At 63.1% G+C, this 46,291-nt stretch carries 37 protein-coding genes, 1 tRNA gene and 1 pseudogene; 16 read left to right on the top strand and 23 right to left on the bottom strand.

What is annotated here, in order from left to right; genetic code table 11:
* Window positions 1-1,133: 1,133 nt before the first annotated feature.
* Window positions 1,134-1,439, top strand: coding sequence for a helix-turn-helix domain-containing protein (locus GWC77_RS20790; protein WP_254367067.1), 306 nt, complete (start codon window positions 1,134-1,136; stop codon window positions 1,437-1,439).
* Between the two features lie 55 nt (window positions 1,440-1,494).
* Here the strand turns inward: GWC77_RS20790 and GWC77_RS20785 are convergent, their stop codons facing one another.
* The 4 genes from GWC77_RS20785 to GWC77_RS20770 form a co-directional block, all read right to left on the bottom strand.
* Window positions 1,495-1,995 carry a DNA-deoxyinosine glycosylase gene (locus GWC77_RS20785; protein WP_173260040.1) on the bottom strand — a complete coding sequence of 167 codons (501 nt, stop codon included), beginning with the start codon at window positions 1,993-1,995 and terminating at the stop codon, window positions 1,495-1,497.
* Window positions 1,992-2,603 (bottom strand): chorismate lyase, encoded by a 612-nt coding sequence (locus GWC77_RS20780; RefSeq protein WP_173260039.1) that lies wholly within the window; start codon window positions 2,601-2,603, stop codon window positions 1,992-1,994. The genes GWC77_RS20785 and GWC77_RS20780 overlap by 4 nt, the downstream gene beginning before the upstream one ends.
* Window positions 2,603-4,495, bottom strand: a complete 1,893-nt coding sequence (htpG, locus tag GWC77_RS20775) for a molecular chaperone HtpG (protein ID WP_173260038.1) — start codon at window positions 4,493-4,495, stop codon at window positions 2,603-2,605. Before htpG ends, GWC77_RS20780 begins: the two co-directional genes overlap by 1 nt.
* A gap of 137 nt (window positions 4,496-4,632) precedes the next feature.
* Entirely contained in the window at window positions 4,633-6,120 is a 1,488-nt protein-coding gene (locus GWC77_RS20770; RefSeq protein ID WP_173260037.1) for a PLP-dependent aminotransferase family protein, read from the bottom strand.
* A gap of 136 nt (window positions 6,121-6,256) precedes the next feature.
* Between GWC77_RS20770 and GWC77_RS20765 the strand changes: the two genes are divergently transcribed.
* From GWC77_RS20765 to GWC77_RS20735, 7 genes are all read left to right on the top strand, one after another.
* Complete coding sequence (locus GWC77_RS20765) at window positions 6,257-6,952, top strand: VOC family protein (protein ID WP_173260045.1); 696 nt, start codon at window positions 6,257-6,259, stop codon at window positions 6,950-6,952.
* 106 nt (window positions 6,953-7,058) lie between these two features.
* Complete coding sequence (locus GWC77_RS20760; RefSeq protein WP_173260036.1) at window positions 7,059-7,982, top strand: DMT family transporter; 924 nt, start codon at window positions 7,059-7,061, stop codon at window positions 7,980-7,982.
* A 133-nt stretch (window positions 7,983-8,115) separates the two neighbouring features.
* The gene (locus GWC77_RS20755) at window positions 8,116-9,312 is read left to right on the top strand and encodes a PLP-dependent aminotransferase family protein (RefSeq protein ID WP_173260035.1); all 1,197 of its coding nucleotides are present in this window, start codon (window positions 8,116-8,118) and stop codon (window positions 9,310-9,312) included.
* A gap of 58 nt (window positions 9,313-9,370) precedes the next feature.
* A complete protein-coding gene (locus GWC77_RS20750; RefSeq protein WP_173260034.1) occupies window positions 9,371-9,835 on the top strand; it encodes a RidA family protein in 465 nt (154 codons plus the stop codon).
* Between the two features lie 15 nt (window positions 9,836-9,850).
* Window positions 9,851-10,744, top strand: a complete 894-nt coding sequence (locus tag GWC77_RS20745; RefSeq protein WP_173260033.1) for a PhzF family phenazine biosynthesis protein — start codon at window positions 9,851-9,853, stop codon at window positions 10,742-10,744.
* A 350-nt stretch (window positions 10,745-11,094) separates the two neighbouring features.
* Window positions 11,095-13,455, top strand: coding sequence for an EAL domain-containing protein (locus GWC77_RS20740; protein ID WP_173260032.1), 2,361 nt, complete (start codon window positions 11,095-11,097; stop codon window positions 13,453-13,455).
* A 56-nt stretch (window positions 13,456-13,511) separates the two neighbouring features.
* Window positions 13,512-14,780 (top strand): chromate transporter, encoded by a 1,269-nt coding sequence (locus tag GWC77_RS20735; RefSeq protein WP_173260031.1) that lies wholly within the window; start codon window positions 13,512-13,514, stop codon window positions 14,778-14,780.
* Between the two features lie 39 nt (window positions 14,781-14,819).
* Here GWC77_RS20735 and GWC77_RS20730 read toward each other — a convergent pair whose 3' ends face one another.
* The 4 genes from GWC77_RS20730 to GWC77_RS20715 all read right to left on the bottom strand — a co-directional run bounded on the left by GWC77_RS20730 (window position 14,820) and on the right by GWC77_RS20715 (window position 21,867).
* Window positions 14,820-15,278 (bottom strand): CopD family protein, encoded by a 459-nt coding sequence (locus tag GWC77_RS20730; RefSeq protein ID WP_173260030.1) that lies wholly within the window; start codon window positions 15,276-15,278, stop codon window positions 14,820-14,822.
* A 67-nt stretch (window positions 15,279-15,345) separates the two neighbouring features.
* Entirely contained in the window at window positions 15,346-17,664 is a 2,319-nt protein-coding gene (gene parC, locus GWC77_RS20725; RefSeq protein WP_173260029.1) for a DNA topoisomerase IV subunit A, read from the bottom strand.
* A gap of 64 nt (window positions 17,665-17,728) precedes the next feature.
* A complete protein-coding gene (parE, locus tag GWC77_RS20720; RefSeq protein ID WP_173260028.1) occupies window positions 17,729-19,714 on the bottom strand; it encodes a DNA topoisomerase IV subunit B in 1,986 nt (661 codons plus the stop codon).
* A gap of 218 nt (window positions 19,715-19,932) precedes the next feature.
* Window positions 19,933-21,867 (bottom strand): ATP-binding cassette domain-containing protein, encoded by a 1,935-nt coding sequence (locus GWC77_RS20715; protein WP_173260027.1) that lies wholly within the window; start codon window positions 21,865-21,867, stop codon window positions 19,933-19,935.
* A 211-nt stretch (window positions 21,868-22,078) separates the two neighbouring features.
* On the opposite strand from GWC77_RS20715, the gene GWC77_RS20710 reads away from it, so the two are divergent.
* Both GWC77_RS20710 and GWC77_RS20705 read left to right on the top strand, forming a co-directional pair.
* Complete coding sequence (locus tag GWC77_RS20710) at window positions 22,079-22,261, top strand: rubredoxin (protein ID WP_173260026.1); 183 nt, start codon at window positions 22,079-22,081, stop codon at window positions 22,259-22,261.
* Window positions 22,262-22,415: 154 nt separating this feature from the next.
* Window positions 22,416-22,490: transfer RNA gene (locus GWC77_RS20705), tRNA-Arg, on the top strand.
* A gap of 697 nt (window positions 22,491-23,187) precedes the next feature.
* Here the strand turns inward: GWC77_RS20705 and GWC77_RS20700 are convergent.
* From GWC77_RS20700 to GWC77_RS20675, 6 genes are all read right to left on the bottom strand, one after another.
* Entirely contained in the window at window positions 23,188-23,718 is a 531-nt protein-coding gene (locus tag GWC77_RS20700) for a TIGR00645 family protein (protein WP_173260025.1), read from the bottom strand.
* A 261-nt stretch (window positions 23,719-23,979) separates the two neighbouring features.
* Window positions 23,980-24,138, bottom strand: a complete 159-nt coding sequence (locus GWC77_RS20695; protein WP_173260024.1) for a hypothetical protein — start codon at window positions 24,136-24,138, stop codon at window positions 23,980-23,982.
* 268 nt (window positions 24,139-24,406) lie between these two features.
* Window positions 24,407-25,420, bottom strand: coding sequence for a cytochrome d ubiquinol oxidase subunit II (gene cydB / locus GWC77_RS20690; protein ID WP_173260044.1), 1,014 nt, complete (start codon window positions 25,418-25,420; stop codon window positions 24,407-24,409).
* Between the two features lie 76 nt (window positions 25,421-25,496).
* Window positions 25,497-26,939 (bottom strand): cytochrome ubiquinol oxidase subunit I, encoded by a 1,443-nt coding sequence (locus GWC77_RS20685; protein WP_173260023.1) that lies wholly within the window; start codon window positions 26,937-26,939, stop codon window positions 25,497-25,499.
* A gap of 298 nt (window positions 26,940-27,237) precedes the next feature.
* Complete coding sequence (locus GWC77_RS20680; protein WP_173260022.1) at window positions 27,238-28,740, bottom strand: SulP family inorganic anion transporter; 1,503 nt, start codon at window positions 28,738-28,740, stop codon at window positions 27,238-27,240.
* A gap of 116 nt (window positions 28,741-28,856) precedes the next feature.
* Window positions 28,857-29,534: a carbonic anhydrase gene (locus tag GWC77_RS20675; protein ID WP_173260021.1), complete on the bottom strand. Its 678-nt coding sequence runs from the start codon at window positions 29,532-29,534 to the stop codon at window positions 28,857-28,859.
* Between the two features lie 349 nt (window positions 29,535-29,883).
* Here GWC77_RS20675 and GWC77_RS20670 point away from each other — a divergent pair, with 349 nt between their 5' ends.
* The 5 genes from GWC77_RS20670 (at window position 29,884) to GWC77_RS20650 (ending at window position 35,722) form a co-directional block, all read left to right on the top strand.
* A complete protein-coding gene (locus tag GWC77_RS20670) occupies window positions 29,884-30,567 on the top strand; it encodes a heavy metal response regulator transcription factor (protein WP_173260020.1) in 684 nt (227 codons plus the stop codon).
* Window positions 30,564-31,967, top strand: a complete 1,404-nt coding sequence (locus GWC77_RS20665) for a heavy metal sensor histidine kinase (protein ID WP_173260019.1) — start codon at window positions 30,564-30,566, stop codon at window positions 31,965-31,967. Before GWC77_RS20670 ends, GWC77_RS20665 begins: the two co-directional genes overlap by 4 nt.
* 148 nt (window positions 31,968-32,115) lie before the next feature.
* Complete coding sequence (locus GWC77_RS20660) at window positions 32,116-32,625, top strand: YbhB/YbcL family Raf kinase inhibitor-like protein (RefSeq protein WP_173260018.1); 510 nt, start codon at window positions 32,116-32,118, stop codon at window positions 32,623-32,625.
* 7 nt (window positions 32,626-32,632) lie between these two features.
* Window positions 32,633-33,997: an MFS transporter gene (locus GWC77_RS20655; protein ID WP_173260017.1), complete on the top strand. Its 1,365-nt coding sequence runs from the start codon at window positions 32,633-32,635 to the stop codon at window positions 33,995-33,997.
* 234 nt (window positions 33,998-34,231) lie between these two features.
* The gene (locus GWC77_RS20650) at window positions 34,232-35,722 is read left to right on the top strand and encodes an RNA polymerase factor sigma-54 (protein WP_173260016.1); all 1,491 of its coding nucleotides are present in this window, start codon (window positions 34,232-34,234) and stop codon (window positions 35,720-35,722) included.
* 100 nt (window positions 35,723-35,822) lie between these two features.
* Here the strand turns inward: GWC77_RS20650 and otsA are convergent, their stop codons facing one another.
* The 5 genes from otsA to GWC77_RS20625 all read right to left on the bottom strand — a co-directional run bounded on the left by otsA (window position 35,823) and on the right by GWC77_RS20625 (window position 40,014).
* Entirely contained in the window at window positions 35,823-37,304 is a 1,482-nt protein-coding gene (gene otsA / locus GWC77_RS20645) for an alpha,alpha-trehalose-phosphate synthase (UDP-forming) (RefSeq protein WP_173260015.1), read from the bottom strand.
* Between the two features lie 203 nt (window positions 37,305-37,507).
* A complete protein-coding gene (locus tag GWC77_RS20640) occupies window positions 37,508-37,720 on the bottom strand; it encodes a hypothetical protein (RefSeq protein WP_173260014.1) in 213 nt (70 codons plus the stop codon).
* 141 nt (window positions 37,721-37,861) lie between these two features.
* Entirely contained in the window at window positions 37,862-38,038 is a 177-nt protein-coding gene (locus GWC77_RS20635; protein WP_173260013.1) for a hypothetical protein, read from the bottom strand.
* Between the two features lie 112 nt (window positions 38,039-38,150).
* On the bottom strand, window positions 38,151-39,572 hold the full coding sequence (locus GWC77_RS20630; RefSeq protein ID WP_173260012.1) for a sigma-54 dependent transcriptional regulator: 1,422 nt from the start codon (window positions 39,570-39,572) through the stop codon (window positions 38,151-38,153).
* A 178-nt stretch (window positions 39,573-39,750) separates the two neighbouring features.
* The gene (locus tag GWC77_RS20625; RefSeq protein ID WP_173260043.1) at window positions 39,751-40,014 is read right to left on the bottom strand and encodes a hypothetical protein; all 264 of its coding nucleotides are present in this window, start codon (window positions 40,012-40,014) and stop codon (window positions 39,751-39,753) included.
* A gap of 292 nt (window positions 40,015-40,306) precedes the next feature.
* Between GWC77_RS20625 and GWC77_RS20620 the strand changes: the two genes are divergently transcribed.
* Window positions 40,307-41,371 carry a sigma-54-dependent Fis family transcriptional regulator gene (locus GWC77_RS20620; protein WP_173260011.1) on the top strand — a complete coding sequence of 355 codons (1,065 nt, stop codon included), beginning with the start codon at window positions 40,307-40,309 and terminating at the stop codon, window positions 41,369-41,371.
* Between the two features lie 74 nt (window positions 41,372-41,445).
* Here GWC77_RS20620 and GWC77_RS20615 read toward each other — a convergent pair whose 3' ends face one another.
* From GWC77_RS20615 to GWC77_RS20600, 4 genes and pseudogenes are all read right to left on the bottom strand, one after another.
* A complete protein-coding gene (locus GWC77_RS20615) occupies window positions 41,446-42,552 on the bottom strand; it encodes a DUF6396 domain-containing protein (protein WP_173260010.1) in 1,107 nt (368 codons plus the stop codon).
* A complete protein-coding gene (locus GWC77_RS20610) occupies window positions 42,545-44,104 on the bottom strand; it encodes a tetratricopeptide repeat protein (protein ID WP_254367066.1) in 1,560 nt (519 codons plus the stop codon). Before GWC77_RS20610 ends, GWC77_RS20615 begins: the two co-directional genes overlap by 8 nt.
* A gap of 105 nt (window positions 44,105-44,209) precedes the next feature.
* Window positions 44,210-45,292: a nuclease-related domain-containing protein gene (locus GWC77_RS30325; protein WP_173260009.1), complete on the bottom strand. Its 1,083-nt coding sequence runs from the start codon at window positions 45,290-45,292 to the stop codon at window positions 44,210-44,212.
* A 131-nt stretch (window positions 45,293-45,423) separates the two neighbouring features.
* Window positions 45,424-46,167, bottom strand: a pseudogene (locus GWC77_RS20600) (tetratricopeptide repeat protein); the annotation flags it as partial.
* Window positions 46,168-46,291 lie beyond the last annotated feature (124 nt).

Genomic DNA, 46,291 nt, shown 5'->3' with positions numbered 1-46,291 from the left:
GTCGTGGTCGTGATAGGCGACCCGCCGACCGACCGTGGACAACTCGCGCAAGCGCCCAACATGGAGGAAATCAGCCGAACCAAAATTCAACTGCTTAACCGTCCACGGAAACGGGTCACCCCCAGACATTGACCGTATTGGATAACCTCGTACGCATTGGAAAACTAAAGCCCTTCCCGGCGAACCGCAGCGAATTCGAACATCTGATGGGCCCCGCTCGCACCTTGATCGGCACAGTCACAAACAGTGACACGATGGCCACTGAGAGCCAGTTCGTCCTCGCGTACGATGCCGCCCACGCCGCGCCGCGCCGCCTTACGCGCACACCGGATATCGGAGCGACGATCGATACCTCGTGTTTCAGTGCCTCGAACACACGATCGGCTGGGCAACCGAAAAATGGCGCGTACTCGATAACTGCCATCGCAGGCGCAACGCAGCCGAATACGAAGGCAACATCGACCTTCCAGCGAGTCTAACCGCAGAGTTGGTTCGGCTAACCGCCGAACTCATAGACACGGTCTCTCGCCTTGAACAACTGCTTCCGCCCAACTGACGCTACCCCGCGGGAACGCTCTATGACCTCTTCGCGGCACCTCCCAAAGATGATCCGATTTGAGCGAAGCCACGCCGAGAGCCACTCGCGCAGCGCTTCCCACGCCCGCAACTTCTCGGCATAAAGCACGGCCGCACAAGCAGGACTGCGAGCGATGCCCGACTCATGACGCCCGTGTTATCGCAACCGATCCCGCCAACGCTCGCGAGTTGTTCGCAAGTAGTCCACACCTCCATGCGAAGGTCCTTAAAACGGCACGGCCGGCAAACCATCCGGGCTAGAGCCAAATCGCATGCGACGGACATCCTGTCTTAAAAACAAGCCATGTGCCGATAAGGCGCCATTTTGTCGTTAGCATCTGCCGGCTTCGCGAGCCCCGGACGCATGACCGCATGGAGCGATTTCCGGCCAGATATCCGCCCCGCTCGCGTCTATGTCTATGAGGACGCCGCAAAATTGCTCGCGGACTTCAGGGCGGAAGTCGAAGCGATCGTAGCGAGAAAGAGTAGTCAGCATGAGAACAGCTAACGTTTTGAAGGTCGGGATCGCATCATTGGAGCAATACAAGGCTCGGACGATGGCAATCGCCAGGGGCGAATGTGTGCCCAGCCCCAACGAGCCCAAGGTTTGGTTTCAGTCGCTCGAGACGCTAGCGCAGGTGCTTTCCGACCGAAACCGGTCGCTGCTGGCACTGATCGCAGAGACGAAACCGGCATCGCTGACCGAGTTGGCCGAACGCTCGGGCCGTGCGAAATCCAATCGATCGCGAATGCTTCGAATGATGGAGCAATATGGGCTTGTTCATTTCGAAGAAGGCGAGGGCCGGGAAGTGGCGCCGCGCGTCAACTACTCGGGAGTCGAGCTGGCGTTGTCATTCGGGTGATGGGGACACTCGTAAGGCCTCGACTGAGACGCGGGAGTGTTTGCTTCAAGCAAAGCTAGGCCGCCAACCATTTCCGCAACGCCTCCCACGCCCTCAACTTCTCGACATAAGGGACCGACGCATACGCGGGGCTGCTCGACGGTAGCTTGATCAGATCGAGCGAGATTCGACTTTCGGCCAGCGCCTGCATCCCGATCTTGGCAGCGGTACCGCCGTTGAACGCGACAACGGCCAGATTCGGCAACGCTGCCACGAGCGCGGCGAGATCATTCGTCGCGTGATCGCGAATGCGGCTATCGAGGCTGCCTTCGCGCCTCGCCTTCGCGATGACATCCCAAAGCCCCACCCGATGAACGAGCAGAGCTTGCAGCCGCGCTTCGTATTCCATCCCCGGCAGCGCCACACCAATCACATCGCCCATCAAATGCCAAAACCGATTCTGGCGATGCGCGTAGTACTGCCCCTGCGCGAGCGACATCTCACCCGGCAGACTACCGAGCACGAGTACGCGGGTCTCGTCATCGACCACAGGAGCAAATGAGCGCTTGAACGTCACGACATCGATGGATCGAGCAACGCTGACCGCGATCGCCGCCCGAGGCATTCCCAAAGCGCCGGTAGCATGCACTCGGTCACCATCAGCGGCGCGTCCTGTCGCACGAACACGGAACGACGCGCGACGAGCGCATGCGGCGCCGGACCGGCAATCGCTCGGCAAGCCAGCGTGAAAAGAGGATGCCGGCCAGTGAGCCGCGCGCTCGCGAGCGCTGAACGCGAAACGTCGCGATCGCTGTACAAGAGCTCGGCAAGTGGGCGCGTACGCAGCCGGCGCATCGATTGCCATACACCGCGGCTCGCAGCGAGCGGTGCAATGCTGTGTGCGACCACGAACGGCACGCCGGCCACTTCGAGCACGACCTCACGCACCCACACCGGCGAACGCGGTGCAATGCCGAGCGCGGCGTGCTCGTCAGGCCACGCCTGCGCAACCGTTTCGCGCGTGACGCGTACGGCAACCTCGCCGAGCGTGCGCAAATGCGCGGTCAGAGAACCGCCGCGCGTCAACCAGTCCTTCTGATCGGGCGAGCATATCGGGCGCGGCGCGAGCCCCCACCGGGCGCCCGCGGCGCGCGACCGAAGCAAGCGCTGCGCTGCCGCCGGCATTACCGCGCGAGCAAGAGCGCGTTAGTGCGCTTCACGAAGCTCGCTGGATCCTCCAACGCGCCCCCCTCCGCCAGCAGAGCCTGATCGAACAGCAGATGACACCAGTCAGCGAAATCCGCATGCTCGACCGAAAGCTGTTTCACGAGCGCATGCTCCGGATTGACCTCGAGGATCGGATGAAATTCCGGAGCCTGCTGCCCCGCAGCCTTCAGCATGCGCTGAAGGTAGCCGCTCATCTCGCCCTCGTCGGCGACAAGACACGAAGGCGAATCGGTCAAACGGAACGTCAGCCGGACATCCTTCGCCTTATCCTTGAGCACATCCTTCATCTTCTCGACGAGCGGCTTCATCGTCTCGCTCAAAGCCTCGTGCGCCTTTTTCTCCTCGTCGTTGAATGCATCGAGGTCCAAATCGCCACGCGCAACGCTGACGAGCGGCTTGCCCTCGAACTCCGTGAAATAGGCCAGCGCCCACTCGTCGACGCGATCCGACAGCAACAGTACTTCGATGCCCTTCTTGCGGAACACTTCGAGATGCGGGCTGTTCTTCGCGGCCTGCCAGCTCTCGGCGCTGACGTAATAGATCTTCGACTGATCGGGCTTCATCCGCGAGACGTACTCGGCAAGCGAAGCGGTCTGTTCCGCCGAATCCGTGTGCGTCGTGGCAAAGCGCAGCAGCTTGGCGACGCGCTCGCGGTTCGCGAAGTCTTCGCCGAGGCCTTCCTTCAGCACCTGGCCGAATTCCTTCCAGAACGTGGCGTATTTCGCCTTGCCTTCGTCAGTCTCGGCGTTCGCGAGCTCCTCGAGCATCGAGAGGACGCGCTTGGTCACGCCCTCGCGAATCGAACGCACGTCCCGGCTTTCCTGAAGGATTTCACGCGATACGTTGAGTGGCAGATCGCTCGAATCGACGACCCCCTTGGTGAAGCGCAGATACGACGGCAGCAACTGCTCGGCGTCGTCCATGATGAACACACGCTTGACATAGAGCTTCAGACCGCCGCGATGCTCGCGGTTCCAGAGATCGAACGGCGCGTGCGACGGCACGTAAAGCAGCTGCGTATACTCGCTGCGCCCCTCGACCCGGTTGTGCGTCCATGCGAGCGGGTCTTGATGGTCGTGTGAGAGATGCTGATAGAACTGCGTGTATTGCTCGTCGGTGATCTCGCTTTTGGGCCGAGTCCAGAGCGCGCTGGCCTGGTTCACGGTCTCGTCCTCGTCCTTCTCGACCGTCTCGCCCTTCTCCGAATCCCACTCTTCTTTTTTCATGAGGATCGGCAGCGCCACGTGGTCGGAATACTTGCGGATGATCGAGCGTAGACGGTAGCCGGAGAGCAATTCATCCTCACCTTCGCGCAGGTGAAGCGTGATCGTCGTGCCGCGCGCGGGGCGCTCGATCGTTTCGACCGAGAAATCGCCCTCGCCCGCGCTCGTCCAGCGCACCCCCTCGGCTGCTGGAAGCCCCGCGCGGCGCGTCTCGACCGTTATCTTGTCGGCGACGATGAAGCCCGAATAAAACCCGACACCGAACTGGCCGATGAGCGCCGCATCTTTTTGCTGATCGCCCGAGAGGTTCGCGAAGAACTCCTTCGTCCCCGAGCGGGCGATCGTGCCGAGGTGCGAGATCGTTTCGTCGCGGCTCATGCCGATCCCGTTATCGTCGATCGTGATCGTTTTCGCCGCCTTGTCGAACGACACGCGAATGCGCAGATTCGGATCGTCCTCGAAAAGACCGCTGTTCGCGATCGCCTCGAAGCGCAGCTTGTCGGCCGCATCCGACGCATTCGAAATCAGCTCGCGCAGAAAGATTTCCTTGTTGCTGTACAGCGAGTGGATCATCAACTGCAGGAGCTGCTTCACTTCCGCCTGGAAGCTCATGGTTTCTTGTGCCATGCTCTCGATTCCCTATTTCTCGTCAGTAACGGTTGGAGACTCATCGGCTGCGGGCCACATGCGCAGCAAGGCGCATTCCCCGGCGCGCGCATCGCGGCTACGCCACGCGGTGCCGGCAATTCGCCGCGAACGGCCGCTCAATTGGGGGCGGCCTGTGCCGTTTTCAAGACCCTCGCCGGGCGTCGGCCGTCCAGGTAGCCGGACAGAAAACCCGGCAGCGCGGGATCGCCGCAATTTGCTACGTTGAAACGCATCCAGGTCGTCGGCGATTGATGCGGCGAAAAAAGACTACCCGGCGCAAGCAGGAACCCCACCTCCTGCCCCGCCGCGGCCAGCGCATCGGAATCGACTCCGGTGTCCGCCCACAGGAACATGCCGGCCGCCGGCATCGTGAACAGTGAGAGGCCCACGGCTTCGAGCATCCGCGCGCACTTGTCGCGCACGCCGTCGAGCCGCCCGCGAAGACGCTCGACATGCCGGCGGTAGTGCCCCTCGGTCAATATCTTGTAAAGCAAACGCTCATTGAGCTCGGGCGTGGCCATGCCGACGAGCAGTTTCTGATCGGCGAGCGTTTGCGAGAGATCGGGCGACGACGCGATAAACCCGACGCGAAGATTGCCCGTCAACGTCTTCGAAAAGCTGCCGAGATAGATGACGCGCCTCAATTGATCGAGGCTCGCCAGTCGCGTCGCCGGATAGCTCGGCGGACACAGGTCGCCATAGACGTCGTCCTCGACGACGATGAAATCGTACGCCTCCGCGAGCCGCAGAATGCGAAACGCCTGCGCCGGTGTCAGCGACGTCCCGGTGGGGTTGTGCAGCACCGAATTGATGACCAGCATCTTCGGCCGCCAAGTGGCGACGAGCGTTTCCAGCGCGTCGATATCGGGTCCGTTCGGCGTGTAGGGCATCCCGATGAGCCGGGCGCCTTGAGAGGCAAAGCGCCCGAACATCTGGAACCAGGCCGGATCGCCCACGATCACAGGATCGCCCGGTTGGATATAGACGCGCGCGATCAGATCGATTGCCTGCGTAATCCCCGATACGAGGACGATCTGCTCCGGCGCCGCGCCGATTTCAAGTTCCTCGAGACGCGTCTGCAATTGCTGGCGCAGCGGCAAGAAGCCTTGTGCCGTGCCGTTGCCGAGCCATTGCGTCGGGCTTTGGCGGCCGAGCGTACGCAACGCCCCGGCCATGAGTTCGCCGTCGAGCCAGCGAGTCGGCAAGTATCCGAGCCCCGGGCCTTTTTCCGGACTGCTGGTTTGCACGGTAACGCGCAGCAGCCAGGCGACATCGATCGGACTCGGCGGCCGCGCTTCCCGCAACGTGGCGCCGGATTGCTGGCGCTGGCAATCGGGCGCTCCCGACGAACGCTCCCGCACATAGAAGCCCGAGCCGCGCCGCGATTCGAGATATCCCTGCGCCACGAGCCGCTCGTAGGCCTCCACGACGGTAAAGCGCGACACGCCCTTGTCCTGGGCCAGCTTGCGGATCGACGGCATGCGCATGCCGGGGCGGAACACGCGCTCCTCGACACGTCGACGCGCCCATTGAACCAGCTGTTCGACGAGCGTGAGCTGCGAGGCGCCGTGGGGCGCGGGGATGAGATCGAGGGGGACGGACATGGCAGGATCCGAACTGTACAGAAAAGTATCGAAGCGATTGTACCGTTACTGTGCAGGCCACGCCGATTAAAGTGAAGCACACTCCGTTCTTTCGGCTGTCGAACCATCCGTCGCTATCGCGCACCGTTTCCGCATGATGTCTGCCTCTGCACTCGAACTCGACCACCTGATCGTCGCGGCCCGCACCCTCGAGGAGGGCGCGCGCCACGTCGCCGAAACGCTCGGCGTCGAACCGGTCGCCGGCGGCGCCCACGCACGGATGGGCACGCACAACAGGCTGCTGGGCCTTTTCGGCACGGTGTATCTCGAAATCATCGCTGTCGATCCTGATGCGCAACGCAGCAGCGAACCGGCGAACGAGCGCCGTCCCCGCTGGTTCTCGCTCGACGACGACGTGATGAAGGCACGTCTCGAGGCCGGCCCGTTTCTCGCTCACTGGGCCGTGCGTGTCGTGCGTCCGAAAGATCTCGGGCGGTTGCAGGCGCAATATCCATCGAGAATCGCGCCCGTCATGCCGATGTCGCGCGGCGAGCTCACCTGGCGACTGACGGTCCCCGACGACGGCAGCTTTCCCAGTTGGCAAGGCGCGGGCGACGGCGTGTTGCCGACTTTGATCCAGTGGGACACCACCGCGCATCCGGCCAGTCGGCTACCCGCCACCGACCTCGCGCTGCGTGCGCTCAAGGCGCGGCATCCGCGCCCGGCGCCGATCCGAGAGCAACTGGCATGGCTGGGCGTCGGCCACTTGATCGAGTTCGACGACGCGCCGGCTGACGCGCCAGTACTCGCGGCCGAAATCGAAACGCCCGCCGGAATGCGCGTGCTGCGTTGAGCGGCACGTTCGCGGCGCCGAGCCGCGCACGCCGGACGCTGCGACGAGCGGCAATAGCTACACCCCGATGCAATCGACAACAATCGACTCTGGAATCCCGTCCTCAATGAACACTCGCGAATCGCGTGGCATGCTGCTCGGCCTCGTCGGCGTCATCGTCTTCAGCCTGACGCTGCCGATGACACGCATCGTCGTGCAGGAATTTCACCCGCTCCTGAACGGTCTCGGGCGCGCACTCGCCGCAGCGGTACCCGCCGCTGCGCTCCTCGCCTGGCGCCGCGAACGGCTGCCCAATCGCGCCGAACTGCGCGGCCTGTTCGTCGTGGCGCTCGGCGTCATCGTCGCATTTCCGGTGTTTTCGGCGTGGGCGATGAAAAGCGTTCCCGCCTCGCACGGTGCGCTCGTCGGGGGCTTGCAGCCGCTTTTCGTGGCGCTTTATGCGGCGTGGCTTTCGCATGAACGGCCCTCGCTCGCTTTCTGGGCCAGCGCGGCGCTCGGCAGCGCGCTCGTCGTCGCGTTCGCGCTTCATGCCGGCGGCGGCACGCTGAGGGCCGGCGACGGGCTGATGCTCGTTGCCGTCGCCATCGGCGCGCTCGGCTATGCGGAAGGTGCCCGGCTCGCGCGCCAAATGGGCGGTTGGCAGGTGATCTGCTGGGCGCTCGTCGTCGCGGCGCCGTTTCTCGTCATCCCCGTCGGCTGGCTGGCCTGGCGGCAACATCTGGCACACCCGGCGCCTTTCGCGCTCGCGACCTGGCTCGCGTTCGGCTATGTCGCGCTCTTCTCCCAATTCATCGGCTTCTTCGCCTGGTATGCGGGACTCGCCATGGGCGGTACGGCACGCGTGGGGCAAGTGCAGTTGCTGCAGATCTTCTTTACGATTGCCTTCGCCGCGCTCTTTTTTGGCGAATCGGTGCAGCCGTCGACCTGGTTTTTCGCGGCCGCAGTCATCGCGACCGTGCTCGTGGGCCGCAAGGCTGCCGTACGTACGGCAGCGCCGAGAGCACGCGCCGGGCTGCAACTGGAGCGATAATCGCGTCTTTTGCCGCGCGCATCCGTCGAGACGACATATCCGCTGCGGTCTTGCGCCCCGCCATCGTGCGCCGCCCGATTGGCCCATTTCATTTTTTCAAGCCCACTCATCGACCCATTCCAAGGAGACTTTCATGGACCACAGCGATATGCCGCAACGCGACTGGCAGCTTTCCGAGCGAGCCCGCAAGCTGACGAGTTCGGCCATCCGCGAAATCCTGAAAGTCACCGAGCGGCCCGAGGTCATTTCGTTTGCGGGCGGCCTGCCGGCACCCGCCACCTTCCCGGCCGAGCGCATTCGCGAAGCGACCAATCGCGTGCTGCGCGAGGCGCCGGCCGCGGCACTGCAGTACAGCGCGACGGAAGGTTTCCTGCCGCTCCGGGAGTGGGTCGCCGCGCGTGTGTCGACGAGCAATGCAACGATTCGTCCGTCGCAGGTACTGATCACGACGGGCTCGCAACAGGCGCTCGATCTGCTCGGCAAAGTGCTGATCGATCCGGCCAGCCCGATTCTCGTCGAAACGCCGACTTATCTCGGCGCGCTGCAGGCGTTCTCGCTTTACGAGCCCCACTGCGTGCAAGTACCGACCGACGATCACGGTCTCGTTCCACAGAGCCTGACGCCGATGCTCACGCAGGGCGCGCGCCTGCTCTACGCGCAACCGAATTTTCAGAATCCGACAGGCCGGCGCCTGCCGCTCGAGCGGCGCGTCGCGCTCGCCGAGTTCGCGCGTGCGAGCAAATTTCCCGTGATCGAGGACGATCCGTACGGCGCACTCGATTACGCGGGTTCGCCCTTGCCGACGATGCTGTCGATGGCGCCCGATCACATCGTCTATTGCGGCACCTTCTCGAAGGTGCTCGCGCCCGGATTGCGGCTCGGCTACATCGTCGCGCCCGAAGACCTTCACTTCAAACTCGTGCAGGCCAAGCAGGCGACGGATCTCCATACGCCAACGCTCACTCAGCGCATCGTTCACGAAGTCGTGAAGGACGGCTACCTCGACGAGCAAATCCCGGCCGTGCGCGCGCTTTATCGCGATCAGTGCGAGGCGATGCTGGCCGCACTCGCCCGGCACATGCCCGACGGCGTCAGCTGGAATCGTCCCGAAGGCGGCATGTTCATCTGGGTGACACTGCCCGCTGGCATCGATACCATGGCACTGCTCGAGCACGCCGTTGCCGCGAATGTCGCATTCGTGCCGGGCGCGCCGTTTTTCGCGGGCGACCCGCAACACCATACGTTGCGGCTGTCCTTCGTCACCGTCCCGCCCGCGCGCATCGACGAGGGCGTGGCGCGCCTGGCGGCGCTGATCCGCGAACGCATCTAGGCAACGCACGCGCGCGTTGCTCATCTCAACTTTCCAAGACTCTTCGAGGACACTACTCATGGCACAACACAACGTCTACGACACGCTGAAGACACTGAACATCGAATTGCCGACAGCCGGCGCACCGGCCGCCGCCTATGTCATGGCCGCGCAAACGGGCAACACGGTCTACCTTTCCGGCCACATCGCGAAAAAGGACGGCAAACCGTGGGTCGGCAAGCTCGGCGCGAACATGACGACCGAGGAGGGCAAGACAGCCGCCCGCTCGATCGCCATCGATCTGATCGCAACGCTGCATGCGCACCTCGGCGACCTGAACCGCATCAAGCGCATCGTCAAGGTGATGAGCCTCGTCAACTCGACGCTCGAATTCACGGAACAGCACATCGTCACCAACGGTGCCTCGGAGCTCTTCGTCGAAGTATTCGGCGAGGCGGGCAAGCACGCGCGTTCGGCATTCGGCGTCGCGCAGATCCCGACCGGCGCCTGCGTCGAAATCGAACTCGTCGCGGAGCTCGCGTAACGTCAAGGAGGCCGTATGAGTGCGCGCCGCGTTCGCTTCAAACAGGTCGACGTCTTTTCGGACGTACCCTTCAAGGGCAATGCGCTCGCCGTCGTATTCGATGCCGATGGGCTCGACGCCGACGAGATGCTGGCCATCGCCCGATGGACGAATCTCTCGGAAACGACGTTTCTGCTCGAGCCGACCGAGCCCGCGGCCGACTACTACGTACGGATCTTCACGCCCGCGGGGGAGTTGCCGTTCGCCGGCCACCCCACCCTCGGCACCGCGCACGCGCTGGTGGAAAGCGGCTACGTCGCGCGTACCGCGGGCCGGCTCGTGCAGCAGTGCGGCGTGGGACTCGTCGAAATCGAAGATCGGGCGCCGGGCGTGCGCGCCTTCGCCGCCCCGCCCGCACGCATTACGCCGCTGCCGGAGACCGAGTTCGCGGCGCTGCGGGAAGCACTCGGCGTGGGGGAGGATGAGATCGATTTCACTCGCGTCCCGCCGAGCGCCGTCGACAATGGCGTGCGGTGGCTGACCGTCGGATTGACCTCACCGGAGCGCTGCGTGACCGTCAAGCTCGACCCGTCCGCGCTTTCTCACATCGTGCAACGCGCAGGCATGAAGGGGCTCACCCTCTATGCAGCGCATCCTGCGGGCGGTCCGGCGTCTTACGAGATGCGCTGCATCGTCATGGACGACGAGCTTTCGATCTATGAGGATCCCGTCACCGGCAGTGCGAACGCGGGTCTGGCAAGCCTCTTCTCTTCGCGCGATGCGCGGCCGGGCGACCGTTACACGGTCCGGCAAGGCGTCGCGATCGGCCGGGCCGGCCGGGTCTTCGTCGATTACGACGATGCCCGAGGCAAGACCTGGATCGGCGGGGCATCGACGACGGTCGTTGACGGCACGATTTCAGTGCGCTGACTATCCTCTCCCCAGCGCGGGCGCCTGCCCGCCGGCCCCACAGCGCAGCCTGTGGGCGCGCCCGTTCACCGCTTCCGAATGCCGCAGGCGCGCACCCAAAGCCACTCGGCCAGGCTCTGCGGAAATCATGCCTGGATAGTCAAACGTTTACCCGATTAACGGACGCTATCCTAATTCTGATCCATTCAGTAATATCCTCCTGACGACTGCCCACGAGGGTGCGACTTCCATTGATGACCTGACAGCGCCGCGGCCAAGCCCCGGGGCACGATGCTCGCCATGCAGCCAACCATGAACCTGTCGACCCTGCCAAACGGTGCCTCCAGTCCTTCGAGACTTCACGGCAAGTGATGAACTTTCCCTGGTTCCATTCGGCCCGTGACACCCGCGCGCGGCGCGATGCGGCCGGCTCGCGGCGGCGTGCGCTGATCGCGATTCCGGCGCTGGGTCTGCTCGTGCTCGTCTTGCTCTGGACGGTCATTTCTGCTCGCCTGTCCGTCGAACGCGATTCGACCTATCGTGAAGCGGCGGCGTCGGCGGCCATCCTGTCCGCCGCACTCGAACAGCATACGATCAAGGCCATCCACCAAGTCGACCAGATCACCCGATTCGTCAAGTACGAGTTCGAAAAAAATCCCGATCGCTTCGAGTTGCGCAGCACTGTGGAAAAAGGTGTCGTTCAGAGCGACACGCTCGTGCAGGTCGCGATCATCAACGAGCACGGTCTGCTCGTCGCCTCGACGGCGGAAGCCAATCCGGTGCCGATCGACCTGTCCGATCGCGAGCACTTCAAGGTGCACGAGCACGAGAACGACGATCAACTCTATATCAGCACACCGGTGCTGGGCCGCGTGTCGCATCAGTGGACGCTGCAAATGACGCGGCGCCTCAATCACCCCGACGGCTCGTTCGCGGGCGTGGTCGTGGTGTCCGAAAACCCCGGCTATTTCACGAGCGATTTCTATAACAACGCCGCCATCGGCAAAGATGGTGTCATTGCCGTGATCGCCGATAGCGGTGCGGTGCTGGCGCGTCGCACCGGTTCGAACACGAGTGCGCCGGGAACGTTTTCGGCGAGCGGCGTCTACCCGATTTCAGAACACGTCTCGGGGACGCAGATCGATCCGATCGACCGCGTGAAGCGCATTGTGTCGTACCGGCATATCGACGGCTATCCGATGGGCGTGCTCGTCGGGCTGTCCGAGGCCGAGGAGTTCGCGGACTACAACCATACGCGCAACGTCTATCTGCTGATGGCGGGTTTCATCTCGCTTGCGATGCTCGGTTTTTTCGCGGTGGCAACAGGGCTCATCGGCAAATTGCTCGGGCGCGAACGCGAGATGACCCATCTCGTCGAATACGATTTGCTGACGGGCCTGCGCAACCGCTACGCCACGCTTCAAAGCCTGCGCCAGGATGTGAGCGATCCGAGCAACGTCGGCCGCCTGGCCATCCTCTTCATCGATCTCGATAACTTCAAGACGGTCAACGACACGCTCGGCCACAATGCCGGCGACATCGTGTTGCAGATGACCGCGGCCCGCTTGGCCGATACCGTTGGCGCCACGGGCGTGCTCTCGCGCATCGGCGGAGACGAGTTCGTCGTGATCGTCAAAGGCGGCGACGTCGAGCGGCAAGCGACACAACTGGCCGAAACGATGCGCGAAGTGTTCGAGCAGCCGTTCGATGTGCGCGGCACGTCGTTCGTGCTTCACGCAAGTATCGGCATCGCGCTTTTCTCGGTGGGCAGCGAAAGCGAGATCGACCTGCTCAAGAAAGCCGATCTTGCCATGTATAGCGCCAAAGACGCCGGCAAGAACTGCTATCAGTTCTATGCGCCGCATCTCTCGCATCGTGCCGATCACCTGATGCAGTGGGAGCAGCAGCTGCGCGTCGCGCTGACCGAACGGCAGCTGTTTCTGGTCTATCAGCCGAAAATCGATCTCGCGCGCCGCTGCATCACAGGGTTCGAAGCCCTCGTGCGCTGGAATCACCCGCAACAGGGCGTCATCGCCGCGAGCGAGTTCATTCCGGTCGCCGAATCCACCGGCCTCATCGTGCCGATCGGCGACTTCGTGATCCAGGAAGCCTGCAAACAACTGGCGATCTGGCAAAACCAGGGCTACGAAACGCTCTCTCTCGCCGTCAATATTTCGGCTGTCCAGTTCTGGCGCGGCGACCTCTACGAAACCATCGCCCGCGCGATCGAGGAAACCGGCATCGCGGCGCAGCGGCTCGAACTGGAAATTACCGAGACAGCCATGATGGAGTATCCGGATCTCGTCTCGGAGAAGATCGCGGCGCTGAAAAAACGGCTCGGCGTCAGTATCGCCCTCGACGATTTCGGCACCGGTTACTCCTCGCTTTCCTATCTGAATCGCTTCTCGGTCGATACCCTCAAGGTCGATCGTTCGTTCGTGCAAGCCATCCCGGTCGACCGGAGCGTTTGCGTGATGGTATCGGCGATCGTCAATCTCGCGCGCTCGCTCGGTCTCACGGTCGTCGTCGAAGGCACTGAAACGGAAGAGCAGATCGCCTGGCTTTCGGCACTCGGCAACATCCAGGCACAAGGTTTTCTGTTCTCACGCCCGGTGCCGGTGGACGGGATCCCGGCGCTGCTGGAACGCTTCGGCGTGTGCGGCATGCGTGAGGTCGTCGGCAGTCCCGGCCGTATAGCACCCAGCACGAGCACGAGCGGACAATCCGCCTGATGAGCGATGCCCGATAATATAAACAGACCCTAGCCGCGCCCCGCGGGGCTGCGCCCATGACCGACGTACCGACGAAAGCGAGATCTACGCCGAATACGCCGCCGGCGGCAACCCAGCCCGGCGACAGACGAGCGACCGATGCGCCGCCAGCCGCGCGCGAGCCGCTCTGGACGCTCTTTCGAGTCGTCCTCGTGCTCTCGGCGCTTTCCTGGGGTGGTCTTGCGCTCATGGCGCAACTCGAACTCTATTACGTCGAACGCGAGCGGCGCTTCACGCGACTCGCTTTTTCCGATCTCATCGCGCTCTCCTGGATGGTCCCCGGTGCCGTCGGCTGCAACGTAGCCGTGCAAGTCGGCCATGCGCTGCGTGGGGCTGCCGGTGCCTGGGTGGCTGGCATCGCGGCGGTGCTGCCGTTCTTCTGCACGATGACGGCATTCGCGATCTTCTACGATTCGCCGTTCATCCGCTCGATGGCGTCGCCGGAGCTGATCGACCATTTCGCCGTCGTGCTCGGCAGCCTCATCGCCATTACCTGGTACCGGCAGGTGCGCGCGGTCGTCCATACGCGGCTGCAATGGCTCGCGGCCGCTGGAGCGTGCGCCATTTTGCTGCTGACGCAGCGGGCGAGCGCATTCGTGCTGTTGCTCGCAGTCGCCTTCATGGCGGGCTGGATCCAAAGTCCGACCCGCGGCGAACGCCTCGTCATTTCGTTCGACCGCAGCGACAAGATTCTGGTCCCCATCCTGGTGTCTCTGGTCGTCCTCTTCGCGCTACCGCTGTCGTTGTCGCCGCAATACCAGCTCGCGCTGCTCTGGCCGCGGCTCGCAGGCGCCGCAATGACACTTTTCGGCGGCGGTTTTTCCGCGCTGCCGGTGCTGAAAACGCTGTTCGTCGCACCGCCGCTCGGCGTGACGATGCGCGACTTCACGCTGGCGTTCGCGCTCTCGCCGGTCTCACCCGGGCCGCTGCTCAACGTCATTCCGTTTCTGGGCTATCTCACGTACGGCGGCATCGGTGCCGTCGCGGCGACGGTCGCCTTTTTTGTACCGTCAGGGCTCCTGATCATATTGGCCAGGCGTCATCTGCAACGGCTCGAGATGCATGCTCGCTTCGAGCACGGCATGCGCGTGCTGCGTGCTGCCGCTACTTCCTTTCTCATCGTGGCGGTCGTGCACCTCTCGGAGCATGTGCCGCTTCGGTTTTCCTATGTCGGCACGGCAGTCTTCGCTTTCGTGTGCCTCGGGCGCCTCAAGCTGCCGGTGTACGCCGTCTATGCGATGGTGGCACTGACCTACGCCATCGCGATGTTCGTCGCGCATCGATGAAGCGTATGGACAACCCGCCCTCTACGCTCGTTACTGCGATCAGAAACCGCGCGAGTAGACAGCGATAGCGATCGTCACGATCCCCAGCACGAGATTGGCGAGTACGAGACGCCGCATGATCTCGACGGCCCGCGCGCCGTCCGGCCACTTTTGCGCTTGTACCGCGCGCACGATGCGAGGGAAAACGGCAAAGCGCAAATGCCCGAAGATCAACATCATGACGACGCCGAGCGCGGCCATTGCATGCAGCGGCCATGGCGCCTTACCTCCACCGAACCTGACGAGCAGGAAGCCACCCGAAATCAGAATCAACAGCACGGCCACGCCGACCCAGTCGAGAAACCGCCCGAACACGGCCCCGATCAGCGGCAGGCGCAGTTGCGGCGATATGTCCGAGAGCGACGGGCGCAGGCAAAACTGCGCGAATACCATCCCCCCGATCCACACCGCCACGGCCGTCAAATGCAGGAACAACGCAACGTCCATGGCAATCGACATGACACCATTCTCCCAAAGTTAGCAGCCCGAACCGTTTGCCGGTCGCACAGGCTGAAGTGTCATCTCGTCAGGCGAGGGCCGGACGCAACGCACTCACCTTCGTCCGCGTATCGGGCGCGCGACCGCGCCGGGCGCGTTTGCCGACATGCGGCGCAAGCGACCCACCGGCCAGAATCTCCTCGACCGGTTTGCCGCCGCGCCCCGTGCCGATGAGCACGACACCGGCCGCCGCGATCGCCAGTGCCTGCACGAGAGTTTCGTTGTCGTCGAGCATCATGAGCGTGACGCCTCGTCCGCCGCCCGAGAGGGTCTTCATCTCGTCGAAAGGAAAAACGAGCAACCTTCCCGCGCTCGAAAGACAGGCGACTTGATGCGCATCGGGCAGCACCGGCATCGGCGCGAGCGGCACCGCACCCGCGTCGATCGTCATGAACGACTTGCCCGCCTTTTGGCGGCTGACCATATCGCCCACCTTGGCAACGAAACCGAATCCGTTGCTCGATGCGAGCAACAGCGCCTGCTCCGGATTCGCGGCGTAGTAATGCAACAGCCGCGTGCCCGCTTCCAGTTCGATCAGCGAAGTGACGGGCACGCCGTCGCCACGCCCACCCGGCAGCATCGCGACGGCCACCGAATAGACGCGGCCCGAGCTGCCCCAGGCGATCAACATGTCCGGCGTGCGGCATTGGAAGGCGGCGTACAGGCCGTCGCCGTCCTTGAACGAGAAGCCTGCGGGGTCGAGCCCGTGGCCTTTCAGCGCGCGCACCCAGCCGCGTTGCGAGACCACGACCGTGACCGGTTCGTCGACGACGCGTGCCTCGAACGTCGCGCGCTTTTCCTGCTGGATCAGCGTGCGGCGCTCGTCGCCGTACTGCTTCGCGTCGGCCTCGATTTCCTTGATGATCTGCCGCTTCATCGACGATTCGTTGGCGAGCAGTTCTTCGAGCTTCGCCTTCTCGTCGCGCAGCGCCTCGAGCTCTTTTTCGATCTTGATCTTCTCGAGCCGTGCGAGCTGCCGCAGCCGAATCTCGAGGATATCGTCAGCCTGCCGCTCGGAAAGACCGAACGCAGCGATGAGTGCCTGCTTCGGCTCATCTGCCTCGCGAATGATGCGAATCACCTCGTCGATGTTGAGGAAGACGATCATCCGCCCTTGGAGGATATGAATACGATCGTCGACTTTGGCCAAGCGGTGCCGCGTGCGGCGTGTGACCGTGGCGAACCGGAAAGCGACCCACTCGCGCAGAATGTCGAGCAGCCCCTTTTGGCGCGGACGGCCGTCCGCGCCGATCATCACGAGGTTGAGCGGCGCATTCGATTCGAGGCTCGTATGAGCGAGTAGCGAATGGATGAACTCCGTCTGATCGATGCGGCTCGTCTTCGGTTCGAACACGAGCCGCACGGGCGCGTCCTTGCCCGATTCGTCGCGCACGGCGTCGACCAGGGCGAGCAGCGTCTGCTTCGTTTGCAATTGCTCGGGCGTGAGGGTCTTCTTGCCCAGCTTCACCTTGGGATTGGTGAGCTCCTCGATTTCCTCGAGCACTTTCTGTCCCGATGTATTCGGCGGCAGTTCGGTGACCACGAGCTGCCATTGCCCGCGCGCAAGCTCTTCGATTTTCCAGCGCGCCCTGACTTTCAGGCTGCCGCGACCCGCTTCATAGGCAACCGCGATTTCTGCATCGCTCGAGATGATTTGTCCGCCGCCGGGAAAATCCGGACCCGGCACGAACTCCATCAGTTCGGCGTGCGAAATGTTGGGACGCCGAATCATCGCCACAGCCGCTGCCGCCACCTCGCGCAGGTTATGCGACGGAATTTCCGTGGCAAGACCGACCGCAATCCCGGATGCGCCGTTGAGCAGCAGGAACGGCAGCCGCGCCGGCAGGATTTTGGGCTCCTGAAACGAGCCGTCGTAGTTCGGCATGAAATCGACGGTACCTTCGTCGATCTCATCGAGCAAAAGCCGTGCGATCGGTGTCAGGCGTGCTTCGGTGTAACGCATCGCCGCCGCGCCGTCGCCGTCGCGCGAGCCGAAGTTGCCCTGACCGTCGATGAGCGGGTAGCGCATCGAGAAATCCTGGGCAAGACGGACGAGCGCGTCATATGCCGACTGGTCGCCGTGCGGGTGGTACTTGCCGAGCACATCGCCGACGACGCGCGCCGACTTCACGGGCTTCGCATCGGCGGCGAGGCCCATCTCGTTCATCGCGTAAAGGATGCGCCGCTGTACGGGCTTTTGGCCATCGCACACGTCGGGCAAGGCACGCCCCTTGACGACGCTCACCGCGTAATCGAGGTAGGCGCGCTCGGCATAATGGCCGAGCGTCAGGGATTCGCCGTCTGGCGGCACAACGGCCGGGGCGAAAAGATCGTCTTGTTGAGCCATCGAAAATGGTGTCCGTATTCAGAGTTCGAGCGGGATGCGATCGAGCTGCGCAGCGCAAAGCGATTCAGATGTCCGCCTCGACTTCGTTACCCTTCTCTTCGAGCCAGCTGCGACGCGCGGCCGCCTCGCCCTTGCCCATCAGCATCGTCATGCGCGAAACCGTGCTGTCATAGTCGAGCTCGCCCAGTGCGACAGGCATCAGGCGCCGCGTGTCCGGGTTCATCGTCGTATCCCAGAGCTGCTCCGCGCTCATTTCGCCAAGCCCCTTGAAGCGGCTGATCGACCACTGCGATTCGCGCACACCGTCCTTGCGCAGCTTGTCGAGGATCGCTTCCAGCTCGCCCTCGTCGAGCGCATAGAGTTTCTGAGCGGGCTTCTTGCCGCGCGCGGGTGCGTCGACGCGAAAGAGCGGCGGACGCGCCACATAGATATGGCCACGCTCGATGAGCTGCGGAAAGTGCTTGAAGAAAAGCGTCAGCAACAACACCTGGATGTGGGCGCCGTCGACGTCCGCGTCCGAAAGGACGCAGATCTTGCCGTAGCGAAGATTCGACAGGTCGACCTTGTCGTCAGGATTGTGCGGATCGACGCCGATGGCCACCGAGATGTCATGCACCTCATTGTTGGCAAAAAGCCGGTCGCGCTCCGTTTCCCACGTATTGAGCACTTTGCCGCGCAACGGCAGGATGGCCTGATACTCCTTGTCGCGGCCCATCTTGGCCGAGCCGCCCGCCGAATCGCCCTCCACGAGAAAGAGTTCGTTGCGTGAGATGTCGGTCGATTCGCAATCCGTCAGCTTGCCCGGCAGCACGGCCACGCCGGAGCTCTTGCGCTTTTCGATCTTCTGGCCCGCCCGCGTGCGAGCCTGAGCCTGTTTGATCACGAGTTCGGCGAGCTTTTTGCCGTGCTCGACGTGATGGTTGAGCCATAGCTCGAGCGCCGGTTTGACGAACGTCGATACGAGCTTCACAGCGTCGCGGCTATTGAGGCGCTCCTTGATCTGCCCTTGGAACTGCGGATCGAGCACTTTGGCGGACAACACGAACGAGACTCGCGCGAAGACATCTTCCGCCAGCAGCTTCACGCCTTTCGGCTGGAGGTTGTGCAGTTCGACGAAGCTCTTGACGGCCTGGAACAGCCCGTCGCGCAGGCCGGACTCGTGCGTGCCGCCCGCTGGTGTCGGAATGAGGTTCACGTACGACTCGCGCGTGAGCGATCCTTCTTCGCTCCAGGCCACCACCCAGGCAGCGCCCTCGCCTTCGGCGAACGCATCCTCGTTCATGCGGGCGCTGTCGGCATAACGCTCGCCTTCGAAAAGCGGCACGAGCAACTCGCTGCCCGCCATACCCTCGAGCAGGTAACCGCGCAGCCCGTCGTCGTATTTCCAACTCTGCCGCTCACCCGTCTTTTCGTTGACGAGCGTAACTTCGACACCCGGCAGCAGCACCGCTTTCGAGCGCAAGAGCCGCTGAAGCTCCCCAAGCGGGATATTCGAGGAATCGAAATATTTCGGATCGGGCAGCGCCGTCACGCGCGTGCCGGTGCGCTTGCCGTTCTTCTCGGGCGCGCGCACCTGCAGCGGTCGCGCGACATCGCCGTGCGCGAAGCCGATTTCGGCCACCTTGCCGTCGCGCCACACCGTCACATCGAGCCGCGAGGAAAGCGCGTTCGTCACCGAGACGCCGACGCCGTGCAGCCCGCCCGAGAACGTATAGGCGCCGCCCGCCGCCTTGTCGAACTTGCCGCCCGCATGCAGGCGCGTGAAGACGATCTCCACGACGGGTACGCCTTCATCCGGATGCATCCCGAAGGGGATGCCGCGCCCGTCGTCGTCGACGGAGACCGAGTGATCGGCATGCAGCGTCACGGTGATCTGCCGGCCGAAGCCGCCGAGCGCTTCGTCCGACGCGTTATCGATGACTTCCTGGATGATGTGCAGCGGATTTTCGGTGCGGGTGTACATGCCGGGCCGTTGCTTGACCGGCTCGAGACCCTTGAGCACCTTGATCGACGCCTCGCTGTATGCGGTGCTTGGCTTTTTCGTGGACATCGTTTCGTGTTGGAACTCGTCATCGTTGTCCACAGACGATGGGGATATCTACGTGGACAATGCGTTGAAAATTCAAAAAAGCGAGCCGAAACAAGGCTCGCGCAAAGCGTGCCCACCAAACGGGCGGCCCTGCAGTCGCGGCGTATTTTACTGGTTTCGACCTGGCGGGCAATTCGGCCGAAACGCCAGCCCCGCCGCCGAGCGACTTCCCGTGCAGATCACTTGCGCTTCGCCTCGAGCGCCTCCCAACGTTCCAACGCGGCCAGCAACTCCTCGTCGATAGCGGCAAAGCGCTCGGTCAATCGCGCGCCCTCCTTGGCATCGGCCACAAAAATGGCGCCGTCCTCGAGCTTGGCCGAGATCGCTTTTTGTTCGGCCTCCAGTGCCGCGATCGTGTCCGGCAGCGCCTCGAGTTCGCGTTGCTCCTTGAACGACAGCTTGACTGTGCGTTGAGCGTTGCGGCCCGCGGCGCTCTCCTTCGGCGCGGTCTCGCGCGCGGCGGCAGCGGGTGCCGGCTTGGCCGCCGCCTGGGCGAGCTGAGCCGCCCGTTCGCTTTGCAACTGCCAGTCGGTGAAGCCGCCGACGTACTCGCGCCAGCGCCCTTCGCCCTCGGATGCGATGACCGATGTCACGACGTTGTCGAGAAAGAACCGGTCGTGGCTCACGAGCAAGACCGTGCCCGCGTACTCGCCGAGCAACTCCTCGAGCAGTTCGAGCGTCGGAATGTCGAGATCGTTGGTTGGCTCGTCGAGCACGAGTACGTTCGCGGGCCGCGCGAACAGCCGCGCGAGCAAGAGCCGGTTGCGCTCGCCGCCCGACAGCGATTTGACGGGCGAACGCGCGCGCTCGGGTGCGAACAAGAAGTCGCCCAGGTAGCTCATCACATGCTTGCGCGTGCCGTTCACTTCGATCCAGTCGCTACCGGGGCTGATCGTATCGGCAAGGCTTTTGTCGGGATCGAGCTGGGCGCGCATCTGGTCGAAATACGCGACCTGCAGGTTCGTGCCCACGCGCACGGTGCCTTCGTCGGGCGCGATCTCGCCGAGAATCAGTTTGAGCAGCGTCGTCTTGCCCGCCCCGTTCGGCCCGACGAACCCGATCTTGTCGCCGCGCATGACGGTCGTGGAAAAATGTTCGATGACCGTGCGGGCGCCGTAGCGTTTCGTCACGTCCGTGAGCTCGGCCACGATCTTGCCCGAGCGTTCGCCCTGCCCCACGTCGAGCTTGACATTGCCCTGCACGTTGCGGCGCTCGGCGCGTTCATGCCGCATCTGCTCGAGCCGCGCAATGCGGCCGACGCTACGCGTGCGGCGCGCCTCGACGCCCTTGCGAATCCAGACTTCCTCCTGCGCGAGCAGTTTGTCGAACTTCTCGTTTTCGATACGCTCGACCTCGAGCTGCTGCGCTTTGCGGGTCTGATAGGCCGAGAAATTGCCCGGATACGACAGCAGCCTGCCGCGATCGAGTTCGACGATGCGCGTGGCGACACGATCGAGAAACGCGCGGTCGTGGGTGATGAAAAAGAGACCGGCGCGCGCGCCGACGAGTAGCTCCTCGAGCCAGCGGATGCCATCGAAATCGAGATGGTTGGTCGGCTCGTCGAGCAGCAGGATGTCGGGGTCGGTCACGAGTGCGCGCGCCAGTGCCACGCGCTTTTGCATACCGCCCGAGAGCGCGCCCACGAGGGCGTCTCCATCGAGGCCGATCTGCGCGAGCGTCGTCGCCACGCGTGTGCGCCAGCTCCAGGCGTTCGTCGCATCGAGCCGCGATTGCAGCGTGTTCATGCGGGCGAGCAGCGCGTCGTGCGCGACTCCTTCCGGTGTGGCCGCCAGCTCGTGGGCGACGGCGTCGTATTCGTCGAGCGAGGCACGCACTTCGGCGAGGCCGCTCGCGACGGTATCGAAGACTGACACCTGCGGGTCGAACTCGGGCTCCTGCGGCACGTAGACGGTCGTGAGTTCCTGTTGGCGCGTGACGAGCCCGTCGTCGGGCTGCATGAGGCCCGCGACGATTTTCAGCAGCGACGATTTACCGGCACCGTTGCGGCCGATGAGACCCACGCGTTCCCCGGCTTCCAGGGAGAAATCCGCATGATCGAGCAGCGCGACGTGGCCGAACGCGAGCTGCGCGCCGGCGATGGTGTAAAGCGACATGGAAGCGCGCCTTGCGAAAAGTCGGAAACGTCAATTGTACCGGGCGCGGGACGGACGCTTCGTCGCATCGCAGGGAAGCTGGGCTTCGGTAAAATAGCGCGCTGCATTTCGCGAAGCCGCCGTTCCAGGCCGGCCGGCGTGTCCGATCGGCCGGGTCTGGCCACGCCAAGCGATCGTTTTGATTTCGAGATGTGAAAGGACCAAAAGCGCCGTGAGCGACGTAATCGAATACAAAAGCTGGGTCTGCCTGATTTGCGGGTGGGTCTATGACGAGGCGGCGGGGCTGCCAGACGAGGGCATTGAGCCAGGGACGCGGTTTTCGGACATCCCCGAGGATTGGCGCTGCCCCTTGTGTGACGTGAGCAAAGCTGAATTCAGCGTCGTGGAGTTCTGATCTAGCACTTTTTTCGGTCGGCGGCTCAGGCAGGCATGCAGGCGCATGCTCCGGCGGCTCCCGTGCAACGCCGCGCAAGCACGTCGTCGCGTCTTTGCTATACTCTGGCCGCACCGGCACTTGCCAGCGCTCCGCGCCTCGCGCATTCATCCCCCTCCCCGTAGTTCAATGGATAGAACAAGCGCCTCCTAAGCGCTAGATACAGGTTCGATTCCTGTCGGGGGGACCAGCAAGCGGCCGGAAATCCCTACCCAACAACGATCCCCAGCCAATTTGGCGTAATTTCGGGCGTAGCGGCGTTCAGTCTTTGTTCTGTTGCCCGTGCGGCATGTCAGTACGCCTTCGGCTCTTCCGACCGCGCACCCCGTTACAGGCGCAGGTCTTGGTGCCCACTCAGCTACGCGCACCTCGTCGCCAGCGTTTCGGCGCGTCATCGTGCATTGCAATGGCCATGCGGCAGCACTCGAGCGGGCGGAAGACGGCGATTGGATTTCTGTGATCACTGTTTTTTGAGGGATACCACCATGTATCACTACACGGAAAGCGGGCTGCGTAACGTGTGGCTCGAAAACGGCGTCACCCAGCGCAAGACGGCGTACGGCGTGTCGACGTCTATTCAGGACGTCGACGGCCTGCACAAGGTGATCGGCCGCGCGCTCGCGCACAAGGGCCATCTCACCGGCGCCGAATTCAGGTTCCTGCGCAAGGAGCTCGACCTTTCACAGCACCGTCTGGCGGATCTGATCGGCACGACGGAGCAGACGGCCGCGCTATGGGAGAAGCACGGCAAGATTCGGCGCCGGCTAGTTGGCGATGGCCGCAGCATAGTTTCTACTTCTGCCTCGCATAAAAAGCGGGGGAATTACCGGGCAACCCAAGTGGCTCCAGCCACTCGGAAAAGTCAGCCAACGGCGAAATCCTCTCCGTCAATGCTTCTCCGATTGCGCCGCCACCCAGTCCATGGCGGCAAACAGCAACCCCGAGCCGACGAACGTCAAATGCAGGATCACGAGCCACCGGATACGTACCTCGTCGAGCACGCTGCCCGACTCGGTCAGCGTCATAAATGCGCGCAGTAGCGAAATGGCCGAGATCGCCACGATCGAGCCGATCAGCTTCATCTTCAAGCCCGAAAAATCGAGTGTGCCCATCCAGCTCGGCCGATCCTCGCTAAGCCCCGTATCGATTTTCGAAACGAAATTCTCGTAGCCCGAGAACATCACGATGACGACGAGGTTGCCCGCCAGCGACAAATCGATCAACGTCAGCACGCCGAGGATGATGTCCTCGGGGCTTGCCTGCAAAAGATTCGGAACGAGATGCGCAAGATCGCCGATAAACGCGACGAGCAACATGATCAGCGATACCACGAGGCCGACATAAAAAGGGGCAAGCAGCCACCGCGAATTGAATAACAGACTTTCGAGAATTTTTTCCAATGCGTTGCGTTGGTGCATAGAGCGCTCAAAGTTCGATCGATTTATTGCTATTCGCGAGCGCGGCTGTGCCGATTCGGGCAGCCGCGCTCGCAAGAATCCGCCGCATCCGCCACGAGGACGAATTCGGCAGGCAATGCGCATTGTAACGGTGGTGCGTATCGGTTCGATGACTCGGCACGCCGCCCCGCAGCGGGCGCGCCAACGGGTCAGGCCAGCCACTCGAAGTCGAGTGCCAGCGCCAAGATCACCGGCAAGGCATTGCCGGCAGCGGCGGCCGCCTCAATGCCGGCGATGCGTCCGGCCCACCCGGTGGTGGGCACCGAGCCAACGCCGCAGGTCGCTCAAAGGATGGTCGGTGTGATAACGCGTGGCCAGCGCCATGGCAATGCCGACGAAAACCGCCAGCATCAGCATCAAGCCGATCGAGGACTCGGGCATGATCGCCTCCTCAACGTCGCGATAACCGCATTGTAGGCCTGTCACGGGCCGTGGCAAGTTCGGTAGCTCGCAGTCCTCTCAGCGTAGTCCTCCATGGCCATGGCCGGCCGAGGCATCCACGTTGCCTGCCGGTTGCACGCCCGGTCAAAGCCGCATTCGTAATAGGAGAGCGATCCTGCCGGCCGATGACGTTTCCACGCGTCCCGCCGCAAACTCATGCAAGGCGCCACCGCTAAGCCAGCCCTAGGCCTCGCCGAATGCACGTACGTCACATATGTCCATACCCCGTATCGCTGCGTACCTTGCCGCGGAATACCCAATACGACCAGCAGACGTAGAGCATCAGCACGGGCAGCAAGAACGCCGTGCCAATCATCAGAAACTCATGCGACATGGGCGCGGCCGCGGCGTCGTGCCACGTAATCGAGGGCGGCACGACGTAGGGCCACAGGCTGATGACGAGCCCGGAGAACGAAAGGAAAAAAAGCCCGATGGAACAGAGAAACGGCAGGGCATCGCGCCGCGCGCGCAAGGCCCGGACGAGCAGCACGGCGAGCACGACCGTGAGCAACGGCACCGGCGAGAAGAACAACAGGTTGGGCCATGAGAACCAGCGCGCGGCGATACGGGCGTCGCTCAGCGGTGTCCATATGCTCACGACGACGATGAACACGGACACGCCGATGATGGCGCGGCTCGCCACACGGCGCGCCCACTCCTGGAGCTCGCCGCCGGTCTTCAGCACGAGCCACGTTGCACCGAGCAGCACATAGCCCGCAATGAGTCCGACGCCAATAACGAGCGGAAACGGTGCAACCCAGTCCCAGCTCGTGCCCGCATACTCTCGGTTGAGTACGGGAAACCCATGCACGAACATGCCCGCCACGACGCCCTGTGCAAAAGTCGCCACGAGCGAGCCATAGGCGAACGCCCCGTTCCACGCATGCTTATGCGAGCCAGGGATGTCGCGAAATTCGAAGGCAACGCCGCGAAAGAGCAGCCCGAGCAGCATGGCGCTCACCGGAAAATAGACGGCCGGAACGATGATCGCAAAAGCCACCGGAAACGCCGCGAGCAACGCCGTGCCGCCAAGCACCAACCACGTCTCGTTGAAATCCCACACGGGCGCGACCGACCCGATCATGAGGTCGCGATCCGCCTCGTTGCGGCGCAGGAGCAGCAGCATTCCAACGCCGAGATCGAAGCCATCGAGCAGCACGTACATCAGCACCCCCAGCGCGAGGATACCGGCCCATAGCGGAACGAGATCGAGTTGCTGCATGGCAGTGCTCTCCGTTTCGATTTCGGCCATGTCGCCCGTTTCGGCGCTCTCGGCCTCCTTGCAACACGCGTCTGGGCTAGGTGTCGCGCCGCATGTCGGCGTCCACCGACAACGGCTGCACCGCCGGCTTGTCCGAGACTGCCGAAAGCGGCCGAGCCGCACGGCCGCGCTGTCCGCTACCTTCACCGTCGGTACCGTCCGCGGGAGCCTCGCCCGGTCCGATATGAACGAGCCGCCGCAACAGAATGAGCCCAGACCCGAAGATCACGATGTAGCAGATCACATAAGCCGCGAGCGATAGCGCCACGTTCGCGGTCGTGAGCGAAGGCGTGACCGAGTCGGCGGTACGCATGAGCCCGTAGACAGTCCACGGCTGGCGGCCCGCTTCCGTCGTCGTCCATCCTGCGAGCACGGCGATGAACCCCACGGGCATGGCAAGCCGGCACGTGGCGAGCCAGCCGCGTCGTGTGTAGAGGCGGCGCCCGCGCCACAATGTGAGTCCGCGCGCCACAATGCCGAGCATGATGACGGCAATGAGCACCATGAGATGGAACGCGAAGAAGACGATGGGCACCACCGGGCGATCTTCGCGCGGCCAGTCCTTGAGGCCATGAACGAGGCCGTTCGGGTCGTGTGTGAGGTAGATGCTGCCAAGCTTCGGAATGGCCACTTCCAAGTGGTTCATTTCCTCCTTGTCATCGGGAATCGCAAAGAGCGTGGCGCGCACGCCGCGCCCCGTTTCCCACAGCCCTTCCATCGCCGCCAGCTTGACGGGCTGGTACTTCAGCGTATTGAGACCGTGCGCGTCGCCCAGCACGATCTGCACGGGCACCATGACCGCGAGAAAAAAGAGCGCCATCTTCACCATGACGCGGCTTTCCTCCTGTGCGCGCCCCTTCAACAAATAGTGCGCGCCGACGCCGAGCACGACGAATGCGGTCGTCACGACAAACGCGGTGACGGTATGGGCAAGCCGGAACGGAAACGACGGATTGAAGATCACATCGAGCATGCTGCGCGGATAGAACCGCCCATCGATGAGGGTGTAGCCCGACGGCGTCTGCATCCAGCTGTTCACCGCGAGAATCCAGAACGACGAAAGCAACGTGCCGAGCGCGACGAAAATCGCGGACATGGCATGCGCCCAGCGCGGCACGCGTTTTCTGCCGAACAGCAGCACGCCGAGAAACGCCGACTCCAGAAAGAACGCGACGAGCACCTCGTACGCCATGAGCGAGCCGATCGTATTGGCCGTGGCCGCGACGAAGCGGCTCCAGTTGGTGCCGAACTGAAACGGCATGACGATGCCCGATACCACGCCCATGCCGAACGATACGGCGAAGATGCGCAGCCAGAACGCCGAAAGCCGACGGTAAACATCACGTCCCGTCGCCCACCAAAGTACTTCGAGCGTCGCGATGTAACACGATAGCCCCACGGTGAACGCCGGCAGCAGGATGTGCAGCGCGATCACCCACGCGAACTGGACGCGCGAGAGCAACAGGGCCGTGACTTGCATGGACGTTCCAGATTTCGATAGCCGACGACGGCCTCGCCGCGCAAGCGCGGTGCCTGGACCGTTTGCCGTCCACCGGCGATCGGATCGATCCGGGGCCAACGGCGGACCTCGCGCCCCGCTCGCGAGCAGACCCGGGGCGATGCAAAACTGCCGCGGCGGCTTGCAAAAAATGTTGTGGCCCCGTCGCTCGACGGTGTCTTGCCTCTACGATGATCGCTCCATATCGCGCAAAAGGCGCCGCATGCCCATGCGACGCCTGCGCAGCGCTAGCGGTACCGGCGGCGGCTACGCCCTTCCCTCACCGCCAACTCACCGAGATCCCGCGATGGGCGGACTGCGCCGCGAACTCCGAGATCATATGCCGCACATCGGGGTCGACGAAGTCGGCACGGCTCGTATCGACGATGAGCGTCGCGCGGTCGGGAATCTGCGCGAGATGCTGCTTGAGCTTCACGCGAATGAAACACGATACGTCCTTGCGGAACAGCAGCAGAAACTCGTTGCCGTGCCGCGCAATCGAAAACGGGTTGCGCAGATTCGGATGCAGCGCGAGCACGATGCTGCACGCGATACCGAGGCCGATGCCGATCAGCAGATCCGTCGCCAGCACCCCGCCGATCGTCGCGAGAAACGGCACGAGTGCATTTACGCCGCGCTTGGCGACATCGACGAAGAGCGCGGGCTTCGCAAGCTTGTAGCCGGTGGCGATCAGGATCGCCGCGAGCGATGCAAGCGGAATCTGGTTGAGGATGTCGCTCAACACGAAAACACTCGCGAGCAGCAACAACCCGTGCACGAAAGCCGACATGCGCGAGCGCGCCCCCGCATGCAGATTCGCCGAACTGCGCACGATCACCGATGTGATCGGCAAGCCGCCGAGCAAGCCGGCCAGCATGTTGCCGACGCCTTGCGCTTTGAGCTCGCGGTCCGGCGAGGCGGCGCGCTTTTGCGGATCCATCTGTTCGATGGCCTCGAGACACAACAGCGTCTCCAGACTGGCGACGATCGCGATCGTGGCCGCGAGCCGCCAGACATCCAAGCTGGCGAGCCGCGTCAGATCGGGCGCGGCCAGCGCACTGGTCAGCGCGGCCATCGAATCGAGCGGCGCAAGGTTCACGCGATACGAAGCGGGCAACGCGAGTGCCGGCGCGAAGGCATCGATGCCGAGTGTGACGGCAACGCCGAATGCCACCACGACGAGCGGCGCAGGCACGAGCCCGATCAACGGCAAACGCCGCATGAACCGGCTTTCCCAACCGAAGAGAATCGCAAGCGATATCGCCGCGAGCGCACAGGCCACGACCGATGTCGTGCCGAACGGCGTCTCGAGAAAACCAGCCGCATAGCTGGCGTTGGCCCCGCTGGCAGCGCCGCCCGTTGCAAGCCCCAGCGCGACGGGCGTTTGCTTGACGATCAACAATAGACCGATTGCCGCCAGCATGCCCTTGATGACCGGCGACGGCACGTAGGCCGCGAACCGCCCGGCCTTCAGGACACCGAAGCAAAACTGCATGGCGCCGCCCACCAGCAGAGCGCTCAGGAACGCAGGGAATCCCCCGACGTTCGCGATACCGTCTACGACGATCATGATGAGCCCGGCCGCCGGTCCGCTCACGCTCAGTTGCGAGCCGCTCAGGAGCGAGATGACAAGCCCGCCGATGATGCCGGCCAACAGCCCGGCGAACGGCTCGACGCCGGACGCCTGCGCGATCCCGAGGCATAGCGGCAGCGCGACCAGAAAAACGACCGTTCCCGAAAAACAATCCCGCGGCAGCGTAGCCGCCAGTTTGGCATTCGTCATGGTATTGGGTTGCGAGAGAATGAAGCGCGCGCCCGACCGGTACGAGGCCGACGCGCGCTATGGGGTTCGTTCGATGGAGTCGATGTGCCCCGACGAAAACTGCCGTGCGCCGAATGTCAGCCGCCGTTGGCGACGCGAATCGGCGAAGGTTCGCGCCGGCCGGGCAGATGCGAAAGGTCGGAGCCGTACGACGGCTCGGCCGCCTCGGCATGCTCGAACGGCAACGCTCGAATGAGCCCATCGCGGATATCGAAGATCCATGCATGGACTTGCGGGCGAGGCACGGCATCGTGAACGACGGGCGACGCGCGCAGCACACGCGCCTGTTCGAGCACGTTCAGCTCGGCGAGGCGGTTCGTACGCTCATCAGGATCGGCGATCGCATCGAGCTCGTCGCGGTGACGCCGCGCAAGCCACCGCAACGGGCGAATGCGCTGCTCGACGTGCGGCACCCCGTCGTTCGGCGCTCCCAGCGCCGCCCGCACGCCGCCGCAGCCATAGTGGCCGCAGATCACGATGTCCTTCACTTTCAGCACGCAGACCGCGTACTCGAGCACGCTCATGGTGTTGTCGTCATGCGGCACGAACAGATTGGCGATATTCCGGTGCACGAACAGCTCGCCGGGCCGCGCGCCCGTCACGATTTCCGCCGGCACGCGGCTGTCGGCACAGCCGATCCACAGCACCTTCGGATCCTGACCTTGCCTCAGTCGTTCGAAAAGGCGCGGATCGCCATCGCACGCCTCGCGGGCCCATGCTGCATTCTGCAAAATCATTTGTTTCGTAAAATTCATTGCTTTTCCCTCCTAAGCCGGAATGGAGAACATCAATGAGCGCGGATGACGCGACGTTCACGAGTTGGAATTCTGGCCAATAGGTGCATCGCAAACATGACGGCAAGATGATTTTGTCGTCATGTTCGTCGGTAGTGCCGAAAATACCGATCGATATCGATTCGTTTTTTCTATTACCGGGCTGCCCGCGTGGACGCGGAGCGCACCGAAATCGATTTGAGCGGAACTTATCGAGATACGATCCGGTCAACAATCGTTTCGATTACCGGCCGCGCATATTCTTTGCATCGTATGCACGTTCGCCCTTTTTCATCGCCCCATTCGTTCAACGGCGCAACCCAATACCGAAATGAAGATCCTGATTGTGGAAGACGAGCCCAAAACCCGGACTTATCTGAAACAAGGGCTCGTCGAAGCGGGCTTTGTCTGCGACATCGCCGCGGACGGCGTCACCGGACTGCATCAGTTGCAGACAGAGGCGTACGATCTCGCCATCCTCGATGTAATGCTGCCTGGCAAGAGCGGCTGGTCGATCGTCGAGGAACTGCGCAAGACGCATCGCACGCCGGTACTCTTTCTGACCGCACGCGATGACGTCGACGATCGCGTCAAAGGGCTCGAACTCGGCGGGGACGACTATCTCGTCAAGCCATTCGATTTCGTCGAGTTGCTCGCGCGCGTGCGCTCGCTCTTGCGCCGCGGGCAAACGCTCGATGCGTCGGTGCTGCGTGTGGGCGATCTCGAACTCGATCTCATGCGCCGCAAGGCGAAACGGCAAGGGCGTACGATCTTGCTCACGGCCAAGGAGTTTGCGCTGCTATGGCTGCTCATGCGCCGCGAAGGCGAGATCCTGACGCGCTCGCTGATCGCCTCGCAGGTGTGGGACATCAACTTCGAAAGCGATACGAATATCGTCGACGCGGCGATCCGCCGCGTGCGCGCGAAAGTCGACGATCCGTATGAGCCGAAGCTTATCCATACGGTGCGCGGCATGGGCTACGTGCTCGAACAACGCGACGACTCCCTTGTATGATCGGAAATCTCGTGCTGAAAACGATGCGCGGGCGGCTCGCGGTGCTGTTCGCGCTGTCGACTTCGATCATCCTCGCCGTGAGCGGCGCACTGCTCTACGAAACGCTGGACCGATCGATTGCGCAATCGCTGCGGCACGAGATGGAGGCGACGCTCGATGCGGCCATTTCGCGGCTCGGCACCGTGGAGACGATCGAGGAACTCCGTGACGAGCGTCCTGCTTCGTCTCTGCTGCTGCAAGGCCATGAGGACGTCGACCTGGCGGTCTTCGACGAATACGGCAACACGCTCGTCAGCAGCCCGAACTTCGTGCCGAGTCCGAACGTTTTGGCAAGCGCGTTGAGTGCATTGAGCACCACGCCGGTCGCCGTGCAACACGAGCAGCGGCCGTTGCGCTATCTCGTCGCGCGAGCCGGGATTGCCGAAAAAGACGTCCCGGTGCGCGTGGTCGTGCAGCGCAACTATCGCGGTGCTCAGGCCTTCTTGCACATCTGCGCACTGAGTGTCGTGCTGGGCGTGCTCGTCGGTACGGTGCTCGCCGCCCTCGTCGCTTACCGGATCGCCGTATTCGCGCTGAAACCGCTGAGCCAACTCGCCGCGCGCGCCGACGAGATTTCCGGCAACCGCCTCGCCCACCCGCTGCCCGATACGGGCATGGCCGACGAGCTGCGCGAGCTCACGCATGCGTTCAACCGCATGCTGCAGCGGCTCGACGAGTCATTCACGAGGCTGACGCAGTTCTCCTCCGATCTCGCGCACGACATCCGCACACCGCTCACGAACCTGCTGGCGCAGGCGCAAGTCGGGCTCTCGCAGCCTCGTTCCAACGAGCAATACCGCGCGATCATCGAATCGAGCGTGGAGGAATTCCAGCGCCTCTCGCGCATGGTCGACGACATGCTCTTTCTCGCCCGCGCCGACGCGCGGCAACGGCGCACACATTTCCAGCGCGTCGACGGGCAACGCGAAGCGCTGCGCGTCGCGCGCTACTACGAATCGATCGCCGAGGACCGCGACATCGCTATCACCGTCGATGGCCACTGCACGTTCGACGGCGATCCGCTGCTCGTGCAACGCGCGCTCGGCAATCTGCTGTCGAATGCATTCGCCCATGCGCCTCAGGGCTCGACAGTGTCGATCGAATGCCGGGAGTTCGATGCCGTGGCTTCCGTGTCCGTCACCGATACCGGACCCGGCATTGCGCCGGCACATATCGAACGGATCTTCGATCGCTTCTACCGGCTCGACCCCGCGCGCCAGAATTCGGCGGCGGGCGCCGGGCTCGGCCTGGCGATCGTCAAGTCGATCATGGACGAGCACAGCGGCGAGTGCCGCGTCGACAGCGTGCCCGACGTCCGAACGACGTTTTCGCTGCGCTTTGCTCGCAGCGTGCATGCTTAAGCCACGCGCGCCCCACGACCAGTAGCGCGCCTATACTGCTATCCATGCCGGCGCTCCCCCGCGCCTCGCGCGCGGACCCGGTGCTAAACTCGGCTCGCTCGCCGCTTCGCGGCCTCGACGTTGAAGTGTCAAAAAATGGAGGCATTCGATGGCTGACTTCAGACTGTGGTCCGACGACTTCCCGATCAACGGCTTCATGCCGAAGGATCAGGAATGCGACGACAAAATGTTCGGCGTCGACGGCAATGGCGCGAACGCATCGCCCGCGCTCCAATGGGAAGCCGTCCCCGAAGACGCGCAAAGCCTCGCGCTGACCGTGTACGACCCGGACGCGCCGACGGGCAGCGGCTTTTGGCACTGGGTCGTCGTCAACATTCCGCCCGATACACGCTCGCTGCCCCGCAATGCCGGCAAGGCCGATGGCTCGCTGCTTCCGCCCGGCGCGGTGCAGGTGCGCAACGACTACGGCACGCAGGGCTTCGGCGGCGCGGCGCCACCGCGCGGAGACAAACCGCATCGCTACATCTTCCGTCTTCACGCGCTCAAGGTACCGCATCTGCCGGTCACCGCCGAGACGACGAACGCCGTCGCGCGCTTCATGACACACATGAATGAAATCGACTCGACGATCTACACGGGCCTTTACGAGCTGAAATGAAACGCGGATGCTGACAGACCAAGGCCTTCCCGTTCCCGAACGCTATTGGGCCGTCGCGGTCATTGCGCTTGGCCTGACGCTAGCGGTGCTCGACAGCGCCATCGCCAACGTCGCGTTGCCGACCATCGCGCGCGACACGCACGCGAGTGCCGCGGCGTCCATCTGGGTCGTCAACGCGTACCAGCTGTCAATCACGATCTCGCTGCTGCCGCTCGCCTCGCTCGGCGATCGCATCGGCTATCGGCGGGTCTATACGGCGGGGCTCGCGCTTTTCACATTGGCGTCGCTCGGCTGCGCGCTGTCCGGCTCGCTGCCCGTGCTCGCCGCGATGCGCGTCGTGCAAGGCTTCGGCGCAGCCGGCTTGATGAGCGTCAACACCGCGCTCGTGCGCGCAATCTATCCGCCCGCGCATCTCGGGCGCGGCGTCGCATTGAACGCGATGGTGGTGGCGCTCGCCTCGGCAGTGGGACCGACGGTGGCGTCCGGGATCCTTGCCGTCGCGTCGTGGCCATGGCTGTTTGCGATCAACGTGCCCATCGGTATCGTCACGATCGTCGGCGCGTTCAAGGCGCTGCCCAACACCCCCGGGCACAACGCGCCCTACGACTACCTGAGCGCGGTCATGAACGCGTTCGTGTTCGGCCTCATGGTCTTCACGATCGACGGCGTGGGTCACGGCGAATCGTGGCCTTATGTGACGCTGCAGGTGTTGGCGGTGATAGCCGTCGGCTACTTCTTCGTGAAGCGGCAACTGCGGCAGAGCGCACCGCTTTTGCCGGTCGACTTATTGAGGATTCCTGTCTTTGCGCTTTCGGTCGGCACATCGATCTGTTCGTTTTGCGCTCAGATGCTGGCATTCGTCTCGCTGCCGTTTCTCTTTCAAGCGACGTTCGGATTCACGCAGGTTCAAACCGGCCTGCTCATCACGCCGTGGCCCTTGGCGATCGTCTTCGCCGCCCCGCTTTCTGGCGTGCTTTCGGATCGCTACTCGGCCGGTATCCTCGGCGGCATCGGCCTCGCGATTCTCGCCACCGGCCTCGTGCTGCTCGCCACGCTCGGCCCGCATCCCGGCGGCGCCGACATCGCCTGGCGCATGGCCGTTTGCGGCGCGGGCTTCGGCCTCTTCCAGGCGCCGAACAACCGCCAGTTGCTGTCGGCGGCACCGCGCGAGCGCAGTGGGGGCGCGAGCGGCATGCTGGGCACCGCCCGGCTCACGGGACAAACGCTCGGCGCCGCGCTCGTTGCCCTGATATTCGGTGTCGCGCCGACGAGCGGTCCGGTGATTTGCCTTCGGCTCGGAGCGGGTTTCGCGGCAGTCGCCGCATGCGTGAGTCTTCTCCGATTGAGGCAAACGCAGCGCGCGACCGCCTGACGCACGTTTCGTCGGTACCAGTGCTCGCCGTCGGTTGCGGCCTGGCAAGCTGCATGCGCCAGCGCACACTCGATCGCGCGTGAGCCGAGGAGTGCGGCGCGTTTTTTGCACACTACCTGTAAAAGCTGCTATCTCGATACGGCGCCCGACATGGCGTGAGCCCCCCGCCTGCCGGGTGCCACATGGTATGAGCGTTGCTTTAGTTCCTGGGACCTCTTCAAACGGACCCAGACTATGCCACCGACTCTCGAACTTCGCAGCAAACAACACGTCGCGTTGACGCCGCGCCTGCAGCAATCGGTGCGGTTGCTGCAGTTGTCGTCGCTGGAGTTTCAGCACGAGCTGCGTGAAGCGCTGGACAGCAATCCGTTTCTCGAATACGACGAACCTGTTCCCGACGGGGAGACCGAGTCCGATCGCGTCAAAGAGGTCCACGGCGTCGGACAGGACGCCGCGGAAACCGTTGCGCCCACAACCACTGAAGCCACCGAGGGGCTCGACAGCCTCGCCGCCGCCGATGCATCGGCGGCCGCCGCCAGCGAGGAGGCCAGCGGCGATTTCTCGCAGGACTGGTCACTGCGCTCCGCATCGCGCCATAACGGCGACGGCGACGACGTGGACCCGGGCGCATGGGCGCATGCCCAGCCGACGATGCATGAACACCTGCACGATCTGCTGAGCCTTTATCCGCTCAACGAGCGCGATCGTGCCGCGGCGCAAGTCGTCATCGAAGCGCTCGACGACGATGGCTACCTGCGCGATTCGCTCAGCGATCTCGCCGCCGCGTTCGAAGCCGACCCTCCGTTGGCCGAAGAAGAGCTGCGGGTGGCGCTGCGGCTCGTGCAAACGCTCGATCGGCCCGGTGTGGGCGCGCGTTCGCTCGCCGAATGCCTGCAGTTGCAACTCGATGCGATGCCGCCTGAAACGCCGGGGCGCGATCTCGCGCACGAAATCGCCGCAAGCCATCTCGAGCGGCTCGCGCGCCGCGAACATGCCGAGCTTCAGAAACAGCTCGGCTGCTCAGCCGAGGAGTTGCGCGTCGCCTGCGCGCTCGTGCGGCGGCTCGATCCCAAGCCGGGCGAGTATTACGCGCGCACCGACGACAACTACGTCATTCCCGACGTGATCGTCCGGCGAGTGAAGAACCGCTGGGTCGCGACGATCAACCCCGCAGTCCTGCCCCGCGCGCGGATCCATCGCGTCTATGCGGAACTCTTCGCTCAATCCGCCGGCGGCAGCGGCTCGCCGCTCGCTCAGCAACTGCAGGAAGCTCGTTGGCTGCTGCGCAACGCCGAACAGCGTTTCACGACCATTCAGCGCGTCGCGCAATGCATCGTGTCGTATCAGAAGGCGTTCTTCGATTACGGCGAAATCGCGCTGAAGCCGCTCGTACTGAGCAAGCTCGCGGAGGAGCTCGGCCTGCACGAGTCGACCGTCTCACGCGCATCGAGCAACAAGTACATGGCCACGCCGCGCGGCATCTTCGAATTCAGACATTTCTTTCCGCGCGAACTCGCGACCGAAACCGGTGGGCGTTGCTCAGCCGCGGCCGTGCGCGCCCTCATCAAAGAGATGATCGAGCAAGAGGACCCGCGCAATCCGCTCTCGGACGTGGCGCTTGCGAAGATGCTGACGCAAGAAGGCATGCTCGTCGCGCGACGCACCGTCGCAAAATACCGCAATTTGCTCAAACTGCCGCCCGCGCAATTGCGGCGTCAAGGATAGCAGCCGATAACGGGCGCACAGCATAAAACGAAGGGCCGCTCTCGAAGAGCGGCCCTTTATTATCGATTGCGTTCTGGAGATGGAGATACCGTCAATCGCTTCAGGACCGATGCAGCTCACGCGCCGGCCGGTTCACGGGATAGCGAAACGGAATCGGCACGTCGAGGCTCTTGTCGGCCAGTTCGACGGCTCGACGCGTGACCGACGCGGCCGCAGCGACGTGCCGCAGGTCGTCGAGGAACGCGTCGCGCCAGGTCGATAGATCGTTGGCACGCAAGCGCGCCATCATGTCGGCGTGGCGCGCCTTGCGCTCGTTAAGCGGCATCGACAACGCGCAGGCCAGCGCGTCGGCCATTTGAGAAAGATCGAACGGGTTGACGACGAGTGCGCCGGGCAGTTGTTCCGCGGCGCCCGCGAACTGAGACAGTACGAGCACCCCCGGATCGGCCGGATCTTGCGACGCGACATACTCTTTCGCCACGAGATTCATTCCGTCGCGCAGCGGTGTGACGTAGCCCACTTGAGACAATCTGAAAAGCGCCATCAGCACGTTGCGCTCGTATTTGCGATTCAGATACTGGATGGGCGTCCAGTCGAGCTGAGCGAAACGTCCGTTGATGCGCCCCGCCTCGCCTTCGAGCGTTTGGCGGATACGCTGATAGGTCTGGACGTCAGAACGCGTCGGCGGCGCGATTTGCACGAGCGAGACCTTTCCTTGCCAGTGCGGCACGTCGGCCAAAAGCCGTTCGAATGCCTGAAAGCGCTCGACGAGGCCTTTCGAGTAATCGAGCCGATCCACGCTCATGATGAGCTTGCGCCCGCCTGCCGCCTCTCGCAGTTCGGCGACGGATTTGCGATCGCTGAACTGTTCGGCGGCCTTCGCCACCGCATCCGGATAGATACCGATCGGGTAGGCACCCACTTTCAGCAACCGTCCGAACGCATGCACCATGCCCTCTGAGCTGACTGAACCGAATCCCCCGCGTTCGATGTAGTCGATGAACGCTTGACTGTCGGTCTGCGTCTGGAATCCGAGTACGTCGTAACTGCACATCGCGTGGACGAGCTCGGCATGCGGCGGGACGGCTCGCAGCATCTCTGGCACCGGAAACGGAATATGCAGGAAGAAGCCGATCGGATTCGTTACACCGAGATCGCGCAGCGCGCGCCCGAACGGCAACAGGTGATAGTCATGCACCCATATGATGTCATCGGGCCGGAGCAGTGCCTTCAATTGCGTTGCAAGCGCGATGTTGACGCGCAGATAGCCGGCGTATTCCTGGCGGTCGTAGCGCGAGAGATCGGTACGATAGTGAAACGTCGGCCACAGCGTCGCATTCGAAAACCCTCGGTAGTACTGATCGTAATCGCGGCGCGTCAAACCGACTGTCGCATAGGTGACGTTGCCTTGCTTCTCGATAGCGGGCCCATCGCTCTGCGTGACGATTTCGCCGCTCCATCCAAACCATAGGCCACCCGTCTCCTTCAACGCATCGAGGACGCCGATTGCAAGCCCTCCGGCGGCGGGACGTCCCTCTTGCGTCGGCGCAACACGATTCGATACCACGATAAGTCTGCTCATTGCGGCTCCACCTCGTCGAATTGGCGTTCTCGCGTGGCGACGACCATCGCCGCTCCGGTTTATCGAATGCAAGTCGCGTGCCGCTGCGATGCACCGCTTTCGAGCATGCGAGGGGCGAGCGCATCGCGTCCCCGAGCCGACGCGCTCGCGCGAATCGAATTACTTAGGCGTCCTCTACGATTATCGCGCCCGGAGCCGGGCGTTCAGGCGTCCTGTTCAGCCCCGAGGTCGCGCTGGTAATCGAGCCCCTCCGGGCGCGCGCCGCCCTGGTTGAATGCCCCGTCAGGCGGCGCATTCGGCGCGACGCGGTTCTGCGCGGACGGGTCGTGCGCAGGGGGCCCGGATGTCTGACCGGTGTTTTTGGCTTCGCGCTTGGAAGCGTGGCGCGGCGAACGCCGCAACGCTGGATGTCTCATGGGATACCTCTCGTCGAAGCGCGCCCGCGTGGGCGAAACGGGAATTTGCCTATGCCAACAGTCTAGGACGCGGCGCGCTGTTTCGCGCGGTAACAATTGCGCGAGATATGTAACCCATACAGGACGGTATTCGCCCGGGCTTTACGCACCTGCCTGCGGCGGCTCGGGCGGCGGATCGCCGATCGGCGGCACCGGTGGCCCCGGCGGCTCGCGCTCGGGCTCGGGATGCGGCCCGGGCGGATCCTTCGTGGGCGGCGGCCCAGGCGGGTCGGGTTCGGGCGTATGGAGCCGGATCGGCTCGCGCTTCGATTCGTGCATCGCGATCTCCTCGATTGGGCGTGAGTGATACGCAGCGATGCGTCGCACACATCGCCCCGCCACAGCTATCGAGCAATCGGTTTGCCCAGCCGCTCGTAATCGACGCGAGGTCTCAGGGGCCCGCTGCCGGCTCGCCTGTTTCTCCCGCCGGATCGGGGTCGCCCGCCGCTTCTCCCGCCGTGGATTTGCCGCCTTCCTCGTTGTACTCGACGAGCCGGTTGTAGAGGGTCTTGAGGCTGATGCCGAGAATCTCGGCGGCACGAGTCTTCACTCCGCCGCACTGATCGAGCGTGGCGAGAATGAGCTGACGATCGGCGACTGCGAGCGATGTCCCGAACGGGATGGTGACGGCTGTGCCTGTCGTAGGCTTGGATAGCGAAATCTGCAGCGGTACCGCAGCCGTCGTATCGGAATCGGCGCCGGACATGATATAGGCGCGCTGCACGTAGTTCTTGAGCTCACGGACATTGCCTGGCCATGGGTACGACAGCATCATGTCCTTGGCCGCGGGCGGGAATTGCTTGTGCGTGCCGTGTTGTTCGTTGTGCTCATCGAGAAACGCCTGCGCCAGCAGCCAGACGTCGTTGCCGCGCTCGCGCAGCGGCGGCAGGCTGATCGGAAAAACGTTGAGCCGGTGATAGAGATCGAGCCGCAGCTTGCCTTCGAGCACCGCCTCTTCCGGATCGCGATTCGTTGCAGCAATGACTCGCACGTCGGTTTCGATCTCTTTCGTCGTACCGACGCGCATGAACATGCCCGTCTCCAACACGCGCAGGAATTTGACCTGGAGCTCGGCCGGCATCTCCGTGATCTCGTCCAGAAAAATCGTTCCACCGTTGGCCCGTTCGAAATAGCCCTTGTGCTGGCGATCCGCACCGGTAAACGAGCCGCGCTCGTGTCCGAACATTTCCGATTCGATCAGGTTCGGCGAGATCGCACCGCAATTGACCGCTAAAAACGCATGCTTGCGCCGCAGGCTCAGCTCGTGAATAGTCTGCGCCGCCACCTCCTTACCCGTGCCCGACTCGCCCACCAGCAGCACCGACGCAGCTGTGGGCGCCACGCGCCCGATCTGGTCGTAGACAGACTGCATGGCCGGCGAGCTGCCGAGCATGAGGCCGAAACGGCCCATGCGTCGTAATTCGCCACGCAGGTTGCCGATTTGCGCTTTCAAATCGCCGGCGCGCGGCAGCCGGTCGAGCACCGCTTTCACGCGCTGCATGTTGATCGGCTTGACCAGATAGTCAGATGCGCCCATTTTGAGCGCCGACACCGCGGATTCGACCGTGGCATGCCCTGTGATCACGACGATTTCGACGCCCGAGCGCGGGTCGAGATCTTCGAACAGATCGACGCCGCTGCCGTCCGGCAGTTGCAGATCGGTGAACACGACGTCCGGCGTTTGCCGGACGAGCTGAATGCGCGCTTCGCGCAGATCGCCCGCCGTGGCGGTCGTCAGGCCGTCTTCGGCAATGATCGAGACCAGCGCTTCCCGGGTCTCGGGGTCGTCGTCAACTATCAGCACATGTGGCATCGGGTTCTGTCATCAATGAGTAGTGTCGAAATGGGACGGTATCCAATCAACCGAGCGAATTCCAAGCGCACAACAGCCCTGCCGCGCGGCGGCGCCGCCTATGACGGGGCTCTATCCTGCATACTCGGGCCGAACCGTGCAAGAACGGACGGCCGGCCGGCTTGTCGTGCAATACGGGTCAGCTATGCGGGAAGTGCCATGCGTCCGGTGTGCCGCCTACCTGGGCATGGCCGTTCGACATGGTGCCTGGCGACACGTGCGAACCCAACGTCGAGGGCGCTTCCTGGGTCGTGGACGCCAGTGCGCCGCCTTCCGCTTCCCAACGATTCAGTTCGCCGGCGAGCCGCGCCTGCGACGCGCGGTGTTTCTGCGCCCACCGCCATGCGAGCACGCCGCCTACCGCGACCAGCGCGCTAAAAATACCGATTCTGGGACGGGCCATCTGATTCCCCTTGCATTCGTTGCCGATATGAATGGTATAGACCGTTGCAAGTTTTTCCGCACGCGGATTTTCGATGCTGCGGACTTTCATTCGGATCGATCCGGCGGCCGCGAGTTCCCGCCGCGAGGCCATACCAAGAGCATGTTTCATGCCACTGGGTAAGCGGGGTTCGCTTGGCATCTTTGGCCGACGTAAGCAGGCCCCAACGTGGTTAAATACCGGTTCGACTACTCGGAAAAACGCGCGCGGCGATGCAAACGGCATTCGCTGGTGCGCTCCAAATCCCGAACTCATGGCGACGTCAAGCGACTTCGAGACTCCGGCGGAAGCTCCGGACAACGGCTCCGCCCAACGAAACGATTCCGGCCCCCAGCGTACACCCGAGGGGCTCGAGTTCTATGGCATGCTCTACGGCGCATCGCCCGCGATGCTCGAGCTTTTCGAGCAAATCGAGCGGGTGGCGGCGACCGATGCCACTGTGCTCATCGTCGGCGAATCCGGTACCGGCAAGGAATTGATCGCGCGGACGATCCACGATCGCAGCCGCCGGCACGATCAACCGTTCGTGGCCGTCAACTGCGGTGCGATTCCCGATAATCTGATCGAAGCCGAACTCTTCGGCCATGAGCGCGGCAGCTTCACCGGCGCCGTGCAAGGCCGTGCCGGTTACTTCGAGCACGCCAATGGCGGGACGCTCTTCCTCGACGAGGTGACCGAGATGATGCCCGTGCGCCAGGTCAAGTTGCTGCGCGCGCTGGAAACCGGCACGTTCTATCGCGTCGGTGGCACGGAACTGCTGCATAGCGACGTGCGTGTCATCGCGGCGACGAATCGCGACCCGGCGTTGGCGGTGAAGGAGAACGGCTTGCGCGAGGACTTGATGTACCGCCTCGCCGTGTTTCCGCTGCGTGCGCCGCCGCTGCGCGAGCGCGAAGGCGATCGCGAGTTGCTCGCTCAGCACTTTCTCGCCGAGCTCAATGCGCGGGAGGGCACGAACAAGGTCTTCAGCAAGCGGGCGAGGGAAACGTTGCGCACGTATTCTTGGCCGGGCAATGTGCGCGAGCTGAAGAACAGCATCTATCGGGCATTCATCCTGGCCGAGAAGACGGTGGAGATCGAGCACCCGCGCCTCGCGGCGCGCTCGAAAAAAGCCGTAACGCAAGGCGATGCGATGAGCATCTGGGTTGGCACGCCGCTCGCTGAAGCGCAGCGGCAGATCATTCTCGGGACGCTCAAGTACTGCGGCGGTGACAAGCGGCGCACGGCAAAAGCGCTTGGCGTGAGCCTGAAGACGCTTTACAACCGTCTGGGCGCGTATGAGGACGAAGATGAAGCGCCGTCGGCGGGCAGTGCTTGAGGCGCGCTCGCGGTGAGGCAGCGGCGCGGGCGTTTGCGCCTTCTAGGTCATCGATGTGGTCTCTCGTTGACTCGCTAGCGTGCTGAGTTAAGCCCCTCCAGCGCTGCGCCCAGCTGTGCCTTAGCGGGCGGTGGTATCGCTGCTTTTGCGCCGTCAATCAAGGTCTTTACGCTTCCGTCCCACTCGGGCAACGGGGCGGGCGGCAACGGCAGTACCTTGTCGAGGTTGGGAAGCTTCATGCGCCCGCCGTAGAATTCCAGCGCGTCGCCGAGCTTGCCGTAGCGCTCGGCACGGGCCTTGTCTATGTGGCCGACGATGTTGGTGCCATCGGCCAGATCCATCCCTCCAAACTCGACAGACAAGGTGTTTGCACAATTCGCGCTCCCTAGCTTTACTCCCTCATGGAATGCTTTCAATGCCCGAAGTTTGGATTCTTGTGTAGTGCCCTTATATGCGAATCCCAGATGATATGCAGCTTGTCCGTCCCCTTGTGCCAAGGCACATTGCAGCATCTGGATTGCAACTGGCATATTCCCCCAGAATCCCTGGCTGGGATCGTCGTATGTCGCGGCCAACTTGTCGCCTAGGAACGTCATAGCAGACGGGCTACCCATATCAGCGGCGCGCTGGAAGAAGGCATACGCGCTCGTGACATCCCCTCCTTTGACCAGCCCATTTTGATGGTATACGCCCATCATGTCGTACGCGTCCGGCACGCCCAGCTTCATCGCCTTCTCTACCCAGCGGATCGCCATTTCGGGATTATGTTCCGGGACGCCCGAATCGTTGCTCACGATGAGCGAGGCGAGATTGAGCATCGCCTTCCAATGATTGCGCTCAGCCGCTTGCGTGTAGAGCTGGTAGATCTTCGAGTAGTCGCGCTTGGCCGGGTAGATGTTCCGGTCGTCAAGCGCGAGCGCTTGCTGAAACCACAGCTCGGCCTGCGGATCGATCGGCGGCACATGCTGGTCCTGATAGACGCAAGTGAAGGTCTTGCGGTGCGGGTTGAACAACGGCAGTTTTTCGTAGCGAGGCGAATCGGAGATACTGGTGCTCAGTTTGCTGGCGAAAGCAGCAAAGGGGCTAGCTTGCGAGCCGGTAGCGAGCACAGCAAGGCTCACAACCAGAAATCGCAGAACGAGGCCGATCGACGTTGCGCGAAAGCAATGCGTGTCAGGCATATCCCTTATCCCCGGAAAATGGCACGGTCACCGATGCATGCATCGTGCGTGTGGGCCAATGGTCCTCGAAGGTAAGCGGGCGTTCACCCTGGCGCGGCGCCACAGCAACGTTGTGTATTACGACGTCCATCCAAATCAGGCAGGTAGTACACACTGCGCTGTGCGGCCAGTTCAGCGCAACGACATCTCGCTGTGGCGGCAAGGCGTACGACTCACCGAGATAGTTCCACTGCGCCTTATCGGCGGTGAGCCAGCCGAATGACGGCGGCTCGAATCGCTCACTCGCTACATAGCGCTCAAGAGCGTTGCGGCGAGCCGGCATCAGCTCGGTTTTGAACGCCGACGCTGGGCCGTATGGCGCAAGCCAGTAGCCATCGCGCGGCACAAGTGCATTGCCCGCGACCATCATCGCGCTCTGTTCGAGAGGCGCGACAGCATAGCCCTGTCGAATGAATTCGCGTCCCTCCAGCGCTGCGCCCTGCTGTGGCTTCAGCGGCGGTGGTGTTACGGCTTTCGCGCCGTCAATCAAGGTCTTTATGTTTCCGTCCCACTTGGGCAACGGGGCGGGCGGCAGAGGCAGCACCTTGTCCAGGTTGGGAAGCTTCAGGCGCCCGCCGTAGAATTCCAGGGCATCACCGAGCTTGCCGTAGCGCTCGGCACGGGCCTTATCGATGTGGCCGACGAGATTAGTGCCATTGGTAAGGCCAAGGCCATCGAACTCGGGAGCGATGCTGTTTGCACATTTCGCGCTTCCGAGTTTTACCCCTTCATGCAAAATCTTCAGCGCCTTCAGTTTGGCGTCCGCTGTCTTGGCGCGCGAATAGATAAGCGACAGCTCGTCTGCTGCATCCCCATAACCCAGGGCGAAAGCACAATCCAGCATCCGCGTCGCCATGGACAGATTGCCCCAGAACTCTCCATCTGGATCGTCATATGCACCGTCCATCTTTGTGCCCAGGAACGTCATGGCAGACGGGCTACCCATATCGGCCGCGCGCTGAAAGAAGGCGTAGGCGCTCGTGGCGTCCCCTCCTTTGACCAGCCCATTTTGATGGTAGACGCCCATCAGGTCGTATGCGTCCGGCACGCCCAGCTTCATCGCCTTCTCCACCCAGCGAATCGCCATCTCGGGGTTATGCTCCGGCAGTTCCGGACGGTCGCTGACGATCAGCGATGCGAGATTGAGCATCGCCTTCCAGTGATTGCGCTCGGCAGCCTGTGTGTAGAGCTGGTAGATCTTCGGGTAGTCACGCTTGTCCGGGTAGATATTCGGGTCGTCGAGCGCGAGCGCTTGCTGAAACCACAACTCGGCCTGCGGATCAATCGTCGGCAGATGCTGCGCCTGATAGGCGCACGTGAACGTCTTACGGTGCGGGTTGAACCGCGGCAGTTTTTCGTAGCGCGGCAAATCGGAGATATTGGTGCTCAGTTTGCTCATCAATGCGGTGAGTGGGCTGGCTTGCGATCCGGTAGAGAGCACCGCAAGGCTCGCTATCAAAATTCGCGGAACGAGCGCCATCAATGTTGCGTGAAGACCATTGTTGTCAGGCATAGTCGGTGTTTTATAAGGACTAAGGACGGCACGGTTACCGAGGCGTGCATCGTGGCCGTGGCACCGTGGTCCCCGAATGGCGGCGGTCACGAAATCGCGAGCACCCTAATGATTCCGCAGTCTCGCAAGCGTCTGCGGATCGGGCACACACCCAAGGCGGTCAATATCTGGTGGACATGGTGGCGGCGGAGTCGGCGCTGGCTGGCTCGAACGCTCTGCCTGCACCTGTAAATTCGCCCGTTGGGCCTCGAGTAGCGCCGAGGAGGACTCGCCCCGATTCTCCATCTCTCGCCCGATTCGCGTTCTGCGAGTCGCTTCCGTCGCGGCATGCCGATGGAACGGCTGATGCTCATGGGTTGGCGCCGATGACACCTTCTGCGCTCCGTTGCCTGCGTGATGCAGCAAAGCCATTACACCCCAGACCAAGATCGGAAGTCCGATGAACGACAGGACCGCGGCTCTCAACCAGACTCGCTTTCTTCGACGCCCGACAGGGGCTGCCTCCAATGCGAATGCAGCAGGTCGATTAGTCCTCTGTGGCATGGCGCCCCGCACCGCGTGTGGCGCGTCCGGTTCGCGAACGACGTCCGCATACCTTGGTTCGAGCACCCGTATCGAGCGAGCGCTTGCGGTCGTCGTCAATGGCGCCAGTCCCTTCGCCTTCGCGAACTGGCGTACACCTTCGAGGCTCCAGAGCCTTCGCAACGTTCCTGGCCGAACCGGTGTCGAGAGCAGGCCTTCCAGTGCCTCTATGCCCGCGATCGTCACTCGATGGTCCGACTCGGGCAAGTTCGATCCCATCGGCTTGCCGTAAGCAAGCAACACCACTGCATGCGCGTATCCGGGATCGGCGCCGATCATCGCTCGCAGCGCGTCTTTCAGATCCATGTGCGCCGAGTCGATTTTTGCGTATGCGTTCGATCGGCGCTCACCCGTAGCGACCGTACTCCAGTCGCGGCTGTTGATGTCGCCCTCGACCGCTTGCAAGTAGCCCTTGACCTCTATTACAAGCGTCGCTGTTTGCGTTGCGACGACCAGATCGATTTCATGGCGGCCATGAAGCAAGTTGACCAGGATGACGGCGTCCTCTCCCCGCCTCTCGAGAATCGAAAGAACGCGTTGAAGCACGAGTTGTTCGGCAGAGTCGGTGGGCCCGTAAGCCAGCCGGCTGAACGTTTCAACGGTCATAGTTCGGCATCTTTTGCGTCAATGGTTTGCTGCGGGGTGCGCTACAGTCATTCCATTCACTTCATACACTCCGCGTGCGCTTTGCTGAAACAGTCGCCCCCTGAAAGCTCAACGGCCCGGGGCGGAGATGCCACGGTTCTTGCACCATCAATCAAGGTTTTTACGTTTCCGTCCCACTTGGGCAACGGGGCGGGCGGCAGCGGCAGCACTTTGTCGAGGTTGGGCAGCCTCATGCGCCCGCCGTAGAATTCCAGTGCGTCGCCGAGCTTGCCGTAGCGCTCAGCCCGGGCCTTGTCGATGTGGCCCACGAGGTTGGTGCCATCTGTCAAACCCATCCCATCGAACTCCGTGGACAGCGAGTTTGCACATTCGGCACTTCCCAATTTCGCGCCTTCCTGAAAAGTCTGGAGTGCGTGCTGCTTTGCCTCCGGGGTATGCGGGCGCGCATAGATAAACCCCAGCTTGTACGCTGCCTGACCGTAGCCCTGCGCCATCGCGCATTGCAACATCTCGACAGCCACAGGAAGATTGCCCCAGAACTCGCCATGTGGATCATCGTAGGTACCAGCCAACTTGTTCGTTAGAAATGTCATTGCAGACGGGCTACCCATATCGGCAGCGCGCTGGAAGAAGGCATAGGCGCTCGTGGCATCCGCTCCTTTGACCAGCCCATTTTGATGGTAGACGCCCATCACGTCGTATGCGTCCGGAACGCCGAGCTTCATCGCCTTCTCTACCCAGCGGATCGCCATCTCGGGGTTATGCTCCGGCACTCCCGAATGGTCGCTCAAGATCAGCGAGGCGAGATTGAGCATCGCCTTCCAGTGATTGCGCTCAGCCGCCTGCGTGTAGAGCTGGTAAATCTTCGGGTAGTCTGGGGGTGACCCGTTTCCGTGGACGGTTAAGCAGTTGAATTTTGGTTCGGCTGATTTCCTCCATGTTGGGCGCTTGCGCGAGTTGTCCACGGTCGGTCGGCGGGTCGCCTATCACGACCACGAC

It is taken from the genome of Paraburkholderia sp. NMBU_R16, from assembly GCF_013282575.1.
Taxonomy (GTDB): Bacteria; Pseudomonadota; Gammaproteobacteria; order Burkholderiales; family Burkholderiaceae; genus Trinickia.
The sequence above is the reverse complement of the archived record's forward strand: the minus strand, read 5'-3'. Positions and strand labels throughout refer to the sequence as shown.

Bases quoted from the DNA above. Each gene is read 5' to 3' on its own strand.
- htpG (WP_173260038.1), bottom strand. From the start codon at position 4,495: ATGGCACAAGAAACCATGAGCTTCCAGGCGGAAGTGAAGCAGCTCCTG.
- GWC77_RS20765 (WP_173260045.1), top strand. From the start codon at position 6,257: ATGTCTGCCTCTGCACTCGAACTCGACCACCTGATCGTCGCGGCCCGC.
- GWC77_RS20755 (WP_173260035.1), top strand. From the start codon at position 8,116: ATGGACCACAGCGATATGCCGCAACGCGACTGGCAGCTTTCCGAGCGA.
- GWC77_RS20715 (WP_173260027.1), bottom strand. From the start codon at position 21,867: ATGTCGCTTTACACCATCGCCGGCGCGCAGCTCGCGTTCGGCCACGTC.
- parC (WP_173260029.1), bottom strand. From the start codon at position 17,664: ATGGCTCAACAAGACGATCTTTTCGCCCCGGCCGTTGTGCCGCCAGAC.
- GWC77_RS20760 (WP_173260036.1), top strand. From the start codon at position 7,059: ATGAACACTCGCGAATCGCGTGGCATGCTGCTCGGCCTCGTCGGCGTC.
- GWC77_RS20670 (WP_173260020.1), top strand. From the start codon at position 29,884: ATGAAGATCCTGATTGTGGAAGACGAGCCCAAAACCCGGACTTATCTG.
- GWC77_RS20625 (WP_173260043.1), bottom strand. From the start codon at position 40,014: ATGGCCCGTCCCAGAATCGGTATTTTTAGCGCGCTGGTCGCGGTAGGC.
- GWC77_RS20780 (WP_173260039.1), bottom strand. From the start codon at position 2,603: ATGCCGGCGGCAGCGCAGCGCTTGCTTCGGTCGCGCGCCGCGGGCGCC.
- GWC77_RS20665 (WP_173260019.1), top strand. From the start codon at position 30,564: ATGATCGGAAATCTCGTGCTGAAAACGATGCGCGGGCGGCTCGCGGTG.
- GWC77_RS20695 (WP_173260024.1), bottom strand. From the start codon at position 24,138: ATGCCCGAGTCCTCGATCGGCTTGATGCTGATGCTGGCGGTTTTCGTC.
- GWC77_RS20620 (WP_173260011.1), top strand. From the start codon at position 40,307: ATGGCGACGTCAAGCGACTTCGAGACTCCGGCGGAAGCTCCGGACAAC.
- GWC77_RS20635 (WP_173260013.1), bottom strand. From the start codon at position 38,038: ATGCACGAATCGAAGCGCGAGCCGATCCGGCTCCATACGCCCGAACCC.
- cydB (WP_173260044.1), bottom strand. From the start codon at position 25,420: ATGCAGCAACTCGATCTCGTTCCGCTATGGGCCGGTATCCTCGCGCTG.
- GWC77_RS20655 (WP_173260017.1), top strand. From the start codon at position 32,633: ATGCTGACAGACCAAGGCCTTCCCGTTCCCGAACGCTATTGGGCCGTC.
- GWC77_RS30325 (WP_173260009.1), bottom strand. From the start codon at position 45,292: ATGACCGTTGAAACGTTCAGCCGGCTGGCTTACGGGCCCACCGACTCT.
- GWC77_RS20730 (WP_173260030.1), bottom strand. From the start codon at position 15,278: ATGTCGATTGCCATGGACGTTGCGTTGTTCCTGCATTTGACGGCCGTG.
- GWC77_RS20790 (WP_254367067.1), top strand. From the start codon at position 1,134: ATGGCAATCGCCAGGGGCGAATGTGTGCCCAGCCCCAACGAGCCCAAG.
- parE (WP_173260028.1), bottom strand. From the start codon at position 19,714: ATGTCCACGAAAAAGCCAAGCACCGCATACAGCGAGGCGTCGATCAAG.
- otsA (WP_173260015.1), bottom strand. From the start codon at position 37,304: ATGAGCAGACTTATCGTGGTATCGAATCGTGTTGCGCCGACGCAAGAG.
- GWC77_RS20685 (WP_173260023.1), bottom strand. From the start codon at position 26,939: ATGCAAGTCACGGCCCTGTTGCTCTCGCGCGTCCAGTTCGCGTGGGTG.
- GWC77_RS20615 (WP_173260010.1), bottom strand. From the start codon at position 42,552: ATGCCTGACACGCATTGCTTTCGCGCAACGTCGATCGGCCTCGTTCTG.
- GWC77_RS20770 (WP_173260037.1), bottom strand. From the start codon at position 6,120: ATGTCCGTCCCCCTCGATCTCATCCCCGCGCCCCACGGCGCCTCGCAG.
- GWC77_RS20735 (WP_173260031.1), top strand. From the start codon at position 13,512: ATGACCGACGTACCGACGAAAGCGAGATCTACGCCGAATACGCCGCCG.
- GWC77_RS20660 (WP_173260018.1), top strand. From the start codon at position 32,116: ATGGCTGACTTCAGACTGTGGTCCGACGACTTCCCGATCAACGGCTTC.
- GWC77_RS20740 (WP_173260032.1), top strand. From the start codon at position 11,095: ATGAACTTTCCCTGGTTCCATTCGGCCCGTGACACCCGCGCGCGGCGC.
- GWC77_RS20640 (WP_173260014.1), bottom strand. From the start codon at position 37,720: ATGAGACATCCAGCGTTGCGGCGTTCGCCGCGCCACGCTTCCAAGCGC.
- GWC77_RS20650 (WP_173260016.1), top strand. From the start codon at position 34,232: ATGCCACCGACTCTCGAACTTCGCAGCAAACAACACGTCGCGTTGACG.
- GWC77_RS20680 (WP_173260022.1), bottom strand. From the start codon at position 28,740: ATGACGAATGCCAAACTGGCGGCTACGCTGCCGCGGGATTGTTTTTCG.
- GWC77_RS20700 (WP_173260025.1), bottom strand. From the start codon at position 23,718: ATGCACCAACGCAACGCATTGGAAAAAATTCTCGAAAGTCTGTTATTC.
- GWC77_RS20610 (WP_254367066.1), bottom strand. From the start codon at position 44,104: ATGCCTGACAACAATGGTCTTCACGCAACATTGATGGCGCTCGTTCCG.
- GWC77_RS20750 (WP_173260034.1), top strand. From the start codon at position 9,371: ATGGCACAACACAACGTCTACGACACGCTGAAGACACTGAACATCGAA.
- GWC77_RS20745 (WP_173260033.1), top strand. From the start codon at position 9,851: ATGAGTGCGCGCCGCGTTCGCTTCAAACAGGTCGACGTCTTTTCGGAC.
- GWC77_RS20675 (WP_173260021.1), bottom strand. From the start codon at position 29,534: ATGAATTTTACGAAACAAATGATTTTGCAGAATGCAGCATGGGCCCGC.
- GWC77_RS20630 (WP_173260012.1), bottom strand. From the start codon at position 39,572: ATGCCACATGTGCTGATAGTTGACGACGACCCCGAGACCCGGGAAGCG.